Origin of the sequence: Micromonospora sp. B11E3, from assembly GCF_039871625.1 — a bacterium.
In the GTDB taxonomy this organism is placed as follows: domain Bacteria; phylum Actinomycetota; class Actinomycetes; order Mycobacteriales; family Micromonosporaceae; genus Micromonospora.
Map to the genome: position 1 here is coordinate 1 of NZ_JBDPMC010000036.1, position 57,671 is coordinate 57,671.

Annotated in this window: 34 protein-coding genes and 3 pseudogenes (1 of these 37 running past the window's edge); 19 read left to right on the plus strand and 18 right to left on the minus strand. The window is 73.3% G+C overall.

Annotated elements, in window-relative coordinates:
• Positions 1-311: 311 nt before the first annotated feature.
• The 3 genes from ABGB16_RS18865 (at position 312) to ABGB16_RS18875 (ending at position 2,589) form a co-directional block, all read left to right on the plus strand.
• Positions 312-515 carry a hypothetical protein gene (locus ABGB16_RS18865; protein ID WP_347669398.1) on the plus strand — a complete coding sequence of 68 codons (204 nt, stop codon included), beginning with the start codon at positions 312-314 and terminating at the stop codon, positions 513-515.
• Between the two features lie 107 nt (positions 516-622).
• Positions 623-1,600 (plus strand): thiamine pyrophosphate-dependent dehydrogenase E1 component subunit alpha, encoded by a 978-nt coding sequence (locus tag ABGB16_RS18870; protein WP_347669399.1) that lies wholly within the window; start codon positions 623-625, stop codon positions 1,598-1,600.
• Complete coding sequence (locus ABGB16_RS18875; protein WP_347669400.1) at positions 1,597-2,589, plus strand: transketolase C-terminal domain-containing protein; 993 nt, start codon at positions 1,597-1,599, stop codon at positions 2,587-2,589. Before ABGB16_RS18870 ends, ABGB16_RS18875 begins: the two co-directional genes overlap by 4 nt.
• On the opposite strand, the gene ABGB16_RS18880 is transcribed toward ABGB16_RS18875, so the two are convergent.
• The 5 genes from ABGB16_RS18880 to ABGB16_RS18900 form a co-directional block, all read right to left on the minus strand.
• Positions 2,576-3,931, minus strand: coding sequence for an MFS transporter (locus ABGB16_RS18880; RefSeq protein WP_347669401.1), 1,356 nt, complete (start codon positions 3,929-3,931; stop codon positions 2,576-2,578). The genes ABGB16_RS18875 and ABGB16_RS18880 overlap by 14 nt on opposite strands.
• A 26-nt stretch (positions 3,932-3,957) precedes the next feature.
• Complete coding sequence (locus ABGB16_RS18885) at positions 3,958-5,160, minus strand: cytochrome P450 (protein WP_347669402.1); 1,203 nt, start codon at positions 5,158-5,160, stop codon at positions 3,958-3,960.
• A 65-nt stretch (positions 5,161-5,225) separates the two neighbouring features.
• A complete protein-coding gene (locus ABGB16_RS18890) occupies positions 5,226-5,816 on the minus strand; it encodes a DUF5825 family protein (RefSeq protein WP_347669403.1) in 591 nt (196 codons plus the stop codon).
• A gap of 1 nt (position 5,817) precedes the next feature.
• On the minus strand, positions 5,818-7,662 hold the full coding sequence (locus tag ABGB16_RS18895; RefSeq protein WP_347669404.1) for a RiPP maturation radical SAM C-methyltransferase: 1,845 nt from the start codon (positions 7,660-7,662) through the stop codon (positions 5,818-5,820).
• A gap of 155 nt (positions 7,663-7,817) precedes the next feature.
• Entirely contained in the window at positions 7,818-8,576 is a 759-nt protein-coding gene (locus ABGB16_RS18900) for a ferritin-like domain-containing protein (RefSeq protein ID WP_347669405.1), read from the minus strand.
• Between the two features lie 367 nt (positions 8,577-8,943).
• Here ABGB16_RS18900 and ABGB16_RS18905 point away from each other — a divergent pair, with 367 nt between their 5' ends.
• From ABGB16_RS18905 to ABGB16_RS18925, 5 genes and pseudogenes are all read left to right on the plus strand, one after another.
• On the plus strand, positions 8,944-11,937 hold the full coding sequence (locus ABGB16_RS18905; protein ID WP_347669406.1) for an AAA family ATPase: 2,994 nt from the start codon (positions 8,944-8,946) through the stop codon (positions 11,935-11,937).
• A 104-nt stretch (positions 11,938-12,041) separates the two neighbouring features.
• Positions 12,042-12,719, plus strand: a pseudogene (locus ABGB16_RS18910) (amylo-alpha-1,6-glucosidase); the annotation flags it as partial.
• A gap of 351 nt (positions 12,720-13,070) precedes the next feature.
• The gene (locus ABGB16_RS18915; RefSeq protein ID WP_347669407.1) at positions 13,071-14,513 is read left to right on the plus strand and encodes an amino acid permease; all 1,443 of its coding nucleotides are present in this window, start codon (positions 13,071-13,073) and stop codon (positions 14,511-14,513) included.
• Positions 14,514-14,951: 438 nt separating this feature from the next.
• Complete coding sequence (locus ABGB16_RS18920) at positions 14,952-16,106, plus strand: histidine kinase (protein WP_347669408.1); 1,155 nt, start codon at positions 14,952-14,954, stop codon at positions 16,104-16,106.
• Entirely contained in the window at positions 16,103-16,708 is a 606-nt protein-coding gene (locus ABGB16_RS18925; protein ID WP_347669409.1) for a response regulator transcription factor, read from the plus strand. The genes ABGB16_RS18920 and ABGB16_RS18925 overlap by 4 nt, the downstream gene beginning before the upstream one ends.
• Here the strand turns inward: ABGB16_RS18925 and ABGB16_RS18930 are convergent.
• On the minus strand, positions 16,624-17,241 hold the full coding sequence (locus ABGB16_RS18930; RefSeq protein WP_347669410.1) for a hypothetical protein: 618 nt from the start codon (positions 17,239-17,241) through the stop codon (positions 16,624-16,626). The genes ABGB16_RS18925 and ABGB16_RS18930 overlap by 85 nt on opposite strands.
• 28 nt (positions 17,242-17,269) lie before the next feature.
• Positions 17,270-17,713, minus strand: a pseudogene (locus ABGB16_RS18935) (GNAT family N-acetyltransferase); the annotation flags it as partial.
• Between the two features lie 222 nt (positions 17,714-17,935).
• Between ABGB16_RS18935 and ABGB16_RS18940 the strand changes: the two are divergent.
• Positions 17,936-18,898, plus strand: a complete 963-nt coding sequence (locus ABGB16_RS18940; RefSeq protein WP_347669411.1) for a zinc metalloprotease — start codon at positions 17,936-17,938, stop codon at positions 18,896-18,898.
• Between the two features lie 92 nt (positions 18,899-18,990).
• Here the strand turns inward: ABGB16_RS18940 and ABGB16_RS18945 are convergent, their stop codons facing one another.
• Positions 18,991-20,826, minus strand: a complete 1,836-nt coding sequence (locus ABGB16_RS18945) for a glycoside hydrolase family 3 N-terminal domain-containing protein (RefSeq protein WP_347669412.1) — start codon at positions 20,824-20,826, stop codon at positions 18,991-18,993.
• A gap of 161 nt (positions 20,827-20,987) precedes the next feature.
• Positions 20,988-22,076: a hypothetical protein gene (locus ABGB16_RS18950; protein WP_347669413.1), complete on the minus strand. Its 1,089-nt coding sequence runs from the start codon at positions 22,074-22,076 to the stop codon at positions 20,988-20,990.
• A gap of 306 nt (positions 22,077-22,382) precedes the next feature.
• Between ABGB16_RS18950 and ABGB16_RS18955 the strand changes: the two genes are divergently transcribed.
• Positions 22,383-22,868 (plus strand): TetR/AcrR family transcriptional regulator, encoded by a 486-nt coding sequence (locus ABGB16_RS18955; RefSeq protein WP_347669414.1) that lies wholly within the window; start codon positions 22,383-22,385, stop codon positions 22,866-22,868.
• Positions 22,865-23,506, plus strand: a complete 642-nt coding sequence (locus tag ABGB16_RS18960) for an SDR family NAD(P)-dependent oxidoreductase (RefSeq protein WP_347669415.1) — start codon at positions 22,865-22,867, stop codon at positions 23,504-23,506. The genes ABGB16_RS18955 and ABGB16_RS18960 overlap by 4 nt, the downstream gene beginning before the upstream one ends.
• A gap of 15 nt (positions 23,507-23,521) precedes the next feature.
• Here the strand turns inward: ABGB16_RS18960 and ABGB16_RS18965 are convergent, their stop codons facing one another.
• Positions 23,522-24,181, minus strand: coding sequence for a DUF6766 family protein (locus ABGB16_RS18965; protein ID WP_347669416.1), 660 nt, complete (start codon positions 24,179-24,181; stop codon positions 23,522-23,524).
• A 170-nt stretch (positions 24,182-24,351) separates the two neighbouring features.
• Here ABGB16_RS18965 and ABGB16_RS18970 point away from each other — a divergent pair.
• Positions 24,352-24,449 (plus strand): annotated as a pseudogene (locus tag ABGB16_RS18970) (IS5/IS1182 family transposase); the annotation flags it as partial.
• A gap of 361 nt (positions 24,450-24,810) precedes the next feature.
• Here ABGB16_RS18970 and ABGB16_RS18975 read toward each other — a convergent pair.
• The 8 genes from ABGB16_RS18975 to ABGB16_RS19010 are packed head-to-tail and all read right to left on the minus strand — an operon-like array spanning position 24,811 to position 49,728.
• Positions 24,811-26,112, minus strand: a complete 1,302-nt coding sequence (locus ABGB16_RS18975; RefSeq protein WP_347669417.1) for an MFS transporter — start codon at positions 26,110-26,112, stop codon at positions 24,811-24,813.
• A 7-nt stretch (positions 26,113-26,119) separates the two neighbouring features.
• A complete protein-coding gene (locus ABGB16_RS18980; RefSeq protein WP_347669418.1) occupies positions 26,120-33,943 on the minus strand; it encodes an amino acid adenylation domain-containing protein in 7,824 nt (2,607 codons plus the stop codon).
• Positions 33,921-36,512, minus strand: a complete 2,592-nt coding sequence (locus tag ABGB16_RS18985; protein ID WP_347669419.1) for an amino acid adenylation domain-containing protein — start codon at positions 36,510-36,512, stop codon at positions 33,921-33,923. Before ABGB16_RS18985 ends, ABGB16_RS18980 begins: the two co-directional genes overlap by 23 nt.
• A 10-nt stretch (positions 36,513-36,522) precedes the next feature.
• Complete coding sequence (locus ABGB16_RS18990; protein WP_347669420.1) at positions 36,523-37,251, minus strand: amino acid racemase; 729 nt, start codon at positions 37,249-37,251, stop codon at positions 36,523-36,525.
• Positions 37,248-39,011, minus strand: coding sequence for a fatty acyl-AMP ligase (locus tag ABGB16_RS18995; RefSeq protein WP_347669421.1), 1,764 nt, complete (start codon positions 39,009-39,011; stop codon positions 37,248-37,250). The genes ABGB16_RS18990 and ABGB16_RS18995 overlap by 4 nt, the downstream gene beginning before the upstream one ends.
• Entirely contained in the window at positions 39,008-39,235 is a 228-nt protein-coding gene (locus tag ABGB16_RS19000; protein ID WP_347669422.1) for an MbtH family NRPS accessory protein, read from the minus strand. The genes ABGB16_RS18995 and ABGB16_RS19000 overlap by 4 nt, the downstream gene beginning before the upstream one ends.
• A 13-nt stretch (positions 39,236-39,248) precedes the next feature.
• The gene (locus ABGB16_RS19005) at positions 39,249-40,025 is read right to left on the minus strand and encodes an alpha/beta fold hydrolase (RefSeq protein WP_347669423.1); all 777 of its coding nucleotides are present in this window, start codon (positions 40,023-40,025) and stop codon (positions 39,249-39,251) included.
• Positions 40,018-49,728 carry an amino acid adenylation domain-containing protein gene (locus ABGB16_RS19010; RefSeq protein WP_347669424.1) on the minus strand — a complete coding sequence of 3,237 codons (9,711 nt, stop codon included), beginning with the start codon at positions 49,726-49,728 and terminating at the stop codon, positions 40,018-40,020. The genes ABGB16_RS19005 and ABGB16_RS19010 overlap by 8 nt, the downstream gene beginning before the upstream one ends.
• Before the next feature lie 704 nt (positions 49,729-50,432).
• Here ABGB16_RS19010 and ABGB16_RS19015 point away from each other — a divergent pair.
• The 7 genes from ABGB16_RS19015 to araA form a co-directional block, all read left to right on the plus strand.
• Entirely contained in the window at positions 50,433-51,347 is a 915-nt protein-coding gene (locus ABGB16_RS19015) for an ATP-binding cassette domain-containing protein (RefSeq protein WP_347669425.1), read from the plus strand.
• Entirely contained in the window at positions 51,344-52,450 is a 1,107-nt protein-coding gene (locus ABGB16_RS19020) for an ABC transporter permease (RefSeq protein WP_347669426.1), read from the plus strand. The genes ABGB16_RS19015 and ABGB16_RS19020 overlap by 4 nt, the downstream gene beginning before the upstream one ends.
• Positions 52,447-53,385, plus strand: a complete 939-nt coding sequence (gene yjfF / locus ABGB16_RS19025; RefSeq protein ID WP_347669427.1) for a galactofuranose ABC transporter, permease protein YjfF — start codon at positions 52,447-52,449, stop codon at positions 53,383-53,385. Before ABGB16_RS19020 ends, yjfF begins: the two co-directional genes overlap by 4 nt.
• A 71-nt stretch (positions 53,386-53,456) precedes the next feature.
• Complete coding sequence (locus tag ABGB16_RS19030) at positions 53,457-54,479, plus strand: LacI family DNA-binding transcriptional regulator (RefSeq protein ID WP_347669428.1); 1,023 nt, start codon at positions 53,457-53,459, stop codon at positions 54,477-54,479.
• Positions 54,476-56,152, plus strand: coding sequence for a ribulokinase (gene araB / locus ABGB16_RS19035; RefSeq protein ID WP_347669429.1), 1,677 nt, complete (start codon positions 54,476-54,478; stop codon positions 56,150-56,152). The genes ABGB16_RS19030 and araB overlap by 4 nt, the downstream gene beginning before the upstream one ends.
• A gap of 2 nt (positions 56,153-56,154) precedes the next feature.
• A complete protein-coding gene (locus tag ABGB16_RS19040; RefSeq protein WP_347669430.1) occupies positions 56,155-56,832 on the plus strand; it encodes an L-ribulose-5-phosphate 4-epimerase in 678 nt (225 codons plus the stop codon).
• A 29-nt stretch (positions 56,833-56,861) separates the two neighbouring features.
• A protein-coding gene (gene araA, locus ABGB16_RS19045) for an L-arabinose isomerase (protein ID WP_347669431.1) crosses the window boundary here: on the plus strand, positions 56,862-57,671 show its 5' portion. It continues 702 nt past the right edge of the window; the window shows 810 of its 1,512 coding nt (coding positions 1-810); its start codon is at positions 56,862-56,864; its stop codon lies off the right edge, out of view.

The following is a 57,671-nucleotide window of genomic DNA, read 5'->3' on the forward strand; positions in this document are numbered from 1 at the left end:
GTACACCCGACACCTGTACGCCGTCCGCACAAAACCAGTCATACCAGAAAGGACAGTCATGGCTGACGGCACGTCCGCCATTCCTCCCCGCCCTGAAGGGCGGGGCATCCTGGCGGTGATCCGGTGACCTGACCCGTTCCGGGCGGCGGAGGGCGGCCAGCATGGCGACCACTCCGCCGTACGAGTGCCCGACCAGGTGGCTCGGGCTGTCCATCAGTTCGACGACGTCGTCGGCGTCGACGTCGTAGTCGCTTCGTTCGACATCGGGGGCTGGCGCCGAATCCCCTCCGGTCGACGACGAGGATCCGGCGGTGCTCCCCGAGTGGCCGCTGGTGCGCGAAGGACGCGAGGCCCCAGGTCATGGTGCCGTGGATCAGGACGGCCTGCTCGTCACGCGCTTCCCGATCGTCCCAGACCGTCACGTGTATCGGCTGCACGGCCCCGAGGGTATCGAGGCGGGCGAGTCCCGCGCTGTCCCTGATCGCCGGGTCGGCGAGAGCCGGGCAGCCTATTGACAGTCTTCGCTGAATCGATCAAGACTACGTCTACCGTCGACACCCTTCATGAAACTTCCGACACGGAACGGGCGTTCCTCGCAGTTCGGCGAAGGTGGGAATCACTGGTGCAGTTGACAGCGGCATACCGGACGATGCTCCGGATCCGGATTCTCGAAGAGAAGATCATCGACTGCGCCAACCGGAACCTCGTCGTGGGGTTCGTCCACCCGTACACCGGTCAGGAGGCGATCGCGGCCGGCGTGCTGGCCGCCCGGCGCCCGGACGAGTGGGTGGTCAGCTTCTACCGCTGCCACGGGCACGCGGTGGCGGCCGGCCTGCCGCTCGACGGGATCGTGCGGGAGGTCCTGGGCCGCGAGGGCGGCGTCTGCGGCGGCAAGGGCGGCTCCATGCACCTCGCCGACCGCGGACGGCGCTTCCTCGGCGCCAGCTCCATCGTCGGCAGCCAGCTCTCCGTCGCGGCCGGGGTGGCCATGGCGGAACGCGGAACCGGCCGGGCCACCGTGGTCTTCTGCGGCGACGGAGCCCTCGGCGCCGGGGTCAGCTACGAGACCCTCACCATCTCCGCGACCCTGGGGCTGCCCCTGCTGCTGGTCTGCGAGGACAACGGCTGGCAGGACCAGACCCGGAGCGAGCTGGTGCGGCACCGGACACCGGCGCAGCTCGTCGACGGCCTCGGGCTGGACCACGTCGAGGTCGACGGCAACGACGTGGCGGCCGTCCACCGGGCGGCGGAGACGCTGCTGACCCGGTGCCGGCGGGAGCGCCGCCCGCAGGTCCTGGTGGCGAGGACGTACCTGCGGCACTACCACGCGCAGGTGGGCGGTGCCCGGCCGCCGGAGTACCGCCCGGCGGAGGAGGTCGCGTACTGGCGGGCGCGCGACCCGCTCGACATCGCCGCGGCGGCGGCGGACGTCCCCGACCCGTGGCTGGCCGAGGCGCGGGCCGAGATCGAGCGGGAGGTCGACCAGGTGTTCGCCGCCGCGCTGGCCGCCCCGCCGCCGGACGTCGCCACCGCGGCGACGAACGTGACGGCCGCGCCGCTGCCCGCCGCCGTCCCGGCCGTAACGGCGGTGGCGCGGTGAGCCGGCACCCGGTCGGTACGACCGTCCGCACGGCGCTCACCGAACAGCCCGACCTGCACATGTTCTGCACCTACCAGCAGGACGACCTGATCGAACTCTTCGGCGCCGACCGGATGGTGCGGCTGCCGATCGCCGAGAACGCCATGGTCGGCATGGCCGTCGGAATGGCGCTCGTCGGCCGGCGGGTGCTGGTCAGCATCGCGCGGGTGGCGTTCCTCTTCACCGCCTTCGACCCGCTGATCAACCAGGCCACCAAGTGGCGCTACATGTCCGACGGGCAGTACCAGGTGCCCCTGGTGATCAGGGGGCTCACCCGCGGCGACGAGCACCTCGGCGCGCAGCACGAGCACAGCGCCCACTCCCTGCTCAGCCAGATTCCCGGTCTGGTGGTGGCCGTGCCGGGTTCGCCGAACTCCGCCGCCGGGCTGCTCGCCACCGCCCTCACCCACCCCGACCCGGTGGTGGTGCTCGAGTCGCCCCGGCTCTACACGCCCGACTGGCAACAGCTGCCCGAACCGGAGCCCACGCCGGCGCCGCTGCCGTTCGGCGTCGCCGGTCGGGCGCTCGCCGGCCGGGATTTGACCCTGGTGGGCATCGGGAACACCGTGGCCCTGTGCCTGCGGGCCGCCCGCCGCCTGGCCGACCACGGCCTGCGCTGCCAGGTCGTGGACCTGCGTACCGCCGCGCCCCTGGACCGGGACGGCACCGCCGAACTGGTGGCGGCGACGGGGCCGGTGGTCCTGGTGGACGAGGAGCCCCGTCGGTCCTCCCTGATGTGCGACCTGGGGATGCATCTGGTGCAGGCCGGCGCCGTCGAGCCGGACCGCCTGGCGTTCGTGTTCGGCGCGGCCGTGCCGGCGCCGGCCAGCCCGGTGCTGCTGGCCCCGCTCCTGCCCACCGTCGACGACGTGGTGGCGGCGGCACTGGGGCTCGTGCCCACCCGTTCGGGCGGCGACGGCGGCCGGGCCGGGCGGCTCAGGCCTGCGTGACCCGTTCCTCGGCCGGCTCTGCCGCCGCCGGCTCCGGGCCGCCGCGCCCGGAGCCCGCGACGGGAGCGTTGCGCCCGGTGTCCGGGACGGGATCGCGGCGCCGGGAGATCCCCACCGCCACGACGGTGGTGCCGGCGAGGGCGACGACGGCGAACCCGGCCAGGGCCAGTGGCAGCGGCCAGATCCCGGCGGCGACACCACCGACGACGGCCCCGATCGGCACGGCCAGGACGGACACGGTCCGGCTGAACGCGACGACCCGGCCCATCCGTTCGGCCGGTACCAGCCGCTGTTGCAGGGATGCCGACGCGATCGCCCACACCGTCGCGCAGTAGCCGAAGAGCAGTTCGTACACGACGAACAGCGGCATCGGGGCGGCCAGCGAGGCGGCCGGGATGAGCAGCAGCGACCCGGCGGCGACCGGGGCGAACACGCCGATCGACCGGTGCAGGCCGACGCGGCGGATCACCCGGCGCGCGGTGCCCACCGCCGTCATCGCCGCCGCGCTGTTCACCCCCCACAGGACGCCCACCTGCACCGGGTGCAACCCCAGCTCCCGGTAGGCGTAGACGGTGTAGAGGGCGCCGAGGCCGGCGCCGCCGACGTTCAGCGCCGCGGCGGCCAGCGCCAGCCGGGGCAGCAGCGGGATCTCCCGGAACGTGGCCAGGCCCTCGCCGATCGAGGTCCGGAAGTCGCGTACCGAGCGCCGAAGGCCACGGATCCGCGCCGCCGACGCGGGCGCCCGTTCGGGGCGTTCGGCGCCGCGCAGCCGGCCGAGGATCGCGGCGGAGAACAGGTAGGTCACCGCGTCGACGGCGACGGCCGACGCCGCGCCGAGCAGTTGGATCAGCAGGCCGCCGAGGGCCGGCCCGAGGATCTGGCCGGCGGCCCGGGCGCCGGTGAGGGAGGCGTTCGCGCCGACGAGGTGCTCGGCCGGCACCAGCCGGGGCAGCACCGCGTTGACGGAGATGTCGGTGACCCCGGCGAGGATGCCGGAGACCGCCGCGACCAGCACGAGAACGGGCAGGGACAGCACGTCGAGCAGGTACATGGCGGGCACGGAGGCCACCACGACGGCGTGGGTCAGGTCGTTGGCCACCAGCAGCCGGCGCGGCGACCGGAGGCTGTCGACGAGCACGCCGACCAGCGGCGCGGTCAGCCCGCGGGCCCCGTACTGCAGCGCGAACAGCAGCGACGCGGCGAGCGGTCCCGCGTCCAGCAGCAGCACGGCCAGCGTCGGCAGGGCCAGCGCGGTGACGTGCGTACCGGTCAGGCTGACCAGCTGGGCCAGGACGAGCGGCCGGATCGCCGAGCGACCGAGCAGGGCCGATGGACGCCGCACCCGACCTCCCGCGGTGCCGGGCCCCGTCAACAGGCGACCGGCAACTCGCGAGGCCCACGCAGGATGGTGCCGGTCTTCCAGCTCACGTTACCCGCGGGGACGGCGAGGCGGAGGGTCGGTATCCGGTCGCGCAGCGCCGCCAGCGCCTCGTGCAGCTCCATGGTGGCCAGCCGGGCGCCGAGGCACCGGTGCGGCCCCCAACCGAAGGCCAGGTGCGGTGCGGGGTCCGTCCGGTCCCGCCGGAAGCTGTCGGCCTCCGGGAAGACCTCCTCGTCCCGGTTGCCGGAGATGGTGGAGACGAAGACCGCCTCCCCGGCTCGGACGGTCACCCCGTCGAACTCGACGTCCTCGACGGCCACCCGGGCCAGCCCGGTGCCGCCGTTGAGCGGCACGAACCGCAGCAGCTCCTCGACGGTGCGTTCCAACCCCGCGGGGTCGGCCCGCAGCTGGGACCAGAGGCCCGGCCTGGTCAGCAGCAGATAGGTCGAGCTGGCGATGTGGCCGGCGGTGGTCTCGAACCCGGCGGCCAGCAGCGTCACCCCGAAGGAGATCAGCTCCTGCTCGGTGAGGCGGCTGCCCTCGTCCCGGGCGTGGACCAGCGCGCTGAGCAGGTCCTCCGTCGGCTGCTCGCGCCGCTGCCGGATCAGGTCGCGCAGGTACGCCTCCAGCGACTCGACGACCTCCCGGAACTCCTCGGCCGTGATCCTGCGCAGCGCCACCAGCGACTCGGTCCACCTGCGGAACTCGGCCCGGTCCTCCAGCGGTACGCCCAGCGTCCGGCAGAACACCGTCATCGGCAGCGGCAGGGCCAGCGCCTGGATCAGGTCCACCGGCGGCTCCTGCCGGAGCATGTCGTCGATGAGCTGGTGCGCGACCTGGCGTACGTACGGCCGGAGGCCGTCGATGCGGCGCTCGGTGAAGGCGACGGCCACGAGCCGGCGCAGCCGGCCGTGCTCGGGGCGGTCGACGTCCATGATGGTGCTGACGAACGGCGGGTCCGGCATCTGGCGGGGCACGTCCGGGCCCATCGCCGCGGCCCGGCTGAACCGCGGGTCGGTCAGCACCTTCCGGACGTCGGCGTACCGGGTGGCCAGCCACGCCTCGCCGGCGTACGGCAGCCGGATCCGGGTCAGGGTTCCGCTGCGCCGCGCCTCGTCGAGCCGCGGGTCCAGGGCCAGTTCTCGGTAGTTCAGGAACGGGTAGTCGTGGACCTGGTCCAGCAGACTCACGGCGGTTCTCCTTCTGCGTGCCGGTCGGGGCGTGGGCCGGGTGGGAGGATGCCGGGTACCGGCTGTCAGACGGACAGGTAGGGGACGGGCCAGTGCCGGATCCGGTAGGGCAGGACCAGCAGCCGGTCCTCGGCCCGCAGCAGCAGGCCGGCCTCGGCGACGGTGTCGACGAGCTCGCGGGCGGCCGCGCCGAGGTCGTCCACGGTCCGCGCCCGCGCCATCGCGAGGAAGTGCTCGGCGCCCTCGTCGATGGTGAGCCGGGCGTCCTCGCTCTCCGGGCGGACGTCCTTGATCATGACGAAGCCCGGTCCGCGCCGGTAGAAGAAGCTGCCGTACCGGTACCCGGCGGTCCATCGCATGGCGTACGCGGCCGCGTCGGCGTCCACCCCGCCGGAGGGCGCCACCAGGTGGACGTGGGTGTGCAGCGGGAAGGTCGGCACGCCGGCCAGCCGCCACCGCAGCCGCACCGCGTGACTGGTGACGTCCCGCAGGTAGCGCAGCAGCTCCAGGTCCTCGGCCGGGGACTGCCCGAAGGTCAGGACGGTGTCGGCATCGACGGTCCGGTAGGTCAGGTCCGGCGTGATGACCGGCAGGCCGTCGGACCGTACGGCGACGGCCTGCGCCGGGCCCGGCAGGGTCTGGTGTGCACTCGGCATGTCAGCCCACCTTGATCGGGATGGTGGAGGTGGCCAGGGCGATCCACTGTCCGTTCTCGACGAAGGCCAGGCCCCGCTCGACGAACCCGGCGAGCACGGCCAGCAGTTCCGCGTCGGGCACGGCGAAGCCGGCGCCGGCCAGCTCCCGGCGCAGGGCCGGCAGCGACCGTCCCGGCTCCAGGGCCAGGTACGCCGCGCGGTGCAGCGGGTCGGCGATCCGGTGGTCGGTGGCCGGCCAGCCCACGCGCCGGTCCTCGACGACGATCGCGTCCGGCTCGTCGACGCGGACCAGGGTGCTGTCCGGGTAGCCGGCGTTCCAGGCGTCGAGCAGCGCGCGCAGTTGCAGCGCCTGCTCTTCGGAGATCCCCGCCGGGTTCGTCTCGAACAGGTAGACCATGTCCCGCAGGTCGGCCTCGGGCAGGTCGTAGACGTGCCGGTACGCCTGCGCGGTCCACCGCTGCGGGAAGCCAAGCGCCGGGTTCTCGAAGTACGGGCTGAACCGTTCCAGCAGGATGCGGGCCGCCCCGGCGGGCGGTTGCAGGTGCATCAGGGCCGGTAGCTGGCGCAGCACCGGCTGGTAGTCCTCGACCCGCTCCTCCGGGAAGCCGTACAGCCAGTTCCAGGTGACGGTGAGCCCGGCCGACTCGCAGTCGCGCAGCGTGCGGACGTTGCGGACGCCGGACACGCCCTTGTCCATGATCTTCAGTACGGGGGAGACGAGGCTCTCGATGCCGGGCTGTACGTGGCTGACCCGGGCGGCGCGGAACGACTCGATCTCGGCGGGCTTCAGGTTCGACTTCACCTCGTAGTGCAGCCGCAGGTCCCAGCCGAGCTCGGCGATGCGGGGCAGCACCGTGGTGGGGAAGCTGTTGTCGATGATGTTGTCGACCATGATGACGTCGAGCGTGCGGTGCCGCCCGGTCAACTCCTCGAGCTCGGCGAGCACGGTCTCCGGGGACTTGGCGCGGAACGTCATCAGGGTGCCGTTGAGCCCGCAGAAGGTGCAGTGGTGCTTCTCGCCCCACCAGCAGCCCCGGGCGGTCTCCATCACCAGCTTCGGCTCGATGTGCGCGTTGACCGGGGACGCCTCGAGCTGGGCGAACCAGTCGTCGAAGTCGGGCCGGGGCACCTGCGTCATCGGCAGCGGGGGCGGCTGCGGGTTCTGCCGGGCGGTGCCGTCCTCGTCCCGCCAGCACAGGCCCGGCACGGTGGCCAGGGCGCTGGGGGAGGGGTTCTCGGCCAGGACGGCGAGCAGCTTCGGGAAGGCGACCTCCCCCTCGCCGCGGACGACGAAGTCGAGGTAGGGGTAGTTGCGGTGCAGCGCGACGCCCATCGGTCCGTCGCAGTTGCCGCCGCCGAAGACGATCCGGATGCCGGGCTCACGTGCCTTGATCCGCCTGGCCACCGCGAGGCTCGGGACGTTCTGCATGAAGGTGGTGCTGAAACCCACCACAGTCGGGCGCAGCGCCAGCACCTCGTCGGTCACGAGGTCCACGAAGTCCTCGGCGTGTTCCCGCATCCGCTCGACGGTGTCGGTGTCCTGCTCCCGCTGCCGGGCGTACTCGCGCAGCGTCTGCACGCCGAAGGTGGGGTTGTCGTGCAGGACGCCGGTGAAGACCCAGTCGCCCAGCCCGTCGAAGAGGCCCTCCTCGGCGACGGCCGTGTACTCGCGCGGACCGATCTCCTCGCCGGTGCGGGCCATCAGGAACTCGGCCCAGCGCAGGTTCGCGTGGTAGGTGGCCGGCGTTTCCAGACCGGCGCGGGTCACCGCGGCGCGCAGCAGACCGATCGGCAGCGACGGTGACTCCAGCGACTGCCACGGCATGGTGACGAGGCAAACGGACACGTCGTCGTCCCTTCCTGCAGTGGGGACCCGGGATCGCTCCCGGGCCCCGCACCGTCACTTCTCCGACTCGGTCTTGGGCCGGTTGAGCGGCACCAGGTACTTGCAGACACCGTGCGTCGGCGCCTTGACCTTGACGACAGTGATCTTCATCGGGATCACCTCCCCTCCTGGATGTCGATCTCGATCCCGGCGGCGGTGAGCCTCGCCCGGTGCCGCCGGAGGAACCATGCCTGGACGTCCGCGGGGTCGCGGTTCGTGTGGGCGGCCAGCGCCACGCCCACCTCTTCCAGGCCGGTCAGTCCGATGCCGATGTCGTGCCATTCCTGGGCGTGCGCCGCCCAGGCGTCCCGGCCCTCGGGCGTGCGGGTGGCGCGGGCCAGGAAGTTCAGGCCGATCGCGATGTGCCGGATCTCGTCGCGCCGGACGTGGTGGTACAGCCGCCCCAGCGGGTCACCGGCGAAGACCTGGCTGAGCAGGATGAACTCGTCGGCGGCCAGACCCTCCAGCAGGGTGTGCACCAGGGCCCGGCCCATGTAGGGCAGGCTGGTCAGGCCGTCGTCGAGCGGTTGCAGCACCTCGCGGCACTTCTCCGGCTCCCCACCGACCGCCTTGGCGTACTGGTAGAAGGCGTCGGCGTGGCGGGCCTCGTCGGCGGTGGCCAGCGCGAGACTGAACCGCAGCGGCGCGTCCTCGGTCTCCACGGCGAGGGTCGCCGCCGCCACCAGTCCCGCCTGCTCGGCGTAGTAGCCACGGGAGGCCACCCGCCAGGCGCGTTCGGCCCGCACCGGGTCGTCGCTGAACCGCCCTTCGCGCAGCACGTCCTCGATCCGCCACGGTGACCGGTCCCGGGTGACCCGGAAGATCCGGTACGTCAGTTCGTCCTCGTCGAGTTCGTCGGGGCGTAGCAGCGTCATGAGGGGTCCGATCGTCGCTGGGGGGCGGCGGTCAACATGCCTAGGAGCTTCACCGCACGCGGTCGACGGTGGCAGTGCGGCCGGGTACCCATATTTCGGCCGGGTCGGGGCCGTTGCCGGCCGGGACAGCCTCTCCGCCGGCCTCGGCGTCCCGTCGGGACCGCCCGCCCCCCGGTCAGCGGCGCTCCGGCCGGCGATCGAGGCGCGGACTATCTGGGTAGTGACCACCCAGCGTGCGCCGCTGATGACTGAAAGGTCAGGTGAGTGGCCGCCGGTCGATCGGACAGGGTGGCCGATTGCCGGCCCGCGCTGCGCCGATCGTCGATGGGTGATCCCTCAAATAGTTGATATCAATGAATGTATGCCGGTGCGGGCTTGCGACTTGGTGGGCAGGGACGACGAACTGCGCGCCATCGAGCTGGCCACGGTGGCCGCCCGCGAGGGCCACGGTCAGGCGCTCTTCCTGACCGGGGAGAGCGGCATCGGCAGATCCCGGCTGGCCGCCTCGGCCGGCGGGCTGGCGTCGGCCGCCGGCCTGCGACTGCTCCGCGGCCGGGCCGGCGCGATCGGTCCGACGATCCCGCTGCGCGCGTTGACCGAGGCGCTGCTCTCCCTGCGCCACGATCCCGCGCCGGTCGACCTCGCCGCGGTGGGGCCGTACCGGCGGGTGCTGGCCCGGCTGGTGCCGGACTGGGCGCCGGCCGCCGCGCCGGACCCCGGCGGACCCGCCGACCCGGCCGGTGCGCACCAGAGCCGGGGCAACCACTGGTCACCCGGCCACGACCTGCTCATCCTGGCCGAAGGGGTGCTCCGACTGGCCGGGCTGGCGGCGGAGGGCCGCGGTTGCCTGCTCATCCTCGAGGACCTGCACGACGCCGACGCGGAGACCCTGGCCGTGGTCGACTACCTCGTCGATCACCTCGACCGGCAGGCGATCACGCTCCTCGGCACCCTCCGGGCCGAGCCGGGCCCGGCACTCGACCTGGCCCGTGCCGCCGCCCGCCGCGGCGCGTGCCGGCTGATCGAACTGCACCGGCTGGACCGGGACGACCTGCGCCGGCTGGCCGCGGCGCGGCTGGACACGCACCCCGCCGACCTCCCGGAAGCGGCGCTCGACCTGCTCTGGGCGGCCAGCGGCGGCAATCCCGCGCTCGCCGGGGAACTGCTCGACGGCATGGTCGCCGGCGCCGGCGCCGGCGCCGGCGGGCGGCCGACCGGCGGGCACCACGGCACCGAGGCGGTCCTCGTCCGAAGCCTGGCCCGTCAGGTCGGCCTCCTGGACCCGGGCCGACGGGAGCTGCTGTCGCTGGCCGCCGTGCTGGGACCGCGCGTCCCGCTGGCCCTGCTGCGGCGGGCCACCGGCCGGCACGACCAGGAACTCGTCGACGACCTGCGCAGCGAACCCCTCGCCCGACTGATCGTCCCGGACGGGCCGGCGGCCGACTCGTACGCCTTCCCGCACCCGCTGCTCGTGACCGGCGTCCGTGCCCTGCTCTCCCCGGCCGACCGGAGCCGGCTGGCCCGCCGGGCCGCCGAGGCGGTCGCGGACGTCCACCCGGGACTGCCCGGGCCCTGGTGCCAGACCGCGGCGGGCCTGCGACTCGACGCCGGTGACCGGGAAACCGCGGGCCGGCTGTTCGCCGAGGCCGGTCGACGTGCCGTCGTCCAGGGCGCCGCCGAGTCGGCGGTGGCGCTGCTGGCCCGGGCCACCGATTTGCTCGCCACCGGCGCCGACAGCGCGACCCGCGCCGAGGTCCTGGACGACCTGATCGTCGCGCTGACCGAGGCCGGCCTCCCCGACCGGGCCCTCGATCACGCCGCCGCCGTCGACGATCTGGCCGACGCCCTCGACCGGCCCCACCGCGTCCGTCTGCACACCAGCCTGGCCTGGGCGGCGGCCGCCGCCGGCCGACCCGCCGACGGCCTGGCCCACGTCGACGTGGCCCGCGCCCTGCTCCCCGCCCATCCCGCCGCGGCCGACAGCGCTCCGGTGGACGTCGTCGCCGCCTGCCTGACCTGGCAGGCGAAGGGGCCGGAACAGCTGCGGGCCGCCGAGGCGATGGTTCGCCGCGCCGAGGCGGCGGCCCGGGCGGTACCGCTGCCGATCGTCGCCTGCCGGGCCGCGCTCCTGCTGAGCGTGCTGACCGGATCCCGCGACCCCGACGAGGCGACCGCCTGCCTCGACCGGGCCTGGACAACGGCGGTACGGCACAACCTGCCGAGCTGGGAGATTCTCGCCCTGGTGCGCCGCGGTGAGGACGACGCGCTGCGCGACGGAGACCTGGACCGCCTGGAGCAGGCCGAGCGCGCCGCCGCCCAGGTCGGTGCCGTGGCCGCCCGCCAGCACGCCGAGGCGGCGCGCGCCCTGCACGCCGTCCTGCGCGCCGACTTCGCCGCCGCCGCCCTGCTCACCGAGCGGGCCCGCGCCGCCGCCTCCGGGCTGACGCTGCCGCATGCCACCCGGTACGCGCTGCTGCTGCCCGCCGTGCTCGCGGCACACCAGGGCAGGCAGCGCAGGATGAACGACGCGCTGGCCGAGTTCTGCCGGTACGGCGGTGACCAGCGGCGGTATCTGCCCGTGGTCCACGGACTGGCCGGAGTGTTCTGTGCGTTGCTGCAGGAGAACCGGTCCCGCGCGCTGGCCGAGTCCTGGCGGGCGTGCCGCGCCGCCGCCGACGAGCCCACGTGGGATCGGCTCGCCGGCCGGTACGGCGTGCACGCGCTGCTCCGGGCGCTGGCTGGGGACCTCGACCCGGCCGAGTGTTCCGCCCTCGCGGCGGCCCCGGCCGCCCGGTTCCGCTGGAACCGGCAGTTCGTCCTCTTCACCCGTGCCGTCCTGGCCGGCCGCGCCGGCCGCCCGGCGGACGCGGTCGCCGCCGTGGCGGAGGCCCTGCACGCCTCCGCCCCGTACCCGACGGCCCGGCACCTGGGCCTTCGCCTGGTCAGCGAGGCGGCCCTGACCGACGGCTGGGGCCGGCCGGTGGAGTGGCTGCGCACCGCCGAGGAGTACTTCCACGCCGCCGACGCCCCAGCCGTGGTGGCGGCCTGCCGGGCCCTGCTGCGCCGCGCGGGGGCCCGGCCCCTGCAACGCCGGGCCGGGGTCGAGGAGATTCCCCCCTCGCTGCGGTCGGCCGGTGTGACACTGCGCGAGTACGAGGTGCTGCGGCTGCTGGTCGACCGGCTGAGCAACCGGGAGATCGCCCACCGCCTGCACCTGTCCTCCCGCACCGTGGAGAAGCATGTGGCGAGCCTGATCGCCAAGACCGGCCAGCCGGACCGGATCGCGTTGGGCCAGTTGGCCGCCGCCACCGCGGCGACCTGGACCACCGAGCCGCGGCCGCCCGCCCCGCCCGACGGGTGACGCGACGACTGTAGCGATCGGCCTCTTCCACCTCGACACGATCCTGCTGCGGCGCCTGTACACGCTGGTGGTCGTGCAGGCGCCACCCGAAGGGTCGTACAAGGTTTTGGAACGATCCGACATATGCCGAGAAGCTTGAGCGCGAGGCGAGCGACCTGTGGGAAAGATTCAATCGCGAGTGGTGGGTTGAAGACGGCGGCTACTTCGCTCTTGCTATGGATCCCGAGGGACGCCAACTGAGCGTCCTGTCATCGAATATCGGCCACTTATTGTGGAGTGGCATCCTCGATGAGGAGAAGGCTCCGCAACTCGTTGAGCATCTAATGGGAAAACGCCTGTTCGACGGCTGGGGCGTACGAACGTTGGCCGAGGGAGAGGCTCGCTACAATCCCATCGGATACCACGTTGGAACCGTATGGCCGTTCGATAACTCAATAATCGCCTGGGGGCTGCGCCGGTACTGCTTCGACGCCGAGGCCGCAGCGATCGCCGAAGGCATGTTTACGGCAGCAAAATACTTTAATGGACGCCTCCCGGAGGCCTTCGCCGGATACGACCGCTCGCTAACCAACTACCCCGTGGAGTATCCCACGGCCTGCAGCCCGCAAGCCTGGTCCACGGGCGCACCCTTACTCCTGCTTCGAACGATGCTTGGAATGGAGCCCCGCGACGCTCGCCTGACATTCGCACCAGTTCTACCCGCCGGAGTCGATCGCCTTGAGATCCATGGTATTAGAGGAAGATGGGGGCGGATTGACGCACTGCGTCGCGGTGCCGTCTGAGGAGAGGTTCACGGGGACAGGGGGCTACGGCCTCAACTGTGTGCCGTTGCGGAGAAGGGAGTAAAGCGCCCCAGACGAGCAGGAGCACATGCGGGTGTCGAGCACCGCATGCAGCACCGATTGATGACCCACCGGGCTTCCCTCCCGGCTCCAAAGGACTATGGCCCGGAGGGCAATCGTATGGATCGACGTCGCCTGCATGGCTAGAAGCGTTTACGCATTGCATGCGTCGCGTGTCGGCGGGCAGGGGCAACACACCGCATCCGAATGCAGCTCCTCTCGTTGCTGAGTTGGGGCGTCAACGGCCAACGTGGTAGGTCGTCCGGCTTCAACGCGGGAGAGGAGAGCGGCATGCACCAAAAGGGAGCAGCAAATGAAGGTCTGCCGCCGATCTTCCGGCGCAAGCCGGTCGAGGAACTTACCGAGGAGACCGAGGAGGGGCTGTCCCGCTCGCTCGGGCTGTGGCAGCTCACCGCGATCGGGGTCGGCGGTATCATCGGCGCCGGCATCTTCGCCCTGGCCGGGGCGGTCGCCAACCAGACCGCCGGCCCGGCCGTCCTGGTGTCGTTCCTGATCGCGGGCCTGGCCAGCGCGGCGGCGGCACTGTCGTACGCCGAGTTCGCCGGCATGATCCCTAAGGCCGGCTCGGCCTATACCTACGGCTACGCGGTCCTCGGTGAGCTGGTCGGCTGGTTCATCGGTTGGGACCTGCTGCTGGAGTACACCGCGATCGTGGCCGTGGTAGCCATCGGCATCTCCGGCTACCTCGGCTTCCTCATCGGGGAGCTGGGCGTCAACCTGCCGGCCTGGATGCTGGGGGCACCGGGCACCGGCGACGGACACGTGGTCGACCTGTTCGCGGTGCTGCTCTGCCTGCTGATCGCGTACCTGTTGAACCGCGGGATCAAGACGGCGGCGCGGATCGAGGCCATCCTGGTCGGGCTGAAGGTCGGCGTGGTGCTGCTGGTGATCGCGGTCGGCTTCTTCTACGTGAAGGCCGGGAACTACTCGCCGTTCTTCCCGTACGGGGTCGGCGGCACGATCACCGGCGCCGCCACGGTCTTCTTCGCCGTCTTCGGGTACGACGCGTTGAGCACCGCCGCGGAGGAGTCGCGGGAGGCACGTCGGCACGTACCACAGGCGATCATCTGGTCGCTGGTCATCTCGATGGTGCTGTACGTGCTTGCCACGCTGGTCCTCACCGGCATGCAGAACTACCGGGACATCGACCCGGAGAGCGGCTTCTCCTCGGCGTTCGCCGCGGTGGGGCTGTCCGGGCTGGCCAGCGTCATCGCGGTCGGGGCGATCATCGGGATCCTGACGGTGATGTTCACCTACATGCTCGGGGTCAGCCGGGTCTGGCTCTCAATGAGCCGCGACGGCCTGCTACCGGCCTGGTTCGCCAACCTTCACCCAGTCCGCCGAGTCCCGACCCGGATCACCTGGATCGTCGGGACCGGCTCGGCGCTGCTCGCTGGCTTCCTGCCGATCCGGCGGGCCGCCGAGCTGACCAACATCGGCATCCTGCTGGCGTTCGTGGTGGTCTGCATCGCGGTGATCGTGCTGCGCTACCGCCGTCCGGACGCGCCGCGAACGTTCCGGCTGCCCGGGATGCCGGTGGTCCCGGCGCTCGGGGCGCTCTTCTCGATCTGCCTGATCACCTTCCTCAACCCCGTGACCTGGCTCCGCTTCGCCGCTTGGTTCCTCCTCGGCACAGTCATCTACGCCCTGTACGGCTACCGCCGCTCCAAGCTGAACAGCAGCCCTCGCCATTCTAGAAACGACCTGGGGTAGTCGACGCCGAGCGCCGGCTGACAGAACACCCTGGAGCGGCCCGACAGTGTTGTCCGGCTCCCGTCTTCGCGTGAACGATGGGTGGCAGCTCGGGTCTCCTGCAACCGTCGACCAACCACCGGGTCATTCATGGCAACATCCGTAATCCCTTCTGTGGGCGGCAGGAGAAACCGCAGCGCGACGGCCGGGCCGTCGCCGCGTCCAGACGAGGTCGACACAAAGACCTGCGTCCGCCAGGCCCGGAAAGGCGATTGCCGTCGGTGCGGTCGGCAACTACCGGGCTGAGGAGAATCCAACGTCAGCCCGCCCCGGTAGAACAGGGCGAGAGCCCGGACATTGCGGCGGACATTGATCCGGACGTGCGCTTCCGCCGCCCAGCGGATCCCGGCACATCGGCGAGCCGGCCAGGCAGAGACGACCGCGCATACCATCAGGCGGGTGGCGACCGCTCCCGACGTTCCCGGCCCCGATTCGCGGCTGCGCCTGCCCCGGCTGGCCACCCTCGCCTACCTGGCCATGAGCGTGCTGACCAGCATGTTCATGCCCGGGATCGGGGTGTTCGGCGAGTCCGACAGTCGCTGGTTCGTGCTCGGCGCGGTCGGTGTCCTCCTGTTCGGTGCCGCCCACGGGGCCGCTCTGTACACGGTGGTCACGCCGTGGCTGACCGAACCGGCCCGGCGCCGCCTGCTGGCCGGCTTCGGGATCGCGTCGGTCGGGTCGGTGCCGTTGGTCGGCCCGGCCGGCAGCGACGACTGGTCCACCTGGGCGTGGCTCGGCGCCTCGATCGTCGGCGCCGTGCCGCTGCTGCTGCGCCGCTGGGCGGCCGGTGCGGCGATGCTGGCGGCCACCGTGGTGTCGGCCGCGGTGGCCTGGTGCACCCGCGGCTCGGTCGCCCACTACGTCGCCGTCACCGCCGGCATCGGCCTGGGCGTTGCCGCGGTGAACTGGTTGCAGGTGTGGTTCTGGGATCTGCTCGTGCAGGCCCAGCAGGGCCGGGCCGCGCAGGCTCGGCTGAGCGTCACAGAGGAGCGGCTGCGCTTCGCGCAGGACGTGCACGACCTGCTCGGCCACAGCCTGTCGGTGATCGCGCTGAAGACGGAGCTGGCCGCGAGGCTGGCACCGGTGGACGCCGAACGGGCCGGCCGGGAGGCCGGCGAGGTGCAACGGCTGGCGGCGTCCGCGCTCACCGAGGTACGCGAGGCGGTCCACGGGTACCGCACCATCGACCTGCACGAGCAGTTGGCCGCGACCGTGCAGGTCCTGCGATCGTGCGGGGTACGGTGCACGGTCACGCAACCGCCCGGCGAGCTCGCCCCGGACGTCGCGTTCCAGCTGGTGCCGGTGCTGCGCGAGGCCAGCACGAACGTGCTCAGGCACAGCCGGGCAACGTGGTGCACGATCGACATCACCGAGGAAGGAGACGAGGTGCGCATGACGGTGACGAACGACGCAGCGGCCGGTGCCCGCCCGGATCGGCACAGCTTCGGCCTGCGCGGCATGGCCGACCGGCTCGCCGCCGCGCACGGCCGACTGCGCACCGCCACCACCGACGGCGTCTTCACCCTCGAGGCGACCGTGCGGGCGACGCGATGATCCGGGTCCTGCTCGCCGACGACGAGGAGCTGATCCGAGCGGCGCTCGCCGCACTGCTCGGCCCGGAGGCGGACATCGAGGTGGTGGCACAGGCGGCGGACGGCCGCGCCGCGGTCGACGTGGCCCTCGCCCACCGGCCGGACGTGGCCGTGGTCGACCTGGAGATGCCGGCCCTGGACGGGCTGGCGGTCACCGCCGAGCTGGCCAAGGCGTTGCCGTCGTGCGCCGTGGTGATCCTGACCGGCCACGGCCGCCCCGCCCACCTGCAGCGGATGCTCGCCGCGGGCGGCAAGGGCTTCCTGCCCAAGGGCTCGCCGGGCGGCGCGCTCGCCGACGTCATCCGGCGGGTGCACGCCGGCGACCGCTACGTCGACCCGTCGCTCGCCGCCGCAGCCCTGTCCGCGCCGGCCTGCCCGTTGACACCGCGCGAGTTGGAGGTGCTGCGGATGGCGGAGTACGACACACCGCTCGCGGTCATCGCGCGGCGCACGCACCTGTCCGCCGGGACGGTACGCAACTATCTGGCCGCCGCGGTTGCCAAGCTCGGCGTGACCACCCGAGCGCAGGCCTTCCGCGCCGCACGCGACAACGGGTGGCTCTGAGGTCCCGCTCCGCCTCGTCGGGACGGCCACCCGGCCCGGGCAGGCAGCCCTGCGCGCGGGCGCCGCCGGGCGTGCCGGGCCAGCGCCAACCAGGCCGTCGCGACCCTGGACAGCGCCGCCGCCCGGTCGGCGGGCGGGACGTCCCGGTCGTGGCGCTCTTTGGCGTACAGCCTGGTGACCTCGTGCAGCCGGAAGCGTGGCTGGCCGGCGTGGTCGGGTCCGACGGCGTCCACCAGCCGGGCGTCCAGCAACTCCTCCAGGGCGGTAGCGCCGTGATCCGGGTCCGCGTCCAACAGGGCGGCCACCGACCACTGCGGGAACGACGGGACCGGCAGCCCGCCGAGCATCGCGAACGCCCGGGCGGCAGCCGGGGTGAGGCGTTCGTGGGCGAGTCGCAGGTGCGGACGTACGGCCAGGTCTCCGTGCCGGAACTCGTCCAGCCGGGCCCGGTCGCCGCGACCGCCATTCGTCGGCCAGGACGGCAAAGACGAGCTGGTCGGCCCACTGCCCCCGGAAGCGGTAGCTGGCGACATGATGGGCCTCCCGGCGCATGCCGAGTCGGGTCATCAGGCGGGCCGAGGCCTCGTTCCGGCCGTGACACCGGGCGTAGACCCGGTGCAGCCCGAACTCGCCGAAACCCCAGTTCAGCAGCGCCGTGGCGGCTTCCGTAGCCAGCCCGCGGCCGCGATGGTCGGGGTGGAGGACGTACCCGAGTTCCGCTGTGCGGTCGCGCCGGCTGCGCCAGACCAGCTCCACGGTCCCGATCACCCCGGCGTCGGTGGCCGCGGCGAGGGTCAGGCAGTCGCCCTCCGCGCGCAGCGCGTCCTCGCCCGCCATGGCGAGCACCGACGCCCGCGACTGCTCGCGGGTACGCGGCTCGGCGTCGAGCATCCAGCGGACGACGTCGGCTCGGCGCTGGTACGCGTACACGTCGTCGAGGTCGTCCAGGGTGACCGGGCGCAGGGTCAGCCGCGCGGTGCGGATCGGGTACGTCGGCCGGAACATCAGGCGATCCTAGGGAAACCGGGGTCGATGTGGCCTTTCCATTTCGGCGATCCGGGGACGGGCACGGGTGACGGCCGGCCGTCGAGGCGTCCCCCGCTTGGGGCCTGTTGTAAACGTCAACGGCGTGTTCTCATACCGGGACGACCATTCAGTGACTCTTTCGCGGCGGACCTCGTCCATTCCGCTCCGCGACTCCCTATTCCATGCGTGAAAGGTGCATCGATGGGTAGAAAATCATCATTCCAACTGGCGGCCCTGACCGCTACCGCCGCCACGTTCCTGGCGGCCGGTGGCGCCTCCGGCGCGGTCGCCGCCGCCGCGCCCGTGACCGCCTCCCCGGGTGTCGCGGTCTGTGAGCCCGAAGCCGGGGCACACAGCGCGGCGCGGGTGAGCGAGGGCGCCACCGCACAGGAGCCGGAGCTGTATTCCAAGAACGAGGCGAACGCCTACGGTGTGATCAAGGATTCGCCGCGCCTGCCCAACGGCAGCGTCACCGTGCCCACGGTCTTCCACATGATCTCCGACCACCCTCTCGGCGCGGCCGAGAAGGACAGGTGGAACACCCTGATCGCGGCGCAGATGAGGGTGCTCAACGACTCGTTCGCGGGCCGCACGGCGCCGGACGCCTCCGACACGCCGTTCCGGTTCTCGCTGGTCGACACGACGTGGACGGTGAACAGCGACTGGTACACGGTCGTGCCGGGCAAGAACGAGCGGGACATGAAGCACGCGCTGTACACCGGTGACTCCCGCACCCTCAACGTCTACGCGGGCAACATCGGCGGCGGGCTTCTCGGCTGGGCGTACTTCCCGAAGGGTTACAACAACGGCCGGGACTACATCGACGGCGTGGTGATGCTCGACGAGTCGATGCCGGGCGGGACGGCGGGCAAGTACGCCCTGGGTGACACGCTGACGCACGAGGTCGGGCACTGGCTGATGCTGGAGCACACCTTCGCGCACGGCTGCTCCGCCTCCGGCGACTACGTCGCGGACACCCCGCGGGAGGCGGTGCCGCAGTTCAACTGCCCGACGGGCGCGGACACCTGCACCGCACCCGGGCTGGACCCGATCCACAACTTCATGGACTACACGCAGGACTCCTGCATGAACATGTTCACCGCGGGTCAGGCGGACCGGATGAGCGACGCCTGGGTGGCGTTCCGCGCCGGCGGCGCCAAGTAACCAGGCACGCGCGGGGTGACGGGCCGCCGGCCGGCGGCCCGTCACTCCCCGTTCCACCACAGCCCCGGACCGGCCGGCCGGCGCTGGGCGCTTCAGTACGTCAGGCCGAAGCCCTGCGGAAAGAGCGGCACCTGCCCGTCGCCCGCGTTGACGGGCTGCTGGCCGACCGAGTTCATCCAGGTCATCGGCAGCCTGCCGGTCGGCGCGGCGCCGAAGAGCACGTCGGCCACACCTGCGCCCTCGGTGCCGGGCAGCCACGCGGCGAGCAGCGCGTTCCAGTCGGGCAACTCGGCGGCGACGTCGAGCGGGCGGCCCGACACCAGCACCACGATCACGGGCACCCCGCTGTTGCGCAGGGTCGAGATCGTCCGCAGGTCCTCCCGGTCCAGGCTCATGCTGCCGGTCCGGTCGCCCTGCCCCTCCGCGTACGGTGTCTCGCCGACCACGGCGATCGCGGCCCGGTAGCTGCCGTCGATGCCGGTGCCCCGGGCGTTGTAGGTGACCGTCGTGCCCGGACCGGCGGCGGCCCGGATGCCCTGCAGGATCGTGGTTCCCGGGGTGATGTTGCCCGACGAGCCCTGCCAGGAGATGGTCCAGCCGCCGCTCTGGTTGCCGATGTTGTCGGCGTTCTTGCCGGCCACGAAGATCTTGTTGTTGTCCCGGGCCAGCGGCAGCACGTTGCCCGCGTTCTTCAGCAGCACCTGCGACTGGCGGACGGCCTGCCGGGCCAGCGCCCGGTGGGCGGCGCTGCCGACGGTCGGGGTCCAGCCGCGATCGGTGAACGGCCGCTCGAAGAGCCCCAGCTCGAACTTCTTGGTGAGGATGCGCCGGTTGGCGTCGTCGATCCGGCTCAGCGGCACGTGCCCGTTCTGCACCTCGGCCCGCAGGGTGCTGATGAAGGTCTTCCAGGCGGTCGGGACCATCACCATGTCGATGCCGGCGTTGATCGCGGCGGTGACCTCGGCGGCGGTGAACCCGGCGGAGCCGTCGATCTGGTCGATGCCGTTCCAGTCGGAGACGACGAAGCCGCCGAACCCGAGTTCGCCCTTGAGCACCGTGCTGATCAGGTACTGGTGGCCGTGCAGCTTGACGCCGTTCCAGCTGCTGTAGGAGATCATCACCGAGCCGACGCCGCGCTGCACCGCCGCCTGGAACGGTGGCAGGTGGATGGCGTGCAGCTCCGCCTCGGTCAGCGCGGTGTCGCCCTGGTCGTCGCCGCCGGCCGTCCCGCCGTCGCCGAGGTAGTGCTTGGCGGTGGCGAGGACCGAGGTCGGGCCGCCGAGGCTGGTGCCCTGCAGCCCGGTGATCAGCGTGGTCATGTCGGAGGGGATGTCCGGCGTCTCGCCGAACGACTCGTACGTGCGGCCCCACCGGTCGTTGCGGGCCACGCAGAGGCAGGGGGCGAAGTTCCAGTCGACGCCCGTGCCGGAGATCTCCTCGGCGACCGCCTGCCCGATCTGCTGCACCAGGGCCGGGTCGCGGGTCGCGCCGAGCCCGATGTTGTGCGGGAAGATGGTCGCTCCGACCACGTTGTTGTGCCCGTGCACGGCGTCGACGCCGTAGACCATCGGGATGGCCAGCGGCGTCGCGAGGGCGGCGCGCTGGAAGCCGTCGTACATGTCGGCCCAGCCGGTGGCGGTGTTGGGCGAGGGGGCCGAGCCGCCACCGGACAGGATGGAGCCGAGCCGGTAGGTCGTCAGGTCGGCGTTCGTCACCGAGCCCCGCTCGGCCTGGGTCATCTGGCCGATCTTCTCGTCCAGCGTCATCCGGGACAGCAGGTCGGCGACCCGGATGGCGACGGGCTGCGTGGCGTCCTGGTACGGGAAGGTCGCGGCGGTGGCGGGTCCGGGCGCGGCCAGGGCGGTGACCGCGGCGAGGAGCAGGACGAGGCTGAGGGGACGGCGGACGCGTCGGGGGTGGCGGGTCACGGGTCACTCCTTCCGGCGGAGCGGGGCGGCCGTTACCGGCACCCTATGGCAGCAAAAGATCGAAGAACACCGCTGGATTCCGGCTGGTGCGCCCGGCCGCCCGACCTCCGGCATGGAACGGCGCCGGGTCCGAGGCCGGACCCGGCGCCATTTCATGAACGTCAGGCGGAGATGTTACGGATGGTGTTGTACAGGTTCGCCACCTGGTTGCCGTAGTACGGCGAGAACATGTACTGCGGGAGGGTGTTGTACTTGAAGTCGTTGTGGCCGTTCAGGTAGCCCCAGTTGCCGTCGAACTGCATCAGCCAGCCGCCGCCGGAGGAGCCACCGGTCATGTAGTTGACCATGTAGATGGTGCCGCCGCCACCGTCGTAGGTGGGGCCGTTCTCCGCGGTGAGCAGCTGGCCGTTGAACGGCGACGCCTGCGGGTAGCCGAAGGCGTAGACGTACTGGCCGATCGGGAAGTTCCAGGCGATGCCCTGGCCGCCCAGGTAGTCGCAGATCCGCCAGCCGTTGACGCGGCCGATCACGGCCGACCCGACATCGTTGGCGAAGTCGTTGTTGTTGTAGAAGAAGGCCGTGGTGGACCAGAGCTGGATGGCGGGCCACTGGCCGTAGGGGGCCGCGCCGTTGTTGTAGTTCGGGACGAAGACCCAGTTGCTCGCGAAGGCCCCGCCGCCGGTGAGGCAGTGGGCCGCGGTCCACACCGAGGACCGGCCCTCGGTGTTCACGATGGTCCCCGAGCAGACGTAGTTACCGCCGTTGAGGGTGAAGAAGACCTTGCCGGCGGTGCGGGCCGTCGGGTGGCCGACCGGGTAGTTGGGGTAGTAGGCCTGCGTCCCGACGTCGGAGGAGTCGACCGTGGACGTGCTCGCCTTCGGCTCGGCCGCGGGCGCGGCCGGCGCCACGCTGCCGGACGGCCCCTGCGGCTTGGTGGCGGTCTTCGCCGAGTCGGCGGCGCGGTCGCGCTTGGCGAGCGCCGCCTTCACCGCGGGGATCTCGGTGTCCGGCTTGGCCGCCTTCATGCGCTCCGGGGTCCAGTACGCCGTCAGGGCGTCCTGCCGGGCGTCGGCGCCGGTGCCGGTGACCGTGCGGGCCACCTCGGGGCTGAGCTGGGCGGGGCTGCTGATGACAGCGCTGGTCGAGCTGGCCGGGGCGGCGGAGGCCGCGCCGACGGTGCCCGCGGCGGTGAGCGCCGCCGCGGACATCACCGCGACAGCCGTCAGGCCGCGTAGCAGTCTCGAGGACATCTTCCCTACCTCTCGGATAGTGGATCGGGAGGACGAAATTACTGCACCGAAGCCATGGATTGTTATCGCTTGAAGTTCAAGTAGGCAGATGAAGGGAAATGTAACCAAACTACTGAAGGTTGATTTTATCGATTGACTCTGGTAAATAGTGATCCGAATGCGGAGTTGCCGCCGAATGAAGCGGGCGCATGGGAATTCCATATCCTGTCGGCAAATCCCGTCAAGATGCTTTCCGGCCGCCGCGACTAGCGTCTGTCGCCATTGCGCCGCGCACCGGTTGGCCCGCCGCCGCGTCTCGGACGCACCATGGACGACATCGCCACGGCGGCCGGAATGTCCCGGGCCGCGGCGTACCAGTACGTTCGGAACAAGAACGACGCCTACCGGCGGCTCGCCCAGCGGTTGTTCGCCGAGTCCCTCGACCGGGCGCGGGCCGCGGCGGACGATCCGAACGCGTCGACGCGGCAGCGGCTCGTCGCCGTGCTCGACGCCAAGCTGGAACTCACCCTCGGCCTGCACCGGGACAGCCCGCACGCCGCCGAACTGCTCGACTCCAGCACGAAACTCGTCGGCGACCTCGTCGAGGCGTACACCCGCGAGCTGACCGACCTGGTGGCTCACACACTCGACGACCTGGCCGGACCGCGTGCCCACGCGGTCGCCGACGTGCTGATCGCGCTCACCCGCGGCCTGGAGGCCGACCTCACCGACCCCGACCTGCCCCGGCAGCGGCTGCGCGACGGCGTCGCGCTGGTCGTCGCCGGGCTCACCCGCCCCGGAGGCCCGTCATGACCGCCGTCCTGATCACCGGCACGTCCTCCGGCATCGGCCGGGCCACCGTCCGTCGACTCGCCCGCCGGCCCGAACTGACCGTCTACGCGACTGCCCGCACACTCGAGGCGATCACTGACCTGGCCGCGGCCGGCGCACGGCTGTTACCGCTCGACGTCACCGACGAGGCGTCCATGCGGGCCGCCGTGGCGGCGATCGAAGCCGAGCACGGCCACGTCGACGTGCTGGTCAACAACGCCGGCTACGGCGAGTACGGCCCGATCGAGCAGGCCCCGATGGACCGGGTCCGCGCGCAGTTCGAGACGAACGTCTTCGGGCTGAGCCGGCTGACGCAGCTGGTCCTGCCCGGCATGCGTCGGGCCGGTCGGGGCCGCATCGTCAACATCAGCTCCATGGGCGGCCGGATCGTGTTCCCCGCCGGAGGCTACTACCACGCCAGCAAGTACGCGGTCGAGGCGATCTCCGATGCGCTGCGCCAGGAGGTACGGCCCTTCGGGATCAAGGTGGTCGTCGTCGAACCGGGCCTCAGGCCCCGCACCCGCTACCTCGTCACGTCCGCGGCCTGGGCGATGGTGCACACCCGCCGCCTCTTCGGCGCCCGACTCTTCGACGCGGTCAACCGGCTGCAGTTCCGCTGACGAGCCGCCGGCTCCTCAGGCGCCCGTGGTCGCGTGCGACGCGGTCACCGGCTTGGACTCCGGCGAACCGTGCTGACGCAGGAGGATGCTCAGCAGGATCAGCGCGGCGACGGCGAGGAACTCGCTCTGCCAGTTCTGCATCGACTGGAACCAGAAGTCGCTGGTGCCGAGGAACTGCCACGCGCTGATCGGTGCCGCCCCGCTCTGCAGCATCTGCTCCTCGTTGTGTTCCGCCACACCACCGAACAGGTGCCCGAGGAACGCCCCCGCGAAGATCATCAGTAGGGCGATGGAGAGGCTGTTGCGGTACACCGTCAACGCGAGGCCGCCGACGTGCACCGGCCGGGGCGACTCCGGGGTCGCGTTCTCGGCCCGGTCCTCGGGCCGGTCGCCCTGGTCCACCGGCTTGGACTCCGAGGAGCCCTTCTGCACCAGGTACGCGGTCAGCAGCACGTACCCGCCCATCTGCAGGAACTCCGACTCCCAGTTCTCGAACGTCGCCTCCGCGAAGTGCCCGCTGTGCAGGTACGCCAGGTACGACATGGCGTCCTGGCCGTACTGGCTCAACTCCTCGTTGTGCACCTGCCAGCCGAACACGCTCTGCAACGACCAGAAGATCACGAAGGCGCCGAGCATGGCGACCGACAGTGCGTGCTCCCGAAGCCACCGACGCATGCGAACCTCCCGTTCCAGCATGTTGACCTGCGAAAGGTGCCCAGGGCTCGCCGGTACGAAACACCACGGCCGTGGGAGGCGGGCGGAACGCGGCGAGCAGGCCGGTTACCGGCCGTGGCAGGGGCTCCCGAGTGGCCTACCGACAGTCAACGACGCCACCCCGTGACGGGATCCGGCACGTCATCCCTGAACGCTTGGACCAGGTCGCCCGCCGGGCCGCCGCGGGCAGCGCCGGCGGGCGACCCCGGCCTTCGACAAGGCGGTCTACGACCATCCGTCCCGACGCGGGTGCCGGCCACGTCGGTGGTCGAAAAGGCGGCGATGAACGTGCCGCCTGTGCCGCCCGACCCTTCGATGCGGAGCCGGCCGTCCTTCAGCGTGGCCGTGGTGATGGACACCGCGGCGTGGGCGGTGCCCGGCAACGCCAGTTGGCCGACGATTCCCAGCACGACGGCGGCCAGCGCGCCAGTTGCGCGACGGGTGAACCTGCGTGACATGAACGCTCCCAGATGGACGGGGACACGACTGTTTACTGGGGCCGCACGGCGAATGCGACCTACAGTGGCAACACTCTGACGGTGCCCGCGGGGAGTCCGGTCATAACGCGGCTCTCACCGGAGCAGCTCGCGTCACGCCGCGGGCACCTTCACCGGAGACGGCGCGTCGGGCAACACCCGCTCCAGATGTCGCACCGAGGGCCGCAGGAGGGTCGCCGCCACGACGGCGAGCAGCGCCGGACCCAGGAGGAGGAAGACGGCGGCGATGTCGGCGCCGGCGCCGCCCCCCGTCACCCCGTGCAGCGCCCCGCCCTCGGCGGACAGCGGCGCGCCGACCAGGGCGACGACCGGTCCGGCGAGGCCGTAGGCGACCGGCTCGGCCGACCAGGCCATCATCCGGCGTACGGCGAAGACCCGTCCCTGCAGCTCGCTGGGCGTCTTGAGCTGCCAGATCGTCGCGGTGGCCGCGTTGGTCACGGCGTACCCGCCGAGGATCCCGGCCATCGCCGCGCCCACCGTCCACACGGTGTGCTGCATTCCCATCGCGAGCACCAGCACCGCGTGCACGCAGGCCACGAGCGTGATCGCCCGGATCCGGTCGCGGGGCTCCCGGGTCAGGCTGATCAGCCCGCCGACCAGCACCATGCCCGTCCAGCCGACGGCGTTGACCACGCCCAGTTCCGCCGGTCCGGCGATGCTGAGCACCAGCGGCGACACCAGCACGATCGCCATCTCCATGACGAGGTTGTTGCCGGCGAAGAACAGCAGCAGACCGAACAGCCCGGGCCGCTGGCGGATGAAGCGCCACCCCTCCGGCAGCTCACGGAGCAGCCGCCCGCGCTCCGCGGCGGCCGGCCCGTCCTGCCGGGACACGGCGGGGAGCATCCGCAGCGAGATCAGCACGGTGGCCACCGCGACGGCGAACGTCACGATGTCCACGGTCAGCAGGCCGGTCAGGCCGGCGAGGCCGTACAGCATGCCGCCGAACAGCGCCCCCAGCAGCTGCCCGGCCGCCTCCGCCACCGCCAGCCGGCCGTTCGCCTGGCCCAGCTGCTCCTTCGGCACGATCTGGGCGACCAGGGCGGAGAACGCCGGCCACTGGAAGGCGCGGAACACCGACAGGACGGCGGCGAGCACGTACACGTGCCACAGGGCCAGCGCGTCGACCTGGTGCAGCACCACGATGGTGACCGGGACGACGACGCTGCCGCCGTCGCTGAGGATGAGGACCTGCCGGCGCTCCCAGCGGTCCACCAGCGCCCCGGCCACGGGCAGCGTGAGCAGGCCCGGCAGGGACGCGGCGAGGATCAGCGTCGCGAAGGCGGTCGCTGACCCGGTCTGCTGGAAGACCCAGATGCCGACGCCGAAGGCGGTCATCGCCGAGCCGATGAGCGAGGCGGCCTGGCCCGCCCAGATCAGGTTGAAGATACGCATGACTGCCTCACGTGGCCGTAACGGTCTCGGTCATGGAGTTGCCGACGGGCGCGTCGGGTGCGCCGGCCAGTTCGCCGACGCAGTCGAGCAGCTCGGCGATCCAGGCCCGGATGGTGGCTCGCTCGAACAGCGCGGTGTTGTACTCGACCCAGCCCCAGGTGCCCGACTCCTCCGGCTGGAAGCGGATGTGCAGGTCGTACCGGGTGGTGCCGCGGTCGGTGCGGATCGGCTCGACGGCTAGACCGGCCAGGCCGGCCGGCGCCGCCGGCAGGTTCTGCATGCCGACCATCACCTGGCACAGCGGCGGGCGGTCCGTGCCGGCCGTGGCCGCCGCGGCGGCGAGCGTCTCGAACGGCACGTCCTGGTGCTCCCATCCGGCGGTCATCGTCTGCCTGACCCGCAGGACCAGGTCGGAGAAGCGTGGCACGTCGCGCAGGTCCGCGGGTACCGGCAGGATGTTGGCGAACGGCCCGACGGTGTGCTCCACGTCCGGGTCGGTCCGGTTGCTCACCGGCACCGCGACGAGGAAGCGGGACTGGCCCGATCGGCGGTGCAGCCACACCTGGGTGGCGGCGAGCAGCACCATGAACTCGGTGGCCCCCAGCGCCCGGGCCGCCCGACCGACGACCCGGTCGACGTCGGCGTCCACGTCGAACAGTTCGGTGGCGCCGTCCCACGAGCGCCGGGCCGGCCGGGGTCGGTCGGTGGGCAGTTCGAGCACGGTCGGGACGTCCCCGATCGCCGCCCGCCAGAACGCGAGCCCGGCCGTACGTCGGGCCGGGTCCGGCGGCGACACCCGGTGCGGCGCGAAGTCGACCGTCGGGGCGAGCGCGGGTTGCCGCCCGTGCGCCGCGGCCTCGTAGCAGGCCGCCAGGTCGCGTTGCAGCACCGACAGGGACCAGCCGTCGGCCACGAGGTGGTGGACGGTCAGCGCGAACACGTGTTCGGCCGGGCCGGATCGGATCAGCGCGGCCCGCGCCAGCGGCGGCCGGCGCAGGTCGAACGGCTCGCGGAGGGACGCCTCCGCCAGTGCGTGGGCGGCGGCCGCCGGGTCGGGGTCGGCGGTCACGTCGTGCCGGGTCAGCGGCAGCAGCGCGAGCGGCTCGACGACCCGGACGGGGTGGCCGTCGACGTCGGCGAAGCCGGTCCGTAGGGCGGCGTGCCGCGCCACCAGGGCGTCGGCGGCGCGGATCAGCGCGATCCGGTCGAGGTCGCCGCTGATCCGTACGGCGAATCCGATGTGGTACGCGGGGGTGCCGGGATGCTCCCGGCAGGTACGCCAGATCGCCTCCTGGCCGGCGGTGAGCCGGCCCTGATCGTCGGCCGGCGCGTGCCCGCCCGGGCCGTGCCGGCGGTCCGCGTCGCCGGCCCCCCGGGCCTCGACCTGCGCGGCGATCTGGGCGACGGTGGGCCCGGCCAGGACGGCGCGCAGCGGCACCTGGCGCCCGGTCGCCTGCCGCACGCGCCCCGCCAGTCTGGTGGCCAGCAGGGAGTGCCCGCCCAGGTCGAAGAAGTTGTCGTGCCGGCCGATCGGCCCGAGGTCGGGGTGCTCGTCGGCGAGCACCTCGGCGAAGATCGCGGCGACGAGCTGTTCCGCCGGGCCCCGGGGCGACTCCGCGTCCTGGGGGAACTCCGCGTCCTGGGGGAACTCCGCGCCGCGGGTGGACTCCGCGCCGCGGGTGGACTCCGCGTCCCGGCCGGACGGCTGGACCGTGGCGGTCAGGGCCTGCCGGTCGACCTTCCCGTTCGGCAGGCGCGGCAGCGCGGGCACCGCGTACACCGTGGCCGGCACCTCGTGCTCGGGCAGTATCCGTCGCAGTGCCCGCCGCAGCGCACCGCCGTCGACGTCGCCGGGGGCCACCCAGGCCACGAGCCGGACCGGGGCGGCGCCGCCGGGCGCCGCCAGGGGCAGCACGACGGCGTCGCCGACCTCGGGCAGCGCCCGGATCACCGACTCGACCTGTGCCGGCTCGACCCGGACGCCACGGATCTTGACCTGGTCGTCGCCGCGGCCCATCAGCCGCAGCCGGCCGTCCGGGCCCCACCAGGCGAGGTCGCCGGTGCGGTACGCCCGGGCGCCGGGCTCCCCCGAGAACGGGTCGGGCACGAACCGCTCGGCGGTCAGCTCCGGCCGCCGGTGGTAGCCGTGTCCGACCCGGGGGCCGCCGATCCACACCTCGCCGACCACCCCGACCGGGGCGAGTCCGCCGTGGCGGTCCACCACCCACACCCGGGAGCCGGTGGCCGGGACGCCGACCGGCGACGGTCCCCGGTCCTGGTCCGTCACGTCGAGCCGCTCCCACGTCGCGGTCATCGTCGTCTCGGTCGGCCCGTACTGGTTGACCAGTTGTACGCCGCGGCCCCACACCCGCGCGAGCCGGACGGCGTCGGCCAGGTCCAGCATCTCGCCGGCGGTCAGCACGAGGCGCAGCGTCGCGCCGCCGTCCCCGCCGCGCCGCCGCGCCGCCTCCAGCAGCGCGCGCAGCAGGGACGGTACGACGCTGAGCAGGCAGGTGACGCGTTCCCGGACGATCACGTCCAGGATCGCCTCCGGGTCCGCCGTGTCGTCGCCGGAGAGGAAGACGACGCGGGCGCCGGCGGCGAGGGGGCCCAGCAGGTCGCGTACGGCGGCGTCGAACGACAGCGAGGCGACCTGGAGGACGGTGTCGTCGGGTCCGATCCCGAAGCGCGGCAGGAGGTGCTCGGTCAGGTAGCTGCACGCGGCGGCGTGCGGGGTCGCCACCCCCTTCGGCTGCCCGGTCGAACCGGAGGTGTAGGTGATGTAGGCGACGTCGGTGGGGTGTGCTGGCGGTGCGGGCGCCGCGTCGGCGGCCGGCTCGTCGGCCCGGTCGACGAGCAGCGGCGCCACCGGCAGCGGGTCGAGCACCGGGGCGGTGGCGGTGTCGGTGACCAGCAGCGCCGCCCCGCTGTCGGCGACGATGTGCGTCAGCCGGGGGAGTGGGTGCCGGATGTCCAGGGCCGTGTACGCGGCGCCCGCGCGCAGCACGGCGAGGACCGCGACGGCCTGCCAGGGGCCGCGGGGCAGGCCGATCGCCACGACCGCGCCGGCCCCGGCGCCGTGCCGGCGCAGCCGCCGCGCGAGCTTGCCGGACTCCTCGTCGAGCTGGCGGTAGGTCAGCTCGACGCGGCTCCCGTCGGGGCCCGGGCCGGTCACCGCCACCGCCTCCGGGGCCCGCCGCGTCTGCTCGGAGACCAGGTCGTGCAGGCAGCGGGCGGGCGCCGCCGGTGGGGTCAGGTCGCCCAGCAGGGCCGGGCGCTCGTCGGCGCCGAGGATCGGCAGCGCGGCCAGCGGGCGGTCCGGCTCCGCCACGGCGCCGGCCAGCAGGCTCAGCAGATGCCCGGCCATCCGTTCGACGGTTCCCGCGTCGAACGCCTGGCGACGGTAGACGAACCAGCCCGCCAGGACCCCGTCGCCGGCCTCGAAGGTCAGGTTGAGGTCGGCCTTGGCGCGCGTCGGCACGTACGGCTCCGGCACCATGGTGACGCCGGGAGCGAACGCGACGGCCGCCGACGGGGTCGGGTCGAGGTTCACCGTGTACCGGGACAGAGCACGCGGGTCCAGGCCGAGCTTTTCGACCAGCCGTCCGAACGGGACGTCCCGGTGCTCGCACGCGTCGAGGACGGCGAGCCGGACCTCGCGCAGGAGTTGGCGCAGGCCGCCACCGGCCGGTGGGCGCACCCGCAGCGGTACGGGGTCGACCAGCAGGCCGACCACGTCGGCCAGTTCCGGCGCGGCCCGGTCGGCCACCGGCATGGACAGCAGCACGTCGTCCCGGCCGCCGTACCGGGCGAGCAGCGCCACGTACCCGGCGAGCAGTCCCATGAAGACGGTGCATCCCTCGCCCGCCGTCAGCGTGCCCAGCGCCGTCACCAGCTTCGCCGGGAGGACGAACCGGTACGCGGAGCCGGCCGGATCCGTCCCGGCGTCCCGGGCGACCGGCAGGACCGGCTCCGGCGCCGCCCCGGCGAGCCGCTCGGCCCAGTGGGCCAGCTGGGCCTCCCACTGCGCCGTACGCTCCGGCCGGCGCTGGTGCCGGGCGTAGTCCCCGGCGCCGACGGCGGTCGACCCGGCCGGCCACGGCAGGCCGGCGCGGCGGGCGGAGTAGGCGGCCCGCAGGTCGTCCAGGAGCACGGTCAGCGACCAGCCGTCGGCGACGATGTGGTGCACGGACAACGCCAGGATCAGCTCGTCGTCGGCCAGGACGGTGACGGCGACGCGGGCCAGCGGGGCGTCGGCCAGGTCGAAGGGTCGCTCGGTGAGCGCGGCGGCGACCTCCTGGGCGCCGGGCGCCGTCCCGCCCCGCCGGTCGTCCACCGTCACGGGCAGCTCGACCACGTCCGCCACCGAGCGGACGGGCATGCCGTCCACCTCGGGGAAGGCGGTGCGCAGCGCCTCGTGCCGCGCGGGCAGGTCACGCACCGCGTCGACCAGCACGGCCAGGTCGACCTGGCCGCGCAGCCGGCACACCGCGGTGACGTGGTAGGACGCGTCACCGGGGTCCAGCCGGTCGGCCAGCCACACGCCCTGCTCGGCGGGGGACAGGTCGGTCACCGGCGCGCCCGCCGGCTCGACCGGTGGGCGGGCCCGCCCGTCGGCGCCCCCGGCGGCCAGCCGGGCCGCGAAGGCGGCGACGGTGGGCGCCTCGAAGACGAGCCGGAGCCCGGCCGCCAGGCCCACGGCGCGCTGCACGGCCTCCACGGCCCGCACGGCGAGCAGCGAGTCGCCGCCGCGCAGGAAGAAGTCGTCGTGCCGGCCCAGCCCGGCCACGCCGAGGACCTGCGACCAGGCGGCGGCCACCGCCGCCTCCAGGGCCGTGGCGGGTGGCTCGAACCGGTCGTCGCGGGCCTGCCAGTCCGGCGCCGGCAGCCGGGACTGGTCGAGTTTGCCGCTGGCCAGCCGGGGCAGCTCGGCGACGCGGACGACGGCGGCCGGGACCATGTAGCCGGGCAGCCGGGCCGACGCCCAGTCGCGCAGCTCCCGGGCCAGCTCGTCACCGGGCCCGTCGGAGGCCACGTACGCGACGAGGCGGCGCCCCGCGGGCGGGTCGTCCCGCACCACGACGGCGACCTGCCGCACGGCGGGGTGCGCCGCGAGCACGCCCTCGATCTCACCCGGTTCGATCCGGAAGCCCCGGATCTTGACCTGGCGGTCGAGCCGGCCCAGGTAGTCCAACGTGCCGTCGGCACGCCACCGGACGAGGTCACCGGTGCGGTACAGCCGTCCCCCCGGCGGCCCGAACGGGTCCGGCACGAAGGCCGCGGCCGTGAGGTCGGGACGCCCCAGATAGCCCCGCGCCAGCTGGACCCCGCCGATGTACAGCTCGCCGGGCACCCCGACGGGCTGCGGTCGCATCCGGCTGTCCAGCACGTAGCAGCGGGTGTTGCCGACCGGGCGTCCGATCGGCACGCGGGCGCCGAGCGGCGCCGAGGACCGGTGCACCGTGGCGTACACGGCGGCCTCGGTGGGGCCGTAGGAGTTGATCAGCTCGGCGTCGAGCGTGTCGAGGTGGCGGGCGGCCAGCGCCGCCGGCAGCGCCTCGCCGGCGCAGTCGGTCTGCCGCAGCGCGCGCAGTGCGGCGCCGTGCCGATCGGTCAGCAGCTCCTGGAGCATGCTCGGCACGAACCGGGCGATGCTGACCGACTCGCCCGCGATCAGCGCGGCCAGCTGCGCCGGATCCCGGTGGGCGTGGGGGCCGGCGACGACCACCCGGCCGCCGGCGGCCAGGGGCGCGAACAGCTCCACGACCGAGACGTCGAAGGTCACGTTGGTCTTGAGCAGCGCCGTCGTGTCCGGGCCGAGCCCCAGCTCGGCCACCTGCCAGAGGATCTGGTTGCGGGCGGCCCGGTGGGACACCATGACGCCCTTGGGGCGCCCGGTCGACCCGGAGGTGTAGATGACGTAGGCGAGGTCGTCGGCGGTCGCCCGGCAGGGCGGAGCCGCGCCGGTCGGGTCGTCGCCCGGGGCCGGCGGTTCGGCCACGAGCACGACGGTGCCGGGCAGGTCGTCGTGCGGGGCGCCGGGGACGGTCACGATCAGCTCCGCGCCGGCGTCGGCCAGCACGTCGCGCAGCCGCTCCCGCGGGTGGTCGGGGTCGAGGGGAAGGTAGGCCGCGCCGGAGGCCAGGACCCCGAGCAGGGCGACGACGAGGTCGGCGGACCGGGGGACCAGCACCGCCACCGGCTGCCCGGGAGCGGCGCCGAGCGACTGCAGCCGGCGGGCGAGGGCGTTCGCGCGGCGCATCAGCTCGGCGTACGTCACGGTGCCGGCGCCGTCGACCAGGGCGATCGCGTCGCCCCGGTCGTCGGCCCGCGCCTGGATTAGGTGGGCCAGGTTGTCGGGGCCTTCGAACCGGTGGTCCTCCCCCTGCCAGGACCGCGTCACCAGCGCCCGCTCGGCGTCGTCGAGCAGGGGCAGGTCGACCACCCGGACGCCGGGGTCGGCGGCGGCCGACGCGGTGAGGGTGAGCAGGTGACCGAGCATCCGCCGCGCCTGGGCGCCGTCCCACAGGTCGGCGTCGTACTCCAGCTCCAGGTCGAGGTCGGTGCCGTCCTCGACGATCTCCAGGGTCAGGTCGAACTTGGCGGTGCCGCCGCCGGTGGTGTCCAGTTCGGTCAGCACGGCGTCGCCCAACCGTACCGGCCGGCGGGCGGCCGGGATCCAGTCGCAGAGCACCTGGAACAGCGGCTGGCCGGAGGGCTCGCGGGCGGCGCCGAGCTCCGCGACGACCCGCTCGAACGGCACGTCCTGGTGCGAGAAGGCCGCCGCGGCCGAGGAACGCACCTCGGTGAGCAGCTCGTCGAAGGTGGTCGTCGCGGCGCACCGGCTGCGGACGACCACCGTGTTGACGAACAACCCGATCAGCGGCTCGACCTCCGGCACCGCCCGGTTGGCCACCGGCGTACCGACCAGGATGTCGTCCTGCCCGGTGTACCGGTGCAGCACCGCGGTGAAACAGGCCAGCAGCACCATGAACGGGGTGGCGGACGCCCGGCGGGCGAGCCGGTGCACCCCGTCGAGTTCCGCCTGCCCGAGCCGGGCCCGGACCCGGCCGCCGCGGCCGCTGCGCGGCGCCCCGGCCGGCCGGTCGCCGGGCAGTTCGAGGCGCTGCGGCGAGCCGGCCAACTGCCCCGACCAGAAGTCGAGCTGGGTCCGGTAGTCGCCGCGGTCCAACCGGTCGCGCTGCCAGGCGGCGTAGTCCGCGTACTGGATCCCGGGGGCGGCGGGGGTTCGGCCGCGACCGAGCAGCGCGTCGTAGCCCGCGCACAGCTCCCGCCGCAGCACGTCGATGGACCAGCCGTCGAAGGCGATGTGGTGCAGGGCCAGCAGCAGGACGTGGTGGCCCGCCGGCCCCTCGACCAGCACCGCCCGCCACACCGGCCCACGGCGCAGGTCGAACGGCGTACGTCGCTGCCGCGCGACGAGCTCGTCGAGGTCGGCGAGGGGGTCCCCGCGGCGCCGACGCTCCAGCGTGAACGGTGCGTCGTCGACCACGGGCCGGTAGCCGCCCTCGTCCCGCTCGTACCGGGTGCGCAGCACCTCGTGCCGGCGGTGCACGCCGTCGAGCGCCCCCTCCAGCGCGTCGGCGTCGACCGGGCCGTCGACCCGCAGGGCGAAGACGATGGTGTACGCGGCCGGGTCCGGTTCCAGCTCGTCGAGGACGAGCATCCGTTCCTGGGCGGACGAGAGGCGACGGGACCCGCCGGCCGGCGCGATTGTCGGCGCCCGGTCGGCGGCGGCGAGCCGGGCCAGCCGCGCCTCCAGCCGGGCGCGGCGGGCGGCCGCCTGGTCAGCGACCGGCGGGCTGCTCATCGTCGCTCCCTTCCAGCTGCTCCAGCAGCGCCTCCTCGACGGCGATCGCGAACGTCCGGACCGTCTGGTTGTCCAGCAGCGCGTCGAGCGGGATCTCCACGTCCAGCGCGGCGCGCAGCCGGGCGATCAGCTGGGCGATCAGCATCGAGTGGCCGCCGAGGTCGAAGAAGTTGTCGTCGACGCCGATCCGCTCGACCCCGAGCAGCTCCGACCAGAGGCGGGCCACCGCCTTCTCCGCGGTCGTCTCCGGCTCGACGTGCGGCGGCCGTCCCGTGCCGGCCGTCGGGTCGGGCAGGGCCCGCCGGTCGAGCTTGCCGTTCGGGGTGACCGGCACCTGGTCGAGCGGGACCACGTGCGCCGGCACCATGTACTCGGGCAGGTGCCGGGCCAGGTGCACGCGCAGCGCCGCGAAGTCCGGGCGCCGGCCCGGTTCGGGCACGGCGTACGCGACCAGCTGGGCGTTCTCCGCGGCACCGTGCACGACGGCGACGGCGGTCACCACGTCGGGGTGCGCGGCCAGGGTCGCCTCGATCTCGCCCAGCTCGATCCGGAACCCCCGCACCTTCACCTGCTGGTCCCGGCGGCCCAGGAACTCGATCGTGCCGTCGGCCCAGTAGCGGGCCCGGTCACCGGTGCGGTACATGCGGTCGCCGGGGCGGCCGAACGGGTCGGGTAGGAACTTCGTCGCGGTCAGGGCCGTGTCGCCGGCGTAGCCGAGCGCCAGGCAGTCCCCGCCGATGTACAGGTCGCCGGGGGCGCCCACCGGCGCCGGCCGCAGCCCGGAGTCGAGGACGTAGTAGCGGGCATTGTCCAGCGGACGGCCGTACGGAATGCTCGGCCACTGCGGATCGACCCGTCCCACCGGATGGGCGTTCGACCAGATGGTCGCCTCGGTGGCCCCGCCGAGGGCCACCACCCGGCAGCCGGGGAAGGCCTCCCGGATGCCGTCCGGCAGGTCCACGGGGATCCAGTCGCCGCTGAGGAACACCAGCCGCAGCCCGGGGTCCACTGGCGCCTCCCGCATCGCGAGGAAGGGCGCGACCTGCTGCAGCGCCGCGGGCGCCGAGTCCCAGAAGGTGATCGGCTCGGTGTCGAGCACGGCCAGCAGCCGGGCCGGATCGCGCAGCTCCTCGGCGCTGGCGACCCGGACGCTGCCCCCGGCGGCGAGCACCCCGAACACGTCGTACACCGACAGGTCGAACCCGAGGGAGGTGACGAACAGGACGCGGTCGGACGGGCCCATCCCGAAGGTCCGGTTCACGCACTCGATGAGGTTGACCACGGGGGCGTGGGTCACCGTCACGCCCTTCGGCGTGCCGGTCGAGCCCGAGGTGAAGTTGACGTACGCGACGTCGTCCGGCAGGGCACGGGCCGGCGCGGCGGAGCGGGTCTCGTCCAGTCCCCAGCCGACGCGCGGCGTGGCCGCGGGCTCGTCCGGCCCGGAACCCGGCTCACCCAGCCACAGCACCTCGCGGACGCAGGCGACGTCGGCGATGGTGTGCCGGACCGCCCACAGGGTGTCGGCGTCGGTCACCACGGCGGGCACGGCGAGCGAGGCGAGCAGGGACCGGATCCGGTCGGCCGGCAGCGTGGGCTCCAGCGGCACGTAGGCGGCGCCGGACTTGAGCACGCCGAGCAGGGCGACGACGGTGTGCACGCCGCGCCCCATGCAGAGCCCCACGTGGTCGCCCGGCCCCACCCCGGCGGCGGCCAGCCGGCCGGCGAGCCGCTGGGCGGCGTGGTCGAGTTCGGCGAAGGTCAGCAGCTGGTCGCCCTGCACCACGGCGGTCGCGTCGGGGGTGCGGGCCACCTGCCGCTCGACCAGTTCGTGGATCGTGACACCCCCGCGACCGGAGACCCGCGTGTCGTTCCAGTCGTGGACGATGTGGCGCTGTTCCTCCTCGGAGAGCACGGTGATCCGCCACAGCGGCGTCGACGGGGGCGCGGAGGCCAGCGCCAGCAGCACCCGGCTGGTGTGGTCGAGCAGGCGACGGGCGTCGGTCTCGGCGAGCTCCGCGCGGTGGTAGCGCAGGGTCAACTCCAGCTGCGGCCCCGACCGCACGAGCAGCTCGACCGGCGCCGCCCCGTCGGCGTCCGACGACGCGGTACGCCCGCAGCGCACGACGCTGTCGTACAGGGGGGTGCCGGCCGGGACGCCGGCCCACGACGCCCACGACCCCGGTGCCGGCGGCGCCTGCTCACGGCCGCGGCGGTGCTCGTCGCGCAGGCGCGTCAGGTAGCCGCCCGACGATCCGGTGTGGTCCAGCCGCACCCGCAGCGCCACGGCCGCCGGCTCGTCGTCGGTGGCGCCGAAGACCACGTCGTCGGTGCCGGCGTACGCGCACAGCACCAGGCCCCACGCGGCCCGGGCCAGGTCGTCGGTGCTGACGTCGGCGGTGGCGGCCGCCGTGGCCAACGCCGCCGTCTCGGCGGCGTCGCAGACGGTCGAGACCTCGGCGCGCCCGTCGGCGGTCGGTTCGGCCACCCGGCGGCGGATCCCCAACCGGGTCGGCTCGGCGAAGCCGAACAGATAGGACCGCCAGAACTCCTGGCTGACGTGGCTGTCCACCGGACACTCCCTACAGGTCGAGTAGCTTGTCGAGGTTGACGGCGATGGCGTCGAGGGGGTCGACCACCAGGCGCGCGCCGGGGCGGGCCCGCAGCGACCGGGTGAGCATGTGCGCCTCGGTGCAGCCGGCGATGACGCCCCCGCAGCCGTGCTGGTCGGCCAACTGCTCCACCTGCCGCAGCAGATCCTCGGTGACGGTGCCCTGCTTCAGGCGGTACAGCAGCTGGTGCACGGTCGCCTGCGCGGCCGCCCCCGGCATGACCACCCGGTCGGCCACGGACGGCCAGCGGGGCGAGCGGTCGAAGATCCGCGCGGTACGGGTGCCCCGGGTCGCCAGCATCAGCAGCTTCCCGTCCACCGGTTCGAGCGCCCGCAGCTCGTCGACGATGACGTCCACCAGCGAGATCAGGGGCCGCCGCAGCTCCGGCTCGAGACCGGCGGCGAAGTGGTGCGCGGTGACGCAGGTGAGCACCACCCGGGACGCGCCCTGGCTCAGCAGCCCCCGGATCCGGGACCGCAGGCGCTCGGTCATCTCCAGGTACCGGCCCTGGCGGATCGCCTCCGTCCGGTCCGGGAAGGTCGGGTCGGAGTCGAGCAGGCACCGGGGCAGTGCCTGCTCGACTCCGCTCGTGCTGCGCAGCGACGCCTCCCGGTAGACGGTCAGCAGGAACTCGGCCGAGGCGTACGGGCCCATCCCGCCCACGATCCCCAGCACGGCACCGTCCGTCTCCGCGCTCACCAGGAGGTCAGCCCGTTTTGCAGGAACAGCTCCCGGCAGCGGCCCCGGCGGATCTTGCCGCTGGTGGTCACCGGCAGCGCCCCAGGGCGCAGCAGGACGACGGTGGCGGCACGGAGCTGGTGCTCGTCGGCGACGGCGCGGCGGACGGCGGCCGTGATCTCCGCGACCGGGGTGCCCTCGCCTTCGCCCTCGCCGGAGGCGATGCGCGCGCGGCGGGCCGTCTCGGCGACGATGCCCAGCAGGGTGCGCCCGCCGTCCTGGTAGGCGAAGGCCGCGGACCTGTTCGGCGACAGCGCCGGGTGGCAGCCCTGCACCGTGGACTCGATGTCGCTCGGGTAGTGGTTGCGGCCGTCGACGATGATCACGTCGTCCAGCCGACCGAGCACGAAGACCTGGCCGTGCCTGAGGAAACCCAGGTCACGGGTGCGGACGAAGGGCGCCTCGCCCGCGCCGTCCAGGGCCGCGCCGAACCGCTCCCGGGTGGCGTCCGGCCGCTGCCAGTAGCCCGCCGCCATGCTGTCGCCGCGTACCCAGATCTCCCCGGCGACGTCCGGCTCGCACTGCCGCCCGGTCTCCGGGTCGACCACCCGGACGTCGAGGTTCTCCGGCACCCGCCCGCAGGCCACCACCCGCCGGGCGGGCGCGCCCTGCGCCGGGTCGGCGATCCGCCCGTGGCGTTCGAGCTGCTCCACGTCCACGTCGACGACGCGTACGTCGCCCGGCGACCGGGCGCCGCTGACGTACAGGGTGCTCTCGGCCATGCCGTAGGAGGGCATGAACGCCTCCGGGTCGAAGCGGGCCGGGCGGAACGCCTCCGCGAAGCGTTCCAGCGACTCGGGCCGCACCGGCTCCGACCCGTTGAGGGCCACCCGCCACGAGCTCAGGTCGAGCCCGGCGAGCTCCTCGGCGGTGACCCGGTCGACGCAGAAGTCGTAGCCGAAGTTGGGCGCGGAACTCAGGTGGGCCCGGTACCGGTCGATCGCCTGCAGCCATTCCACCGGCCGGAGCAGGAAGACCATCGGCGCCATGAAGGCGGCCGATCCGCCGGCGTAGACGGTGGCGAGCAGCTGCCCGAGGCCCATGTCGTGGAAGAGGGGCAGCCAGCTCACCACCCGGAAGGAGCGGGGCGGGCACTCGTGCATCCGGACCGCCGTCGCCACCGCCGCGAGGTTCGCCAGCACGTTGCGGTGCGTGATCACCGCGCCCTTCGGCTCGCTCGTCGACCCGGAGGTGTACTGCAGGAACACCGGCGCGTCGAGGTCGAGAACCGGGGCCCGGAACGCCGCCGAGCGGTCCTCGCGGCCCTGGTCGACGAGCACGCGCCGTCCTGAGGTCAGCAGCTCCAGGTCGGGATGCCCGGCGACCTCCGCCGTGGTCATGATCAGCGCGGGGTCGGCGTCCTTCACGATGCCCTGCAGGCGCTCGAAGGCCCGGGCGGCGCCCGGGCCCTCCGGGCAGGGCACCGGCACCGCGGCCAGGCCGGCGTAGGCGCAGGCGAAGAAGGAGACCACGAAGTCGACGCCGGTCGGGTACATCAGCAGCACCCGCTGCCCGGGGGCGGTCATGGTCTGCAGCGTCGCCGCGACCGACCGGACCCGGCGGTCGAGCTCGCCGTACGTCGCCGTGTCGAGTTCCTGCCCGCCGCGGCCGAGGATCGTGCAGGCCCACTGGGAGGGATACTCCTCGGCCTGCAGCCGCAGCATGTCGGCCACGTTCCGGTACCGCGGGTCGGGCCGGCAGGCGTGCTTCCCGCCGGTCACGACCGGTCACCCGGGCCGGCCTCGGCGTGCCGTTGCCGCAGGCTCAGCGGCCGCATGTCCGTCCACACCTGCCGGACGTACTCCAGGCACTCGTCCTTGGCGCCGGTGCGCCCGGCGTCGCGCCACCCCGCCGGGAGGTCGTAGTCGACCGGCCAGATCGAGTACTGCTCCTCGTGGTTGACCACCACCCGGTACGAGCGGCTGGCCTCGTCATCGCTGAACACGCTGTCTCTCTCCTCAGTTCGGGACGGCTGGGCGGGCCGTCGAGTCGACGTCGAGGGCCCGGAACACCGCGTCCGGGTGCTGCAGCAGGGCGAAGTGCCCCCCGGGCAGGACGTGGCGCGCGAAGCGGCCGCTGGTCCGGGCCTGCCAGTCGTCCACGACGGCCACCGGCACCCCGGCGTCGTCGGCGCCGACGAAGGCCGTCACCGGAAGGTCGAGCAGCGGCTCCGGGGCGGGGCGGTAGGTCTCCACCGCGGTGATGTCGCCCCGCAACGGCGGCAGGTACTCCCGCAGGTGCACGGGATTGTCCAGGATCGCGTCCGGGATACCCCCGTAGCGGCGCTGTAGCTCCCGGGCGAACTCCTGGTCGGTCAGCCCGTCCGTCGGCGGGAAGGGCCGGGGCGTGCCGGGCGCCGCCGCGGCGGCCACCACCAGGTGGGCGGGCAGCGGCAGGCCGCGGACCTGCAGGTACCGGGCCGTCTCGTACGCCACCAGCGCGCCGAGGCTGTTGCCGAGCAGGGCGAACGGCGTGGTCAGCAGGGGCAGCGCCGCCCGGACGAAGTCGGCGACGAGATCCTGCACCCGGGCCAGCGGAGGCTCGCCCCACCGGCCCTCCCGGCCCGGCGGCTGTACCGGGCAGACCTCGATGCCGTGTCGGCCGCCGTCGGTGATCCAGCGCCGGAACGTCGAGGCGCCGCCGCCGGCGTGCGGGAAGCAGAACAGCCGCAGAGCCGGGGCCCGGCCGGGCGTGCCGCCCCGCCACGGCAGCGCCGTACCGGTGAGCTCAGCCATGGCCGTTGACCCCCGCCGCGGCGCCGGTGAGCGTTTGGGCGAGGTCCCCCGCGCCGAGCGCGGCGACGGCGGTCGGCACGCCGACCCGCGTCGCCGGGTCGGCCGCCACGGCGGTGAGCACCGCCACGAAGCGGTCCGCGACGGTCCGCGCGGTGCCGGCGTCGAACAGGTCGGTGGCGTACTCGAGGCTGCCCGCCACCCCGCCGCAGCCGTCCGCCCCGTCGAGTCGCTGCCGGATGCTGACCACCATGTCGAACTTGGCCGTGGTGGAGCCGAGCGGCTCCTCGCGCAGCCGCAGCCCCGGCAGGGTCAGGTCCAGCTCCTCGGTGTTCTCGGACACGAACATCACCTGGAACAGCGGGTGGCGCGAGCGGGAGCGGGCCGGGTTGAGCGCGCGGACCAGGAACTCGAACGGCACGTCCTGGTTGGCGTACGCGGCGAGGTTGGTGTCGCGCACCCGGCCCAGCAGTTCCCGGAAGGTCGGGTTGCCGGAGACGTCCGTGCGCAGCACGACGGTGTTGACGAAACAGCCGACGAGCTCGCCCAGCGCCTCGTCCGCCCGCCCGTTGACCGGGGTGCCGAGCGGGATGTCGGTGCCCGCGCCGAGCCGGGCCAGCGCCACCGCCAGGGCCGCCTGGGCGACCATGAAGACGCTGGTCCGGCTGTGTCGGGCCAGGTCCAGCAGGCCGCGGTGGACGTCGGCCGGGACCTCGAACTCGACGCTGGCGCCGCGACCCGAGGCGACCCGCGGCCGGGGTCGGTCGAACGGCAGCGGCAGCTCCTCCGGCGCGCCGGCCAGCGCCTGGCGCCAGAAGGCGAGCTGCCGGCCGGCCACGCTGTCCGGGTCCTCCAGCCGCCCGAGGAACCGGGTCTGCCACAGCACGTAGTCGGCGTACTGCACGGGCAGCGCCGGCAGGCCGTCGCCGGTGCCGTCGCGGCGCGCCACGTACGCGTCGGCGAGGTCACGCACCAGCCGCACCATCGACCAGCCGTCGCCGGCGATGTGGTGCACCACGACGGTCAGCACGTGCTCGTCGCCGCCGAGGTCGTACAGCCAGGCCCGCACGGGCGGTTCGGTGGCCAGGTCGAACGGGTGGTCGGCGGCGGTGCGCACCAGCTCGGCGACCTCGCCGGCGCCGACGGCGGCGTACGTGAGGACGTCCGGCACCGCGTCGACCGGAACGATCCGCTGCACGGGGGTCCCGTCGACGTCGACGAAGACCGTACGCAGGCTCTCGTGCCGGGCGATCACGTCCCGGAACGCGGCGCGCAGGGTCCCGGTGTCGAGGGCACCGGACAGCCGCAGCGACACGGGGATGTTGTAGGTCGCCCCGGGCCCGCTGAGCCGGTGCAGGAACCACAGGCGTTGCTGGGTGTAGGACAGCGGAACGGCCTCGGGACGCTCCCCGGCGACCAGCGGGGGACGGGTGGTGCGGTCCGCCAGGGCGCCGGCGAGCCCGGCCACCGTCGGGGTGGCGAACAGCTGCCGGATCGGCAGTTCCTTGCCCAGCTCCGACCGGACGCGGCTGATCAGCCGCATCGCGGTCAGCGAGGTGCCGCCGGAGGCGAAGAAGTCGTCGGTGACCCCGCCGCCGGGGCGTCCCAGCACGTCCGTCCAGATCGCCAGCAGCCGTTCCTCCACCACTGTGCGGGGAGCGACGTAGTCGGCCGCGGGTCCGGCCGGGACGGCCTGGTCGGCCAGCGCCCTGCGGTCGACCTTGCCGCTGGTGAGCCGCGGCAGCTCCGGCAGGGACACGAGGTGGGCGGGCATCATGGCGGCCGGCAGCATCTCCCGCAGCGCGGCGAGCAGCGCGGCGGGCTGTCCCGCCGCCGCGTCCGCCGGGCCGGCGACGAAGCCGACGAGCTGCTGGGCGTCACCGGCGGGGCGCACCAGCACCGCGGCCTCCCGGACGCCGGGCAACCGGCGCAGCGCCGCCTCGACGTCGCCGAGCTCGACCCGGACACCGTTGACCTTCAGTTGGCCGTCCCGCCGGCCGAGGAACTCCAGCGTCCCGTCCGCCGCCTGGCGGACCAGGTCACCGGTGCGGTACATCCGCTCGCCGGCACCGTCGAACGGGTTCGGCAGGAACGCCAGCGCGGTCACGTCCGGCCGGCCGAGGTAGCCGCGGGCCAGGCCCACTCCGGCGACGTACAGCTCGCCCGTGGTGCCCGGCGGCACCGGCCGCAGGTCGTCGTCGAGCACGTAGACCCGGAAGTTCCACAGCGGCAGCCCGATCGGCGCGGACGCCGTGGCGACCGGGCGGCGGCACCGCCACCAGGTCAGGTCGATCGACGCCTCGGTGGGGCCGTACAGGTTGACCAGCTCGACGTCGAGCAGGTCCAGGCACCGGTCGACCAGCGCGGCCGGCAGCGCCTCACCGGCGCACATGACCTGGCGCAGGCTGGTGCACTTCTCGACGCCCGGCTCGTCGAGGAACTCGCGCAGCGTGGTGGGCACGAACTGGACGCAGCTGACCCCCTGTTCCTGGATCACCGAGGTCAGGTAGCCCGAGTCGCGGTGCCCGTCGGGTCGGGCCAGGACGACGGTCGCGCCGCTGAACAGGGGGGAGAACAGCTCCAGCATCGACGGGTCGAAGGTCAGCGGCGTCTTGAGCAGCACCCGGTCCCCGGGGCCGTACGCCGCCTCGTCCGCCCACCACAGCAGGGTGTTGAGCACCGCGCGGTGGGTGATGACCACGCCCTTCGGGCGGCCGGTGGACCCGGAGGTGTACAGCACGTAGGCGACGTGCCCGGGGTCGACCGGAGCCGGCGCGGACGCCCTGGCCGGCCGCCTGCGCAGGGCCGCCACCGTGGCGGGATCGTCGAGCAGCACCGACGTCAGCCCGCCGGCCCGCGGGACGGCCCGCGCGGTGGTCGAGTCGGCCAGCAGGAGCGCCGGCTCGGCGTCCTCCAACACCTGCGCGATGCGGGCCGGGGGACTGTCCAGGTCCAGCGGCAGGAAACCGCCGCCGGCCTTGAGGACGGCGAGCACGGCCACCACCAGCTCCACCGAGCGGGGCAGGGCCAGCGCCACCAGGCGCTCAGGTCCGACACCCAGGGTGCGCAGGTGCCGGGCCAGCCGGTCGGCCCGCCGGTCGAGGTCGGCGTACGTCACCGTGCCGCCCTCCTCGACCAGCGCCACCGCCTGCGGGGTCCGTCCGGCCTGGGCGGCGACCAGGTCGTGGAGGGTGGCGTCGGGAACCGCCCGCGCGGTGTCGTTCCAGGGCCACCGCCCGGCGGCCCCGTGGCCGCCGGACCTCGTGGCGGCCTCCGGTCCGCCGCCGACGACCGCGGCCGGGGCGGACACCGGCTCGTCCGGCCGCTCGAGCAGCCGCTGGACCAGGTCGAGGTACGCCTCGGCGTGCCGGCGGATGGTGCTCTCGTCGAACAGGTCGGCGGCGTAGCCCATGGTCACCGTCATGCGGCCGTCCACGGCCACGACGTCGACCTCGAGCGGGGCCTTGGCGTGGTGACGGGCGGCGGGCCGCGCGGCGACGCCCAGCCCGGGCAGCTGCGGCACGGTCGCCGGCCGGTCGAGGTTGAACAGGCAGCGGTAGATCTCGGCGTGCCCGGCGGGCAGCCGGTCACGCACCGCCGCGATGGAGAAGCCGGGGTGCGAGTAGGCCTCGCCGAGGGCCCGCCGGGTCGCGGCCAGGTGCTCCCGGCCGGTGCGTCCCGGGGCCAGCCGGCTGCGTACCGGCAGCACCACGCTGCAGTTGCCGACCAGCCGGTCGTCGTCGCCGTCGTCGCGGCGGGCCACCGGGACGCCGACAACCAGGTCGTCCTGTCCGGTGATCCGGTGCAGCAGCCCGCTGATGGCGGCGAGCAGCAGGGTGAACGGGGTCACCGACAGGGCCCTGGCGCCGCGGCTGATCCGGTCGACGGCGTCCGCGTCCAGTTCGAGCCGGACCTGCCCGCCGCGGCCGTCGCGGGGGCCGCTCGCGGGCCGGTCGGTGGGCAGGCGCAGCGGCGGCGCCGGGCTGCGGAACTGCTCCCGCCAGTACGCGGTGTCCGCCTGACCGGCGGGACCGGCGGTGCGCTGCTCCTGCCGCCGTACGTGGTCCCGGTAGCGCGCCGGCGCGGGCAGCTCCGGCCGGGCGCCGGCCCGCCGGGCCTCGTACCAGCGCAGGATCTCGTCGACCAGCACGGCGAACGACCAGCCGTCCACGACGGTGTGGTGCACCGACAGGTGCAGCCGGTGGTGCTCGGGGCCGAGCCGGAGCAGAGCGGCCTTGACCAGGGGACCGGCCGCCAGGTCGAACACCTCGGCGGCCCGCGCGTCGCACCACGACCGGGCCTGCTCCTCGGCGGGCCCGGCGGCCGGGTCGGTGCAGTCGATCAGCGGCACGTCGGTGCGGGACCGCGGCAGCACCCGCTGGTGCGAACCGTCCGGGGCGAACACCGTCCGCAGGCTCTCGTGCCGGCCCACCACCTCGTCGACCGCCGCGGTCAGCGTGGCCGTGTCGAGCGGCCCGGTCAGGTCCAGCGTGAGGCCCTCGTTGTACGCCCGGGACTGCTCCGGGCCGAGCTGCGCCAGGAACCAGATCTCCCGCTGGGCCTCGGTGAGCGGGTACGGGTCAGCGCCGGCCGCCGGCTCCTCGCCGGCGCGGCGGAAGAAGCCCGCCGCCAGCATCTCCTCGGTGGTCGTCGAGATCGCGCCGATCACGTGTTCCACGTCGGCGTCGGTGTGCGCGGTGGACAGGAAGCAGTTGCGGCCCTCCCAGATGTAGACGCCCTTCTCCACGAGCAGGGTGTGGAAGATCTCGGCGGCCTCCGACGAGGGCGGTTCCTCCAGGAAGCGCAGCCGGAACAGCGACCCGAACCGGGCGACGCTGATCGCCACGCCCAGCTCGGCGAAGCGGGCGTCCACCCGTCGCGCCATGTCCTCGACGCGCTGGTTGAGCTGCTCCTGCAACTGCGGTCCGCGGCGCTTCAACTCCTTCAGCACCGCGTGGGCGGCGGCCAGGGAGAGCGGATGCTTGCAGAAGGTGCCCGTGTAGAAGGTCCGCACGGAGCTGGGGTACGGCCCGTCGGTGAACATCCAGGCGCCGCCGTCGACAGCGTCGAGGAAGCGGGCGTCGCCGGCCACCACCCCGATCGGCATGCCGCCGCCGACCACCTTGCCGTAGGTGGTCAGGTCGGCGCGGATGCCGAAGAGCGCCTGCGCCCCGCCGAGGTGACAGCGGAAGCCCGTGATGACCTCGTCGAAGACCAGCGGCACGTCCACCTCGCTGGTGAGCGCGCGCAGGCGCCGCAGGAACTCCACCGGCTGGATGTCGGGGCGGCGGCTCTGCACCGGTTCGACGAGCACCGCGGCCAGCTCGCCGGCCAGCTCCCGGATGGTGGCCAGCGAGGCCTCGTCGCCGTACGGCAGCACGACGACGTTACGGCTGATCTCCTCCGGCACGCCGGGCGCCAGCGGCACCGAGTGGCCCGAGGCCGCGTCCTGGCGGGCCAGGATCGGGTCGGCCGAGCCGTGGTACGCCCCGGCGAAGACCGCGATGCGGGTACGCCCGGTGACCGCGCGGGCGAGCCGGACGGCGACCATCACCGCCTCGGAGCCGGTGTTGCAGAACAGCGTCCGCTCCACGCCGGTCAGCTCGCGGATCAGTCCGGCGACGTCCGCGGTCAGCGGCGAGTGCGGCCCGAGCTGGATGCCCCGGGCGAGCTGCTCGCCGACCGCGGCCTGGATGAAGGGCTCGTTGTGGCCGAACAGGTTGACGCCGAAACCCATGGTCAGGTCGACGTACTCGTTGCCGTCGACGTCCCACAGCCGGGAGCCGGAGGACCGGCTGACCACCAGCGGGTACCGGATCTGCTTGAGGTTGAGGTACGGCTGCGGCGCGTGGCGGACGTCGGCGTGGTAGGCCCGCTCCCGGACGGCCTGTTCCAACGAGCCCTTCGTGCGGCGGCGGTACCGGTCCACCAGGTCGGCGGTGAACGCCTTCTGGGCCTCGGTCATCGGACCCGAGCGGCGCGGCACCGCCGGCTGGAAGGCGACGTACGCGTCCCGCGGCGCCAGGGGCACCGTACCGGCGGTCGGGGCGGCCTCGACCGCCGGCCGGTGCTGTGCCTGTGCCTGTGCCGGCGGCTGGGGCTGGGGCTGGGGCGCGACCGCCGGGGCGGGCAGCCCGGGCGGGGCGAACACCGGCTGGCCGACGCCGCCGCGCAGCAGCTCGTACGCCTGCCCCATCACGGTGGCGTGGATCTCCAGGAACCGGGCCACGGCGCCGGCGTCCGCCGGGGCGGACCCGGGCGCGGCCGCCACCGGCGCGCCGGTGGCGGCGGGTCCCGGGATGACCGGCGCGCCGGCCTGGACCTCGGCGACCGGGGCGCCGGCCTGGCCCTCGGCGACCGGCGCGCTGGCCTGGCCACCGGCGACCGGCGCGGCGACCGCGACCGCGGCGGGCGCCTCGGCGCCGATGTGCGCCGCCAGCCGGCCGATCGTGTCGATCTCCTCGAAGAGGCGACCGATGGGCACCGACACGCCGTAGGTCCGCTGCACGGTCTGCAGCAGCTGGAACAGAGTCATGGAATCGGCGCCGAGGTCGAGGAACGACGCGTCGGCATCGGGCGCGGTCGGGCTGCCCAGCAACGCGGCCAGCGTGTCCCCGAGCACGGTGACGATCTGGTCGTCGGCGGACGTGGACGGCACGGGGGTGCTACCTCCCAGCTCGACGGGGATGCTCTCCGGGGCGGATCGCACCGGGTGGGGAACCGGAACCGGCAGCCAGTGCCGGGACCGCTCGAAGGGGTACGTCGGCAACGCCACCCGGCGTCCGGGCCCGTCGGTGTGCAGCACGGTCCAGCCGATCTCCTGGCCCGCCACGTACAGCCGGGCCACTGCGTCGGCCAGGACCCGGTCGTCGTCCTGGCCGGTGAGCAGCGACGACGCCCACACCGCCGGGGCGACCACGCGGCGGCCCGCCCCGGACAGCACCTGTCCGGGACCGGTCTCCACGTACCGGGTGCAGCCGCGGGCCGCCAGGGTCCGCAGGCCGTCGACGAACCGGACGGTGTGCTCCAGGTGGCGCTCCCAGTAGTCGGCGCCGGGCACCGCGCCGGCTTCGAACACGGTGCCGTCCAGGTCGCTGACCAGCGGAATACGCGGCGCCCGGTAGGTGAGGGCCCGGGCCGCGACCGCGAAGGCCTCGCGGGCCGCGGACATGGTGGGGCCGTGGAAGGCGTGCCGGGCGGGCAGGTCGTGCGCGGTGACGCGCCGCGCCCGCAACGCGGCGCGCAGGGCGGCTATGCCCTCCGGCGGGCCGGACACGGTGGTCGTGGCGTCGGTGTTCACGGCCGCCACGGCCAGCCGGTCCCCGTCCGGATGCCCATCGATGATGCCGCGCACCGTCGCCTCGTCGGCGAAGGCGACCAGCATCGCGCCGGGTGGGGCGTGGTCCTGCACGGCGCGGCCCCGGGCGACGGCCAGCCGCGCGCCGTCGGCCGGCTCGAACACCCCGGCGACGCAGGCGGCGGCGAGCTGGCCGACGCTGTGGCCCAGCAGCAGGTCCGGGTGGACACCGGCATGCATCCACCAGCGGGCGAGGGCGTACTCGACGGCGAACAGCGCCGGTTGGGCGTACGCGGTCTGCTCCAGCAGGTGCCGCTCGCCGGCACCGGGGAAGAGCAGCGAGGTCAGCGGGACCGGCAGCAGCGACGCGACGGCCTCCGCGCACTCGTCGACCGCGTCCCGGAACACCGGGCTGCGGTCGTAGAGCCGCCGGCCCATGTCCGGGTACTGCGCGCCCTGCCCCGGGAACAGGAACGCCACGTTGCCCCGGTCGGCGCGGTCCACCACCCCGGTGTGCGCCCGCCGGCCGGGTTCGCCCCGGCCCACCGCGTCCAGCAGCGCCAGGGCGTCCTCGCGGTCGTCGACCACGAACGCCGCCCGGTGGGTGAAGTGGTTCCGGCCCGTCGCCGTGGTGCGGCAGACGTCGACGACGTCGAGGTCGGGTTCCGCGCGCAGCCGCGCGGCGTACCGCTGCGCCGTGGTCCGTAGCGCGTTGTCGCTGCGGGCGCTGAGGGTCAGCACCCGCGCCGGCGCGTCCGCCGCGGCGGCGGCACGGGGCGCGGGCTGCGGCGCCTCCTGCACGACGACGTGGGCGTTGGTGCCGCCGAACCCGAACGAGCTCACCCCGGCGGTCAGCCGTTCGCGCCGCCGTCGCCAGGGCCGGGAACCGGTCGGGATCTCGAAGCCGCCGTCGGCGGCGATCTCCGGATTGCGCCGACGCAGGTGCAGGTGGGCCGGCACGCGCCGGTGGCGCAGCATCAGGATGACCTTGATCAGGCCGGCCACGCCGGCGGCCGCCTCGGTGTGCCCGATGTTCGTCTTGACGGAGCCGAGCAGGAACGGTGCGTCCGGCTCGCGTCCCTCGGACAGCACGGCGGACAGCGCCCCGGTCTCGATCGGGTCACCGAGCGGGGTGCCGGTGCCGTGCGCCTCGACGTAGTCCACGTCCGCGGGCGCCACCCCGGCGTCGCGCAGGGCGTCCCGCAGGACCGCCTGCTGGGCGGTGCCGCTCGGCGCGGTCAGCCCGTTGCTGCGCCCGTCCTGGTTGATCGCGGAACCCCGAATCACCGCCAGGACCGGATCGCCGTCGCGCAGGGCGGCAGCGAGCGGCTTGAGCAGGACGAGGCCGCAGCCCTCGGCGCGTACGTAGCCGTCGGCCGAGGCGTCGAACGTCTTGCAGCGGCCGTCCGGGGCCATCATGCCGGCGGCGGTGAAGATCTCCGTCGCCTCCGACGCGAGCACCAGGTTGACCCCGCCGGCCAGGGCGGTGGTGCACTCGCCCGCCCGCAGGCTCCGGCAGGCCAGGTGGACGGCGGTCAGGGACGACGAGCAGGCGGTGTCGACCGCCAGGCTGGGACCGTGCAGGTCGAGGACGTAGGAGAGCCGGTTGGCGGCGATGCTCAGGGCCTGACCGGTGGCGCTGTGCCGGCCGAGCAGGCCGTTGTCCGACGTCTGGAGCCGGCCGTAGTCGCTGCCGCTGATGCCGACGAAGACGCCGGTGCGGCTGCCGGCCAGGTCCGCCGGGGGGACGCCCGCGCTCTCGATCGCCTCCCACGCCACCTCCAGCAGCAGCCGCTGCTGCGGATCCAGGTACGCGGCCTCGGCGGCGGAGATGCCGAAGAACGCCGGGTCGAACAGGTCTACCGTGTCGAGCAACCGCTGCGGCACCGGCCCCAGCGCCTGCCGGCCGGCGGGAGTGGACTCGCCGGCCGGCCGGCCCTCGTCCAGCAGCCGCCAGAACTCCTCCGGGCCCTCGGCCCCGGGAAACCGGCAGCTGAGACCGATGACCGCGACGGCCTGGTCAGCCGGCCCGTCATGGCCGGCCGCTGCGGCCTCGCCCCGCCGCGGTCGCCGGGATCCGGCCGCCCGCCCCGTGGCGACGTCGCCCGGTGCCGGCTCGCCGGGCCCGTCCGCCTCGTCGGCCCGCCCCGTCGCGGTGCCGCCCGGCACCGGTTCGCCGTTGCCGTCCGCCGCCGGCCCGACCAGGTGCCGGCTGAGCGCCCGCGCGGTCGGATGGTTCCAGAAGATGGTCGGGGACAGCGTTCGCCCGAGCAGCGCCTCCAGGTCCCCGACGAGGGACAGCGCGTCCCGTGAGGACATGCCGAGGTCCGCGAGGACCGCGTCCGGCGTGACGGCGTCGGAGGGCAGACCGAGTTGTTCGGCGACCCGCCGGACGATCCACCGTTCCACGTCGCCGGCGCTGGCGGTGCCCTCACTCTTCGCTGCCCCGGCAGCCGGCCGATCGCTGGATCCCCGCAAGGCTCACCTCTCGTGGCGTCTTTCCATGGCCCCACTCGAACTGAGCGCGGACTTACGGGGAGTGACCGTCGCACGGTGAGAGGACGCGATCAACCGGTCCAATCGGGGCGCTCCGATTGGCGAGGTCCATCAGGCTATGGGCCGTTCGGCGGGCTGCGGCTGGCCCGAACGGCCACTCCGGAGACGCGGGACGACTCGGTCCCGGGGACGTGGGTGGCTCCGGCTGGCCCCGCCATGCCGGCGACATGGCGGGGCCAGCCGATCACTCTTCCGGGACGCGTCGAGCCGGCTGTGGGTACGGATCCGACCCGGATGGTCGCGGGGAAGGGTGTGGTTGAGACCGTGAAGTGAGCGTTAACACGTACGCGTGTGAGCGCCAACATACGCACGGATCCCGATCATGTCAACGCTTCTGCCTGCGGCGACATCTGCCGTTGACAAAAGAAGGACATCAGGGGTTGACGTGGCCGGATGTTAGCGCTCACACTTCTGCGTCAGATGGGCTGCGAAGCCGGGGACCGGTCGCACGGGAGGGCCCACATGGCGTCAGAAAGTTGGAGGAAGTTCGATGTCGAAGAAGTTCCTCGCGGCCGTCGCCGGCGTGGTGCTGGCCGCCGGCCTGGTCGGGTGCGGTGGTGATCTCCGACCGGATGACGGTGTTGCGCAACGGCCGTCTGGTGGGGGAGTACCACACCGCCGAGCTCAGCCGGCTCGAGTTGGTCTCGCTCATGATCGGACGGGAGTTCGGCGCCTTGGCGGAGGTGGAGCGGCTCGCCGAACAGGCCGGCGAGGAAGCCGCCACCGTTCCCGTGCTGCGGGCCACCGGAATCGGCCGCAAGGGCTCGGTCGCGCCGCTCGACCTGCAGATCAACCGGGGTGAGGTGGTGGGCCTGGCCGGACTTTTCGGCTCCGGCCGCACCGAGCTTGCGCGGCTGCTCTTCGGGGCGGATCGCCCGGACAGCGGCCAGGTGACCGTCGACGGCAAGGTGGTGCACCTGCGCAATCCCCGCGCCGCCATCGCCGCCGGGATCGCCTTCTGCTCGGAGGGCCGCAAGGGCGAGGGCGTGGTGGCCGACCTCAGCATCCGCGACAACCTGATCCTGGCCATGCAGGCCGCCAACGGCTGGGCCCGACCCATTTCCCGCAAGGTCAAGGACCAACTGGTCGAGAAGTGGATCAAGACGCTGGACATCAGGCCGGCGAACCCCGACGCGCTCGTCGGCAAGCTGTCCGGCGGCAACCAGCAGAAGGTGCTGCTCGCCCGCTGGCTGGTCACCGAGCCGAAGTTGCTCATCCTCGACGAGCCCACCCGCGGCATCGACATCGGGGCCAAGACCCAGATCCAGAAGCTCGTCGCCGAACTCGCCCAGGAAGGCATGGCCGTGGTCTACATCTCCGCCGAGCTCGAAGAGGTCGTGCGCCTGAGCCACCGCGTCGTGGTGATGAAGGACCGAGCAAAGATCGCCGAGCTCGACCAGCATGCGACGGTGGACGACATCATGCGGCTCATCGCCCACGTGGACGAGCGCTCCGAGGCGGTGGCGGCATGACCTCCACCCGCCCCCTGGAACGGTTCCGCGACAGCGGGCTGCTGTGGCCCCTGGTGGCCCTCGTGGTGCTGCTCGCGGCCAACGCGGTGGTGCGGCCGTCGTTCCTGGCGCTGCGGATCCAGGACGGCCACCTCTACGGCAGCCTCGTCGACATCCTCAAGAACGGCGCGCCGACCATGCTCATCGCGCTCGGCATGTGCCTGGTCATCGCCACGCGGGGGATCGACCTGTCGGTCGGCGCGGTCGTCGCGATCGCCGGCGCGGTCACCTGTTCCCACATCGCCGGGGCCGCCGCTCCCGACGGCGTCGGGGCTGCCCTGACCGGCATGGGGATCGCGCTGGCACTGTGCGCCGTCCTCGGCCTGTGGAACGGCTTCCTCGTCGCCGCGCTCAACATCCAGCCGATCATCGCGACGCTCGTGCTGATGATGGCCGGGCGGGGCATCGCGATGCTCATCACCGACGGCCAGATCATCACCGTACGGAATCCGGCGTTCCGCACGGTCGGCGCCGGCTTCCTGGTGCTGCCCGTGTCGATCCTCATCGCCGTCGCCGTGTTCGCGTTCGTCGCCCTCGTGACCAGGAAGACGGCCCTGGGCCTGCTCATCGAGTCCGTCGGCGTCAACCCCGAGGCCAGCCGGCTCGCCGGCCTGCGGGCGGGCACCATCCGGTGCACCGTCTACGTGTTCGCCGCGGTCTGCGCGGGCGTCGCGGGCCTGATGATCAGCTCGAACGTCAGTGCCGCCGACGCCAACAACGCCGGCCTCTGGATCGAGATGGACGCGATCCTGGCCGTGGTGATCGGTGGCACCTCGCTGGCCGGCGGCCGCTACAGCCTCACCGGCACGCTGGTCGGCGCGCTGATCATCCAGACGCTCACCACGACGGTCTACAGCATGGGCATCGCGCCCGAGATCACGCTCGTCTTCAAGGCCGTCGTCGTCATCGCCGTGTGCCTCCTGCAGGCACCCAAGGCGCGGGCCGCCCTGCTGCGCCGCACCCGGCGACGGCACGCGCCCCCGAATCCCGACGCCGAGCCCGCGGCCCGACCGAACCCGCGGAACCAGACCCCGATGATGGTGGAGAAGGTGGCCCAGCCATGACGACCTCAGCAACGCCCGTCAAGGGCAGGGTCCCGCTCGGGGCGCTTTCGGGCCGGCGGTCGATTCCCGGCCGGGTCGTCCCGGTGGTCGCCACGTTCGTGCTGTTCGTGCTCCTCTTCGGGGTCGGCACCGCCCGCTACGACGGGTTCCTGTCCGGTCAGGTCGTGGCCAACCTGTTCATCGACAACGCCTTCCTCATCGTCCTGGCCGTCGGCATGACCTTCGTCATCATCACGGGGGGCATCGACCTGTCGGTGGGCGCGGTGGTGGCGCTGTCCACGATGGTGGCCGCCGCCGGTCTGCGGGCCGGGCTTCCGGCGCCGCTCGTGGTGCTGCTGGTGCTGGCCATGGGATCGACGTTCGGCCTGCTCATGGGCCTGGTCATCCACCACTTCGAGATCCAGCCGTTCATCGTCACACTGGCCGGCTTGTTCCTCGCCCGGGGACTGTGCTTCGTCGTCGGCGTGGAGTCGATCTCGATCAAGGGCCAGGCCTTCCGCACCTTCGCCACCGCCGCGATCCCGCTGTCCGGCACCGTCTCGATCACCTGGAGCGTGGTGATCGCCCTGGCCGTCGTGGCGGTGGCCGTCTGGGTCCTGCACCGCACCCGGTTCGGACGTACGGCGTACGCGGTCGGCGGCAACGAGAACTCGGCGATGCTCATGGGCCTGCCGGTCGCCAGGGTCAAGGTCGGCGTCTACGTCATCAGCGGCCTTTGTTCCGCGATCGCCGGGCTCCTGTTCGCCCTCTACATGCTCTCCGGCTACGGCCTGCACGCCGTCGGCATGGAACTGGACGCCATCGCCTCCGCCGTCATCGGGGGCACGCTGCTCTCCGGAGGCGTCGGTTACCTCCTCGGCTCGCTGCTCGGCGTCCTCGTCCCGGGTGTCATCCAGACACTGATCTCGTTCCAAGGCACGCTGAGTTCATGGTGAACAAAGATCGCGATCGGAACCCTGCTGCTCCTCTTCATCGTGATGCAGCGGGTCTTCATGCGGAGGCGGCCGTGACGGCGGCCGCGGCCAAGGCGCCGGTGATGGCCGACGTCGCCCGTCTGGCGGGCGTGTCGCACCAGACGGTGTCCCGGGTGATCAACGGGTCGCCCAGCATCAAGCCGGAGACGCGGGAACGGGTGCTCCAGGCCATCGAACGGCTCGGCTACCGTCCCAACACCGCCGCCCGCGCGCTGGTGCGCGGCCGCTCCGGGATCATCGGCATCATCGGTACCGCCCGGACGCTGTTCGGCCCGACCAGCATCCACCGGAGCGTCGAGGACGCGGCCCGCGCCGCCGGCTACTTCGCCACCTCGGTGAACCTCTCCGAGGTGACCCGGCGGGCGCTCAGCGACGCCACCGAGCACCTCATGCGTGTCGGCGTGGAGGGCATCGTCATGATCGCCGGGCACGACGAGGCGCTCGAGATGGTGCGTACGCAGCGCTCCCAGGTCCCGTTCGTGGTGGTGGAGGGGGACCTGTCGAAGGCGTCCCGCACCGTCGGGGTGGACCAGGTGCTCGGCGCCCGAATGGCCACCGAGCACCTGCTGGGACTCGGACACCGCGAGATCGTGCACGTGAGCGGTCCGCTCAACTGGGCGGAGGCCCGCGCCCGGGTCGAGGGCTGGCGCCTGGCGATGAGCGCGGCGGGCCTGCGCCCGGCCGAGCCGGTTCGGGGCGACTGGAGCTCCGAGAGCGGGTACGTCGCCGGGCTGCGGATCAGCGCAATGCCCGAGACGACCGCGGTGTTCGCCGCCAACGACCAGATGGCGATCGGGGTGCTCCGCGCACTGCACGAGTCCGGCCGGAGGGTGCCGGAGGACATCTCCGTCGTCGGGTTCGACGACGTCCCCGAGGCGCCCTACCTCATCCCGCCGCTGACCACGATCCAGCAGGACTTCGACGCCGTCGGTCGCCGGGCGATCGAGGTCGTCACGCAGGCGATCCAGGGCGGGGAACTCCAGCCCTCGCCGTTGGTCACCCCCAAGCTCGTGGTGCGTGGGAGCACCGCGCCACCGACAAGGACCAGCACATGAGCAACGACAGGTACGTGGTGGGCGTCGACTTCGGCACCCTGTCGGGCCGGGCCCTCGTGGTCCGGGTCTCCGACGGCGCCGAGCTGGGCTCGGCCGTGCACGAGTACCCGCACGCCGTGCTGACCGACGCCCTCCCCTCCGGCCCGGCGCTGCCCCCTGAGTGGGCACTGCAGGTGCCCCAGGACTACCGCGAGGTCCTGCAGGTGGCGGTGCCGTCGGCGGTACGGCGGGCGGGGATCGACCCGGCCGACGTCATCGGTATCGCCACCGACTTCACCGCCTGCACCGTGCTGCCGACCACGGCCGACGGCACGCCGCTGTGCGAGCTGCCGGCGTACGCCCACCGGCCGCACTCCTACGTCAAGCTGTGGCGGCACCACGCCGCCCAGGGACAGGCCGACCGCATCAACGAGCTGGCCCGCCGCCGCGGGGAGGCATGGCTGCCGCGCTACGGCGGGCTGATCTCCTCGGAGTGGGAGTTCGCCAAGGCGCTGCAGGTCCTCGAAGAGGATCCCGAGGTGTACGCCGCGACCGAACGCTGGGTGGAGGCCGCGGACTGGATCGTGTGGCAGCTGTGCGGCAGGTACGTCCGCAACGCGTGCACCGCCGGCTACAAGGGCATCCTCCAGGACGGGACGTACCCCACCCCGGAGTTCCTCGCCGCGCTCAACCCCGGCTTCGCGCGCTTCGTCGTCGACAAGCTTGAGCACCCGATCGGCCAGCTCGGTGAGGCGGCCGGCCGGCTCACCGCGCAGGCGGCCGCCTGGACGGGCCTGCCCGAGGGCATCGCGGTGGCCGTCGGCAACGTCGACGCCCACGTCACCGCGCCCGCGGCCCAGGCCACCGAGCCCGGCCAGCTGGTGGCGATCATGGGCACCTCCACCTGCCACGTCATGTCCAGCACCGTGCTGCGCGAGGTGCCGGGCATGTGCGGCGTCGTGGACGGTGGGATCATCCCCGGGCTCTGGGGCTACGAGGCCGGCCAGTCCGGGGTGGGCGACATCTTCGGTTGGTTCACCCGCACGGGCGTGCCCGCGGCGTACGCGGCCGAGGCGCAGGAGCGCGGCTTCTCGGTGCACGAACTGCTCACCGAGCGGGCCGCCGGCCAGGCGGTGGGTGAGCACGGGCTCATCGCCCTCGACTGGCACAGCGGCAACCGGTCGGTCCTCGTCGACCACGAGCTGTCCGGGGTCGTCGTCGGGCAGACGCTGGCGACCCGCCCGGAGGACACCTACCGCGCGCTGCTCGAGGCCACCGCATTCGGCACCCGGGTCATCCTCGAGACGTTCCGGGACAGCGGCGTACCGGTCGAAGAGCTCATCGTCGCCGGCGGCCTGACCAAAAACCGCCTGCTCATGCAGATCTACGCCGACGTGACCCGGATGCCACTGTCGGTCCTCGGTTCCGAGCAGGGGCCCGCGCTCGGCTCGGCGATCCACGCCGCGGTCGCCGCCGGCGCCCACCCCGGCATCACGACCGCGGCCAAGGCCATGGGCCGGGTCACCCGCGCCGCGTACCTGCCCGACGAGGAACGAGCAGCGGCCTACGACGCACTGTTCGCCGAGTACCTGGCGCTCCACGACTACTTCGGCCGGGGTGCGAACCCGGTCATGAAGCGACTCAAGGAGATCCGCCGTTCCGCGATGGCCGCCGCCGGCCGGAAGGAGAGCTGACCGTGACCGTTCTGACCGACGTCGACGCGACGATCCGGCACCTGCGCGAGGAGGTGTGCCGGCTGCACGTCGAGCTGACGCACTACGAGCTCGTGGTGTGGACCGCCGGCAACGTGTCGGCCCGTGTGCCCGACCGCGACCTCATGGTCATCAAGCCCAGCGGCGTGCCGTACGACCAGCTCACCCCGGACAACATGGTCGTCTGCGACCTGTCCGGCCGGGTCGTCGACGGCAACCGCGCGCCGTCGTCCGACACCGACGCCCAGGCGTACGTCTACCGCCACATGCCGCACGTCGGCGGTGTCGTGCACACCCACTCGACCTACGCCACCGCCTGGGCATCGCGCGGGGAACCCATCCCGTGCGTGCTGACGATGATGGCCGACGAGTTCGGTGGCGACATCCCCGTCGGCCCGTTCGCGCTCATCGGCGACGACTCCATCGGGCGCGGGATCGTCCAGACCCTCTCGCAGAGCCGCTCGCCGGCGGTACTCATGCGTAACCACGGCGTCTTCAGCATCGGACCGACGGCCCGGGCAGCGGTCAAGGCCGCCGTCATGTGTGAGGACGTGGCCCGCACCGTCCACATCGCCCGGCAACTGGGCCAGCCGCTGCCCATCGCCGAGCACGAGATCGACTCGCTCTACGACCGCTACCAGAACGTCTACGGGCAGCGCTGACCCGCCCGAGCCACCCGAGGAGACCACCCATGCCCGCTGACCCCCAGAACGCCCCCGAGCTGTGGTTCCTGACCGGCAGCCAGCACCTGTACGGCGAGGACACCCTGCGCCAGGTGGCTGAGCAGTCGCAGGCCATCGCCAAGCAGCTCGACGCCAGCGGCCTGCTGCCCGCCAAGGTGGTCTGGCAGCCGGTCCTCGCCGACCCGGCTGCCATCCACGCCCGGGTGCTGGAGGCAAACGCGGCGACGCGCTGCATCGGCGTCATCACCTGGATGCACACGTTCTCCCCGGCGAAGATGTGGATCGCGGGCATGGACGCCCTGCGCAAGCCGATGCTGCACCTGCACACCCAGGCCGGCGCGGAACTTCCCTGGTCCACCATCGACATGGACTTCATGAACCTCAACCAGGCAGCCCACGGCGACCGCGAGTTCGGCTACCTCACCGCCCGGCTCGGCGTGGCCCGCAAGGTCGTCGCCGGGCACGTCAGCAACCCCGTCGTGGTGGAGCGGGTCGCCGCCTGGGCGCGCGCCGCCCTCGGCGCGCACGAGCTGCGGACGCTACGGTTGGCCCGGTTCGGCGACAACATGCGCGACGTGGCCGTCACCGAAGGGGACAAGGTCGAGGCGCAGTTGCGGTTCGGGGTCTCCGTCAACACGTACGGCGTGAACGACCTGGTAAAGGTCGTCGACGACATCCCCGACGCGGAGATCGACGACCTGGTCGAGCAGTACCTCGACGCCTACGACGTGGCGGCCGAGCTGTGCCCGGGCGGGGACCGCCACGAGTCCCTGCGCTACGGCGCCCGGATCGAGGCGGGCCTGCGGGCCTTCCTCTCC

Coding starts and splice junctions, on each gene's coding strand:
- yjfF (WP_347669427.1), top strand. CDS start 52,447: ATGACGACCTCAGCAACGCCCGTCAAGGGCAGGGTCCCGCTCGGGGCG.
- ABGB16_RS18900 (WP_347669405.1), bottom strand. CDS start 8,576: ATGACGCTGCTACGCCCCGACGAACTCGACGAGGACGAACTGACGTAC.
- ABGB16_RS18975 (WP_347669417.1), bottom strand. CDS start 26,112: ATGCGTATCTTCAACCTGATCTGGGCGGGCCAGGCCGCCTCGCTCATC.
- ABGB16_RS18960 (WP_347669415.1), top strand. CDS start 22,865: ATGACCGCCGTCCTGATCACCGGCACGTCCTCCGGCATCGGCCGGGCC.
- ABGB16_RS18980 (WP_347669418.1), bottom strand. CDS start 33,943: ATGAGCAGCCCGCCGGTCGCTGACCAGGCGGCCGCCCGCCGCGCCCGG.
- ABGB16_RS18950 (WP_347669413.1), bottom strand. CDS start 22,076: ATGTCCTCGAGACTGCTACGCGGCCTGACGGCTGTCGCGGTGATGTCC.
- ABGB16_RS18965 (WP_347669416.1), bottom strand. CDS start 24,181: ATGCGTCGGTGGCTTCGGGAGCACGCACTGTCGGTCGCCATGCTCGGC.
- ABGB16_RS18915 (WP_347669407.1), top strand. CDS start 13,071: ATGCACCAAAAGGGAGCAGCAAATGAAGGTCTGCCGCCGATCTTCCGG.
- ABGB16_RS18940 (WP_347669411.1), top strand. CDS start 17,936: ATGGGTAGAAAATCATCATTCCAACTGGCGGCCCTGACCGCTACCGCC.
- ABGB16_RS19005 (WP_347669423.1), bottom strand. CDS start 40,025: ATGGCTGAGCTCACCGGTACGGCGCTGCCGTGGCGGGGCGGCACGCCC.
- araB (WP_347669429.1), top strand. CDS start 54,476: ATGAGCAACGACAGGTACGTGGTGGGCGTCGACTTCGGCACCCTGTCG.
- ABGB16_RS18890 (WP_347669403.1), bottom strand. CDS start 5,816: ATGCCGAGTGCACACCAGACCCTGCCGGGCCCGGCGCAGGCCGTCGCC.
- ABGB16_RS19020 (WP_347669426.1), top strand. CDS start 51,344: ATGACCTCCACCCGCCCCCTGGAACGGTTCCGCGACAGCGGGCTGCTG.
- ABGB16_RS18930 (WP_347669410.1), bottom strand. CDS start 17,241: ATGTCGCCAGCTACCGCTTCCGGGGGCAGTGGGCCGACCAGCTCGTCT.
- ABGB16_RS18925 (WP_347669409.1), top strand. CDS start 16,103: ATGATCCGGGTCCTGCTCGCCGACGACGAGGAGCTGATCCGAGCGGCG.
- ABGB16_RS18955 (WP_347669414.1), top strand. CDS start 22,383: ATGGACGACATCGCCACGGCGGCCGGAATGTCCCGGGCCGCGGCGTAC.